Source organism: Streptomyces sp. IBSBF 2435, from assembly GCF_036815005.1.
Taxonomy (GTDB): Bacteria; Actinomycetota; Actinomycetes; order Streptomycetales; family Streptomycetaceae; genus Actinacidiphila.
Genome location: NZ_JAJSYW010000011.1, coordinates 1 through 57671, shown reverse-complemented (window position 1 = coordinate 57671; position 57671 = coordinate 1). Strand labels below are relative to the sequence as shown.

The 57671-nt window shown below is 73.4% G+C and carries 43 protein-coding genes and 2 pseudogenes; 29 read left to right on the top strand and 16 right to left on the bottom strand.

Translation table 11 applies throughout. The features are described from left to right. The first annotated feature begins 64 nt into the window (after window positions 1–64). The 6 genes from V7E46_RS04110 (at window position 65) to V7E46_RS04085 (ending at window position 5525) form a co-directional block, all read left to right on the top strand. Complete coding sequence (locus V7E46_RS04110) at window positions 65–361, top strand: phosphopantetheine-binding protein (protein WP_329172134.1); 297 nt, start codon at window positions 65–67, stop codon at window positions 359–361. 2 nt (window positions 362–363) lie between these two features. Then, complete coding sequence (locus V7E46_RS04105) at window positions 364–1284, top strand: hypothetical protein (RefSeq protein WP_333767116.1); 921 nt, start codon at window positions 364–366, stop codon at window positions 1282–1284. Continuing rightward, complete coding sequence (locus V7E46_RS04100) at window positions 1281–2393, top strand: alpha-hydroxy acid oxidase (RefSeq protein WP_333767115.1); 1113 nt, start codon at window positions 1281–1283, stop codon at window positions 2391–2393. Before V7E46_RS04105 ends, V7E46_RS04100 begins: the two co-directional genes overlap by 4 nt. Further along, window positions 2390–3715: an aminotransferase-like domain-containing protein gene (locus tag V7E46_RS04095; protein WP_333767114.1), complete on the top strand. Its 1326-nt coding sequence runs from the start codon at window positions 2390–2392 to the stop codon at window positions 3713–3715. The genes V7E46_RS04100 and V7E46_RS04095 overlap by 4 nt, the downstream gene beginning before the upstream one ends. Then, window positions 3712–4452, top strand: a complete 741-nt coding sequence (locus tag V7E46_RS04090; RefSeq protein ID WP_333767113.1) for a 4'-phosphopantetheinyl transferase family protein — start codon at window positions 3712–3714, stop codon at window positions 4450–4452. The genes V7E46_RS04095 and V7E46_RS04090 overlap by 4 nt, the downstream gene beginning before the upstream one ends. A 134-nt stretch (window positions 4453–4586) precedes the next feature. After that, window positions 4587–5525: an alpha/beta hydrolase gene (locus V7E46_RS04085; RefSeq protein WP_333767112.1), complete on the top strand. Its 939-nt coding sequence runs from the start codon at window positions 4587–4589 to the stop codon at window positions 5523–5525. A 19-nt stretch (window positions 5526–5544) separates the two neighbouring features. Here the strand turns inward: V7E46_RS04085 and V7E46_RS04080 are convergent. The 3 genes and pseudogenes from V7E46_RS04080 to V7E46_RS04070 form a co-directional block, all read right to left on the bottom strand. Further along, window positions 5545–6103, bottom strand: a pseudogene (locus V7E46_RS04080) (CGNR zinc finger domain-containing protein). Between the two features lie 85 nt (window positions 6104–6188). Beyond that, window positions 6189–7823, bottom strand: a complete 1635-nt coding sequence (locus V7E46_RS04075; protein WP_333767111.1) for an ABC-F family ATP-binding cassette domain-containing protein — start codon at window positions 7821–7823, stop codon at window positions 6189–6191. A 243-nt stretch (window positions 7824–8066) separates the two neighbouring features. Beyond that, a complete protein-coding gene (locus V7E46_RS04070) occupies window positions 8067–8513 on the bottom strand; it encodes a type II toxin-antitoxin system PemK/MazF family toxin (protein WP_333767110.1) in 447 nt (148 codons plus the stop codon). Window positions 8514–8685: 172 nt separating this feature from the next. Between V7E46_RS04070 and V7E46_RS04065 the strand changes: the two genes are divergently transcribed. Both V7E46_RS04065 and V7E46_RS04060 read left to right on the top strand, forming a co-directional pair. Further along, complete coding sequence (locus V7E46_RS04065) at window positions 8686–10191, top strand: metallophosphoesterase (RefSeq protein ID WP_333767109.1); 1506 nt, start codon at window positions 8686–8688, stop codon at window positions 10189–10191. 62 nt (window positions 10192–10253) lie between these two features. Then, window positions 10254–10691, top strand: coding sequence for an ATP-binding protein (locus V7E46_RS04060; RefSeq protein ID WP_333767108.1), 438 nt, complete (start codon window positions 10254–10256; stop codon window positions 10689–10691). Here the strand turns inward: V7E46_RS04060 and V7E46_RS04055 are convergent. Continuing rightward, entirely contained in the window at window positions 10688–11524 is an 837-nt protein-coding gene (locus tag V7E46_RS04055; RefSeq protein WP_333767107.1) for an MOSC domain-containing protein, read from the bottom strand. The two genes, V7E46_RS04060 and V7E46_RS04055, sit on opposite strands and share 4 nt — an antisense overlap. Window positions 11525–11881: 357 nt before the next feature. On the opposite strand from V7E46_RS04055, the gene V7E46_RS04050 reads away from it, so the two are divergent. Then, window positions 11882–12793, top strand: a complete 912-nt coding sequence (locus V7E46_RS04050) for a hypothetical protein (RefSeq protein WP_333767106.1) — start codon at window positions 11882–11884, stop codon at window positions 12791–12793. Continuing rightward, window positions 12790–13551 carry a hypothetical protein gene (locus tag V7E46_RS04045; protein WP_333767105.1) on the top strand — a complete coding sequence of 254 codons (762 nt, stop codon included), beginning with the start codon at window positions 12790–12792 and terminating at the stop codon, window positions 13549–13551. The genes V7E46_RS04050 and V7E46_RS04045 overlap by 4 nt, the downstream gene beginning before the upstream one ends. 78 nt (window positions 13552–13629) lie before the next feature. Here V7E46_RS04045 and V7E46_RS04040 read toward each other — a convergent pair whose 3' ends face one another. Then, window positions 13630–14019, bottom strand: a complete 390-nt coding sequence (locus tag V7E46_RS04040) for a glycosyl hydrolase family 95 catalytic domain-containing protein (protein WP_443053980.1) — start codon at window positions 14017–14019, stop codon at window positions 13630–13632. Between V7E46_RS04040 and V7E46_RS04035 the strand changes: the two genes are divergently transcribed. Both V7E46_RS04035 and V7E46_RS04030 read left to right on the top strand, forming a co-directional pair. Further along, on the top strand, window positions 13949–14233 hold the full coding sequence (locus V7E46_RS04035) for a hypothetical protein (RefSeq protein WP_333767103.1): 285 nt from the start codon (window positions 13949–13951) through the stop codon (window positions 14231–14233). The two genes, V7E46_RS04040 and V7E46_RS04035, sit on opposite strands and share 71 nt — an antisense overlap. Before the next feature lie 357 nt (window positions 14234–14590). Continuing rightward, window positions 14591–18679: a beta-galactosidase gene (locus V7E46_RS04030; RefSeq protein ID WP_443053979.1), complete on the top strand. Its 4089-nt coding sequence runs from the start codon at window positions 14591–14593 to the stop codon at window positions 18677–18679. Between the two features lie 147 nt (window positions 18680–18826). On the opposite strand, the gene V7E46_RS04025 is transcribed toward V7E46_RS04030, so the two are convergent. After that, window positions 18827–20848 (bottom strand): ATP-binding protein, encoded by a 2022-nt coding sequence (locus tag V7E46_RS04025; protein WP_333767101.1) that lies wholly within the window; start codon window positions 20846–20848, stop codon window positions 18827–18829. 266 nt (window positions 20849–21114) lie between these two features. Further along, window positions 21115–22245 carry a peptidoglycan recognition protein family protein gene (locus V7E46_RS04020; RefSeq protein WP_333767100.1) on the bottom strand — a complete coding sequence of 377 codons (1131 nt, stop codon included), beginning with the start codon at window positions 22243–22245 and terminating at the stop codon, window positions 21115–21117. A 289-nt stretch (window positions 22246–22534) separates the two neighbouring features. On the opposite strand from V7E46_RS04020, the gene V7E46_RS04015 reads away from it, so the two are divergent. The 5 genes and pseudogenes from V7E46_RS04015 to V7E46_RS03995 all read left to right on the top strand — a co-directional run bounded on the left by V7E46_RS04015 (window position 22535) and on the right by V7E46_RS03995 (window position 32078). Beyond that, window positions 22535–22780, top strand: a complete 246-nt coding sequence (locus V7E46_RS04015) for a DUF6480 family protein (protein ID WP_333767099.1) — start codon at window positions 22535–22537, stop codon at window positions 22778–22780. A 174-nt stretch (window positions 22781–22954) separates the two neighbouring features. Beyond that, on the top strand, window positions 22955–23389 hold the full coding sequence (locus V7E46_RS04010; protein ID WP_333767098.1) for a universal stress protein: 435 nt from the start codon (window positions 22955–22957) through the stop codon (window positions 23387–23389). Between the two features lie 90 nt (window positions 23390–23479). Further along, window positions 23480–23995 (top strand): O-acetyl-ADP-ribose deacetylase, encoded by a 516-nt coding sequence (locus tag V7E46_RS04005; RefSeq protein WP_333767097.1) that lies wholly within the window; start codon window positions 23480–23482, stop codon window positions 23993–23995. Between the two features lie 815 nt (window positions 23996–24810). Further along, a pseudogene (locus V7E46_RS04000) lies at window positions 24811–27153 on the top strand (GH92 family glycosyl hydrolase); the annotation flags it as partial. Between the two features lie 977 nt (window positions 27154–28130). Further along, window positions 28131–32078, top strand: coding sequence for a GH92 family glycosyl hydrolase (locus V7E46_RS03995; RefSeq protein ID WP_333767096.1), 3948 nt, complete (start codon window positions 28131–28133; stop codon window positions 32076–32078). 57 nt (window positions 32079–32135) lie between these two features. Here V7E46_RS03995 and V7E46_RS03990 read toward each other — a convergent pair whose 3' ends face one another. Further along, entirely contained in the window at window positions 32136–32741 is a 606-nt protein-coding gene (locus tag V7E46_RS03990; RefSeq protein WP_333767095.1) for a GPP34 family phosphoprotein, read from the bottom strand. 165 nt (window positions 32742–32906) lie between these two features. Continuing rightward, on the bottom strand, window positions 32907–33626 hold the full coding sequence (locus V7E46_RS03985; RefSeq protein WP_333767094.1) for a sensor histidine kinase: 720 nt from the start codon (window positions 33624–33626) through the stop codon (window positions 32907–32909). Between the two features lie 281 nt (window positions 33627–33907). Here V7E46_RS03985 and V7E46_RS03980 point away from each other — a divergent pair, with 281 nt between their 5' ends. Together V7E46_RS03980 and V7E46_RS03975 are read left to right on the top strand one after the other, a co-directional pair. Further along, on the top strand, window positions 33908–34300 hold the full coding sequence (locus V7E46_RS03980) for a VOC family protein (protein ID WP_329172089.1): 393 nt from the start codon (window positions 33908–33910) through the stop codon (window positions 34298–34300). A gap of 48 nt (window positions 34301–34348) precedes the next feature. Next, a complete protein-coding gene (locus V7E46_RS03975; RefSeq protein WP_333767093.1) occupies window positions 34349–35557 on the top strand; it encodes a PP2C family protein-serine/threonine phosphatase in 1209 nt (402 codons plus the stop codon). A gap of 101 nt (window positions 35558–35658) precedes the next feature. Here the strand turns inward: V7E46_RS03975 and V7E46_RS03970 are convergent, their stop codons facing one another. Beyond that, the gene (locus tag V7E46_RS03970; RefSeq protein WP_333767092.1) at window positions 35659–36036 is read right to left on the bottom strand and encodes a DUF488 domain-containing protein; all 378 of its coding nucleotides are present in this window, start codon (window positions 36034–36036) and stop codon (window positions 35659–35661) included. Between the two features lie 154 nt (window positions 36037–36190). Between V7E46_RS03970 and V7E46_RS03965 the strand changes: the two genes are divergently transcribed. The 4 genes from V7E46_RS03965 (at window position 36191) to V7E46_RS03950 (ending at window position 39310) form a co-directional block, all read left to right on the top strand. Continuing rightward, the gene (locus V7E46_RS03965) at window positions 36191–36967 is read left to right on the top strand and encodes a uracil-DNA glycosylase (RefSeq protein WP_333767091.1); all 777 of its coding nucleotides are present in this window, start codon (window positions 36191–36193) and stop codon (window positions 36965–36967) included. A gap of 161 nt (window positions 36968–37128) precedes the next feature. Then, window positions 37129–37518 carry a group I truncated hemoglobin gene (locus V7E46_RS03960; RefSeq protein WP_333767090.1) on the top strand — a complete coding sequence of 130 codons (390 nt, stop codon included), beginning with the start codon at window positions 37129–37131 and terminating at the stop codon, window positions 37516–37518. 22 nt (window positions 37519–37540) lie between these two features. Next, window positions 37541–38251: a hypothetical protein gene (locus V7E46_RS03955; RefSeq protein ID WP_333767089.1), complete on the top strand. Its 711-nt coding sequence runs from the start codon at window positions 37541–37543 to the stop codon at window positions 38249–38251. Window positions 38252–38308: 57 nt separating this feature from the next. Continuing rightward, window positions 38309–39310: a thaumatin family protein gene (locus V7E46_RS03950; protein WP_333767088.1), complete on the top strand. Its 1002-nt coding sequence runs from the start codon at window positions 38309–38311 to the stop codon at window positions 39308–39310. 82 nt (window positions 39311–39392) lie between these two features. Here V7E46_RS03950 and V7E46_RS03945 read toward each other — a convergent pair whose 3' ends face one another. Then, window positions 39393–40247 (bottom strand): PhzF family phenazine biosynthesis protein, encoded by an 855-nt coding sequence (locus V7E46_RS03945; protein ID WP_333767087.1) that lies wholly within the window; start codon window positions 40245–40247, stop codon window positions 39393–39395. Window positions 40248–40866: 619 nt separating this feature from the next. On the opposite strand from V7E46_RS03945, the gene V7E46_RS03940 reads away from it, so the two are divergent. From V7E46_RS03940 to V7E46_RS03930, 3 genes are all read left to right on the top strand, one after another. Next, entirely contained in the window at window positions 40867–41331 is a 465-nt protein-coding gene (locus V7E46_RS03940; RefSeq protein ID WP_333767086.1) for a low molecular weight protein-tyrosine-phosphatase, read from the top strand. Then, complete coding sequence (locus tag V7E46_RS03935; RefSeq protein ID WP_333767085.1) at window positions 41328–42191, top strand: fructosamine kinase family protein; 864 nt, start codon at window positions 41328–41330, stop codon at window positions 42189–42191. Before V7E46_RS03940 ends, V7E46_RS03935 begins: the two co-directional genes overlap by 4 nt. A 71-nt stretch (window positions 42192–42262) precedes the next feature. Next, window positions 42263–43234, top strand: coding sequence for an aldo/keto reductase (locus V7E46_RS03930; protein WP_333767084.1), 972 nt, complete (start codon window positions 42263–42265; stop codon window positions 43232–43234). A gap of 66 nt (window positions 43235–43300) precedes the next feature. Here the strand turns inward: V7E46_RS03930 and V7E46_RS03925 are convergent, their stop codons facing one another. From V7E46_RS03925 to V7E46_RS03915, 3 genes are all read right to left on the bottom strand, one after another. After that, window positions 43301–47329: a hypothetical protein gene (locus tag V7E46_RS03925; RefSeq protein ID WP_333767083.1), complete on the bottom strand. Its 4029-nt coding sequence runs from the start codon at window positions 47327–47329 to the stop codon at window positions 43301–43303. Between the two features lie 209 nt (window positions 47330–47538). Further along, window positions 47539–49248, bottom strand: a complete 1710-nt coding sequence (locus V7E46_RS03920; protein WP_333767082.1) for a purine-cytosine permease family protein — start codon at window positions 49246–49248, stop codon at window positions 47539–47541. 409 nt (window positions 49249–49657) lie between these two features. Beyond that, window positions 49658–50767 carry a substrate-binding domain-containing protein gene (locus V7E46_RS03915; protein ID WP_333767081.1) on the bottom strand — a complete coding sequence of 370 codons (1110 nt, stop codon included), beginning with the start codon at window positions 50765–50767 and terminating at the stop codon, window positions 49658–49660. A 113-nt stretch (window positions 50768–50880) separates the two neighbouring features. Here V7E46_RS03915 and V7E46_RS03910 point away from each other — a divergent pair, with 113 nt between their 5' ends. Next, on the top strand, window positions 50881–51360 hold the full coding sequence (locus V7E46_RS03910; RefSeq protein WP_329172063.1) for a MarR family winged helix-turn-helix transcriptional regulator: 480 nt from the start codon (window positions 50881–50883) through the stop codon (window positions 51358–51360). Between the two features lie 81 nt (window positions 51361–51441). Here V7E46_RS03910 and V7E46_RS03905 read toward each other — a convergent pair whose 3' ends face one another. Further along, window positions 51442–53829, bottom strand: coding sequence for a phosphoketolase family protein (locus V7E46_RS03905; protein ID WP_333767080.1), 2388 nt, complete (start codon window positions 53827–53829; stop codon window positions 51442–51444). A 184-nt stretch (window positions 53830–54013) separates the two neighbouring features. On the opposite strand from V7E46_RS03905, the gene V7E46_RS03900 reads away from it, so the two are divergent. Beyond that, window positions 54014–54532, top strand: coding sequence for a signal peptidase II (locus V7E46_RS03900; protein WP_333767079.1), 519 nt, complete (start codon window positions 54014–54016; stop codon window positions 54530–54532). A gap of 35 nt (window positions 54533–54567) precedes the next feature. Here V7E46_RS03900 and V7E46_RS03895 read toward each other — a convergent pair whose 3' ends face one another. Further along, window positions 54568–55248 carry a GOLPH3/VPS74 family protein gene (locus V7E46_RS03895; protein ID WP_333767078.1) on the bottom strand — a complete coding sequence of 227 codons (681 nt, stop codon included), beginning with the start codon at window positions 55246–55248 and terminating at the stop codon, window positions 54568–54570. Between the two features lie 1061 nt (window positions 55249–56309). On the opposite strand from V7E46_RS03895, the gene V7E46_RS03890 reads away from it, so the two are divergent. Continuing rightward, a complete protein-coding gene (locus tag V7E46_RS03890; RefSeq protein WP_333767077.1) occupies window positions 56310–57569 on the top strand; it encodes a cation:proton antiporter domain-containing protein in 1260 nt (419 codons plus the stop codon). The last annotated feature ends 102 nt before the right edge of the window (window positions 57570–57671 follow it).

Genomic DNA, 57671 nt, shown 5'->3' with positions numbered 1-57671 from the left:
CGGCCGTAAGGACCGGCTCCGGCGCGCCCCGCACCCCCGCACCCCCGCACCGAAAGGACCACCGATGACGGAGCAGGACACCGCCCCGACCGCGATCGACCCGGCGCTGCGCGATCAGCTGGTCGACAGCATCTGCGACCTCCTGCCGCGGGTCCTCAAGCGCGAGGTGACCGGCACCACCGCCGACACCGCGCTGATGGACGCCCTCGGGCTGAGTTCGACGACCGGCCTCGAACTCGTCCTGGAGCTGGAGGAGCGCCTCGACCTGGAGATCAGCGTCGAGGAACTCGGCCGCGACGACTTCGGCACGGTCGGCTCGCTCGCCGACTACGTCGCGGGAAACCTGCTCACGGAAGAGTGACGATGCGCACCTTCGTGCCACACCGCCCCGGCGACCGGGTCCCCGCCGACTGGGGAGTCCGCCGCGCCGTGCGCCTGGCGTTCCCCGATTCCGCGGCCCTCGCCGGCGACCCCCGGCACACCGGGCGGCTGCGGATCTACCTCACCGACCTGCTGCGCCCCTACGGCCTCGGCCTGGAGGCGGGCGCGCTGGAGCGCGGCGGCCAGTCGTACGGCGAGATGGCCGAGGCGCTGATCCGGCTGGCCGTCCCCGAGGGCGAGTCCGTCGACCTGCTCGTCCTGGCCTACTGCGTCCCCGACATCACCCCGGGACGCGCCACGACGACCATGCTGAGCCATGTCTGCCCCGGCGGCCCGATGGCGTTCGCGGTCAGCGACCAGGGCGGCGCCGGCGCCTTCACCGCGCTGCGCCTGATCCGCGCGTACGCCGGCAGCGCCGGACTTCCGCGCGCGCTGCTGCTGGTGGTCGAACAGCCCGCGCTGCCCTACGACCCGCGTGTCCCGGTCGCGCTGCCGGCCGCGGCAAGCGGTGTGGCGCTGCTGTTCGGCGAGCAGCGGCCGGGGGAGCGTTCGGTCGGCCTCGGCCCCGTGGTCACCCGCGCCCGGTCCTCCGCCGCGTCGCTCGCCGCCGAATGCGCCGCGCTCGGCGGCGGACCCGGCCCTGTGACCGCCGTCCTCGGGGCGGCACTGGCGGCCGGCACCCCGGCGCCCGCCGGGGTGCGGCACGTGCGGGCCGCCGACCCGGGCCGCCCGGGCACCGGGGTGTGGTGGGAGCTGGCCGGCGAACTGGCGGAGCCGCCCGCGGAGCCGTGCCGCCTGGTCCTGGCCGACCACGACACCGGGGCGCTGTCGCTCGCGGTCTTCGACGTCGGTGCCGAGGTGCGTCCCGACGCCCTCGCGGCGGCCCGCGGGCGGCTGCGATGACCGCCCCCGGGCCGCAGGCGCCGCCCGCGAGCGTCGAGGACTACCGGCACGCGGCGCGGCTGCGGCTCGGCGACGACCGGGTCTGGGACTTCATCGAGGGCGGCGCCGAGACCGAGCGGACGGTCGACGCCAACCGGCGCGCCTTCGGCCGGGTGACGCTGCGCCCCCGGGTGCTGGTCGACGTCTCGCACTGCCGCACCGGCACCGAAGTCCTCGGCTCCCGGCTCGGCACACCGCTGGGCGTCGCGCCCACCGCCTACCACCGGCTGGCGCACCCCGAAGGCGAGGTCGCCACCGCCCGCGGCGCCGGCGCGGCAGGCGCGCTGTACGTGGTCAGCATCTACGCCAGCCGCACCCTGGAGGACATCGCCGCCGCGGCCACCGGGCCGCTGTGGATCCAGGTCTACTGGCTGCGCCGCCGCGAGGTGCTGGCCGGCCTGGTCGCACGCGCCGCCGCCGCGGGCTGCCGGGCGGTCGTCCTGACCGTGGACGCGCCCCGGCTGGGCCGCCGCCACCGCGACGCGCGCAACGGCTTCGCGCTCGGCCCCGGCATCCGCGCCGCCAACCTCGACCCGGCCGAGACGGCGTCCGCCCACCGCGCCGGCGCCGGGCGCTCGGCCCTGGCCGCCCATGCCGCGGAGGCCGTCGACCCGTCGGTGACCTGGTCCGACCTGGCCTGGCTCCGGGCGCGCAGCGACCTGCCGCTGGTGCTCAAGGGCATCCTCACCGCCGAGGACGCCGCCCTCGCCGTACGGCACGGCGCCGACGCGGTCATCGTCTCCAACCACGGGGGCCGGCAGCTCGACGGCGCCGCGGCGAGCCTGGACGCGCTGGCCGAGGTGGCGGACGCGGTCGGGGACGCCTGCCCGGTGCTCTTCGACGGCGGGGTGCGCGGCGGCACCGACGCCTTCGCCGCTCTCGCGCTGGGCGCCCGCGCGGTCCTGCTGGGCCGCCCCGTCCTGTGGGGCCTGGCCGCGGACGGCGCCGCGGGAGTGGCCGCGGTGCTCGACCTGGCGACCGAGGAGCTGGCCCACACCATGGCGCTCACCGGACGCCCCGACCTCGCCTCGATCGACCGGTCGGCGGCGGTACTGAGGACGGAGGGATGACGATGGACAGCGCAGCGGTGGAGCTGGCCCGCGAGGAACTGCACGAGTCGGTGTCCGACCCGGAGTCGGCGTCGATGAACTTCCTCAACGAGGTCGCCGCCCGCTTCCCCGACGCCGTCCCGCTGGCCGCGGGACGCCCCTACGACGGCTTCCACAGCACGGACGACCTGGACAGATACCTGCGCAGCTACCTGGCCCACCTGGAAGGACTCGGCCTCGGCCCCGAGCAGCGGCAGCGCCAGCTGCTCCAGTACGGCAGGACCAACGGCCACCTCGGCGCGCTGATCGCCCGGATGCTCCTGGTGGACGAGGGCATCGAGGTGCCCGAGCAGGCGGTCATGGTCACCACCGGCTGCCAGGAGGCCATGGTCATCGCCCTGCGCGGGCTGTGCGCGGGACCCGGCGACGTGGTGCTGGCCGTCGAACCCGGCTACGTCGGCCTCACCGGTGCGGCCCGGCTGCTCGGCATCGAGGTCGTGCCGGTCCCCGAGTCCGCCGACGGACTCGACCCGGAGACGGTGCGGGCCGTGGCGGACGCCGTCAGGGCCACCGGGCGGCGCCCGCGCGCGCTCTACCTGGTGCCGAGCTTCGCCAACCCCTCGGGCGCCTCGATGCCGGTGCCCGCCAGGCGCCGGCTGCTGGAGGTGGCGGCGCAGGCCGACCTGCTGATCCTGGAGGACGACCCGTACGGGCTGTTCGGCCTCGACGACGAGCCCCGGCCGACGCTCAAGGCGCTCGACACCGGGCAGCGGGTCGTCTACCTCGGCTCGTTCGCCAAGTCCTGCTTCCCCGGCGCCCGGGTGGGCTTCCTGGTCGCCGACCAGACGGTGGTCGCCGCGGACGGCCGGCGCACCCTGCTCGCGGAGGAGCTGTCCACGGTCAAGAGCCTGCTCACGGTGAACACCTCGCCGGTCGCGCAGGCGGTCATCGGCGGCTTCCTGGTGGAGGCCGGCTGCAGCCTGCGGGCCGCGGGCAAGGCGAAGACCGCCTTCTACCGCGGCAATCTGCGCACCCTGCTGGCCGCGCTGGAGCGGTCCTTCGGCGGCGACCCGAGGGTCCGCTGGAACACGCCCGCCGGCGGCTTCTTCGCCGTGCTCGACGTCCCGCTGACCGCGGACGGGCACCTGCTGGAGATCTCCGGGCGCGACTACGGGGTGCTGTGGACCCCGATGAGCTTCTTCTACGCCAGCCGGTCCGGCGGCGGGGGCCGCCGGGCGATCCGGCTGTCGTGCAGCGCCCTGCCGCCGGAGCGGATCGAGGAGGGCGTACGCCGGCTGGCCGAGCTGGTCAGGGACCGGGCGGACCCGGAGGTGCCGCGATGAGCGGCCCACCGCCACCGCCACCGGGCGGGGCCGGGTCCGGGGACGTGGTCCAGGTGTGGCTGGTGCCCGACCAGCGGTCGGAACGCGTGCTCGCGGCCCTGCTCGCCGTCCTCGACGCCGGTGAGCGGCTGCGGGCCGAGAGCTACCGCTCGGACGAGGACCGGCGCCGCTTCATCGTCGCGCACGGCGCCGTCCGCCACATCGTCGCCGGGCAGCTCGGAGCGCCGCCCCGGCAGATCCGCTGGACGTCCGGTCCGCACGGCAAACCCGAGCTGGCCGGCCGGTGGCGCGGCGCGCAGGTCAACCTCTCGCACTCCGGCGGCATCGCCATGGTCGCGGTCACCCGGTCGCGCCGGGTGGGCGTGGACGTCCAGCAGGTACGGCCGCAGGTGGACGCCGCGGCGATGGCGCACCGCTACTTCCTGCCGGCGGAGGCCCGGCTCGTCGGCGCGGCCCCGGACGCCGAGGACCGGGCCGAACGGTTCGCCCGGCTCTGGGCCCGCAAGGAGGCCCTGGTCAAGGCGCACGGCGGCCGGCTGGCCCAGGGGCTGCGGATCCAGGTCACCGGCGCCGCCCCGACCGCGGCCCACCGCACCGAGGACGCCTGGTCCAAGGGCTACCGCATCACCGACGTGGCCGCGCCCCCCGGCTACCGCGCGGCCGTCGCCCTGGTGGACCGCGCGGGCTTCCGGGTGGCCTGGCACCGCTGGACCTGGCCCGGCCCCCCACCTCCCTGACCCGCAGGGACCGGCCGACGTCCGGCATATCGGCCCGCCGCCTGCGCCGAGCCGTCCAGGCGCCCGTACCGCCCGTACCGCCGCAGCCCCTACGACCGCGCCAGCGCCCCACCACCGACCCGGAGGGAAACGGCATGCCGCTCGACCCACAGATCCAGGCCCTGCGCGAGCTGCGCGTCCGCGGCGGGCAGCCGCCGTTGTACGCGCTCTCAGTGGAAGAGGCCCGCGCCGCCGACCTCGCCGCGATCCAGGCGGCGGGCGGGAGTCCGCGCCCGCTGTACGAGGTCACCGAGCGGCGCTTCCCAGGACCGGGCGGCAAGCTGACGGCCCGGGTCTACCGGCCCAGCGCCGAGCGGCCGCTGCCCGCGCTGCTCTACTACTTCGGCGGCGGCTGGACTCTCGGCAGCATCGACACCGCCGACGTGCTCTGCCGGACCCTGGCCGCGGAGGCCGGCTGCCTGGTCGTCACCGTCGGATACCGGCTCGCCCCCGAGCACCCGTTCCCCGCGGCGGTGCACGACTGCCACGCGGCCCTGCGCTGGGTCGCCGAGTGCGCGGGCGACCTCGGCGCCGACCCGGCCAGGCTGGCGGTCGGCGGCGACAGCGCCGGGGGCAATCTGGCCGCCGCGGTGACCCTGCTCGCCCGCGCCGCCGGCGACCTCCCGCTGGCCGCCCAGCTCCTGGTGTACCCCAACACCGACCAGCTCGCCGACGACGGGTCGATGCGCGACAACGCCGACCCGTGGCTGTTCAACCACCACTCGGTGGCCTGGTACGCCCGTCACTACCTGGCCCCGGGCGCGGACGCCGCCGACCCGCTGGCCTCACCGCTGCGGGCGGACGACCTGAGCGGACTGCCCCCGGCGCTGGTCATCACCGCCGAGTACGACCCGCTGCGCGACCAGGGCGAGGCGTACGCCCGGCGGCTCGCCGAGGCCGGAGTGCCCGTGCAGCTCAACCGCTACCTGGGCATGGCCCACGGCTTCTTCGCGATGGCCGGCACGGTGGACGCCGCCAGGACCGCGAACCGCCAGGCGGCGGACTACCTGCGGGGGCGCTTCGAGCCGAGCTGAGCCGGCGCGGCCCGAAGCGTCAGCCGGCCGCGACCGCCGTGCTCCTCCTGCGGGCGCGGTAGGCGGCGGCCTCGAACTTCTTGCCGCAGGACTCCATACCGCACCACTGCCGCCGCGTGCCGCGGGACCGGTCGAGGTAGACACGGGTGCACTCGGGATTGCCGCACTCCTTGAGCAGCGGCACGTCAGGCCCGCTCAGCAGTTCGACGGCGTGCCGCGCGACCGCGGACAGCGCCTCCGCGTGTCGCCGCCGTCCAGCGGCCGGACGCGGTGAGCTGCGGCACCGCGGAGGGGGCGCGTGCCGCGCTGCTGACCAGGGCCAGCGCCTCGCCGTCGCAGTCCTCGCCGAGCCGGCGCGCGGTGACCAGCCGGTAGACGGCCTCCCGTACGGCCGTCGCCCGGTCCACGTCGTCCTGCCCGGCCGGGGAGATCGCGTCGACGACCCCCGACTGCACGTACCAGGCGTCCAGCCGGTCAAGCGCCGCGAACATCTCGAACCGCGCCGAGCGGCGGGCGCGCAGCGTCGCGGCGAAGTCGAGCGCCGGGTCGCCGCACACGAAGACATGATCGAGGTTCACGTCACCACTCTGGCGGGTGATCACCGGTGCCGCAAGATCCGCCCGGCCCGCGGGGCGGCACGGGCCGGGCGGACATTCCCGCGGCTCACACCCCGGGCGGCCCCGTCTCCGTCAGCTCCCCGCCGGCCAGCCGCAGCCACCGGGCCACGCCGATCTCCTCCAGGAAGCGCTCGTCGTGGCTCACCACGACAAAGGCGCCCCGGTAGGAGTTCAGGGCGCTCTCCAGCCGGCTCGCGCTGAGCAGGTCGAGGTTGTTCGTCGGCTCGTCCAGCAGCAGCAGGTGCGGGGCGGGCTCCGCGCACAGGACGCAGGCCAGGGTGGCACGCAGCCGCTCCCCGCCGGACAGCGCCCCGACCGGCAGACGGACCCGGGCGCCCCGGAAGAGGAAGCGGGCGAGCAGGTTCATCCGCTCCGCCTCCGGCCGGTCCGGGGCGTACGCGGCGAAGTTCTCGGCGACAGTGCGGTCCGGGTCCAGCAGGTCCAGCCGCTGCGACAGGTGGGCGATCCGCCCGCCGGCCCGCCTGACCGCGCCGCCGTCCGGGTCCGCCTCCCCGCTGACCAGGCGGAGCAGCGTGCTCTTTCCCGCACCGTTCGGGCCGGTCAGCGCGATGCGCTCCGGCCCCCGTACCGTCAGGTCGACGCCCTGCCCCGCGAACACCTCCCGCCCGCCGAGCCGGACCCGCAGCCGCTCGCCGAGGAAGAGGGTGCGGCCCGCGGGCACGGCGGTCTCCGGCAGGTCCAGCGTGATGCGCTGCTCGTCGCGCAGCTCGCGCCCCGCCTCGTCCAGCCGCGCCCTGGCCTCGCCGACCCGGTCGGCGTGCGTCCGGCCCGCGCGGCCCGCGGACTCCTGCGCGCCGCGCTTCATGTTCCCGGCGAAGATCCGCGGCAGGCCGGCGCTCTTGAGATTGCGGGCCGCGTTGCCCGCCCGGCGCTCGGCGCGCTCGCGGGCCTGCTGCAACTCCCGCGTCTCCCGCTTCACGTCCTGCTCGGCGGTGCGGACGTTCTTCTCCGCGGCCTCCTGCCCGACCCGTACGGCCTCCTCGTAGGCGGTGAAGTTGCCGCCGTAGAAGCGCAGTTCGCCGCCACTCAGTTCGGCGACGCGCTCCATGCGGTCGAGCAGCGCCCGGTCGTGGCTGACCAGCAGCAGGCAGCCGGTGAAGTCCGCCAGCACGTCGTAGAGCTTGTGCCGGGCGTCGCGGTCGAGGTTGTTCGTGGGTTCGTCGAGCAGCAGGACGTCGGGCCGCCTGAGCAGTTGGGCCGCCAGGCCGAGCGAGACGATCCGGCCGCCGCTGAGCGTGCTCAGCGTCCGGTCCAGGGCGAGGTCCGCCAGGCCGAGGCGGTCCAGCTGGGCGCGGGTGCGCTCCTCGATGTCCCAGTCGTCGCCGATGGCCGCGAAGTGCTCCTCGCTCGCATCGCCGGACTCGACGGCGTCCAGCGCCCGGATCACCCCGGCCACGCCGAGGACCTCGGCGACGGTGGGGCCGCCGGTCAGCGGGAGGCTCTGCGGGAGGTGGCCGAGGGTGCCGGCCACGGACACCGACCCGGCGCCGGGCCGCAGTTCGCCGGCGATCAGCTTGAGCAGGGTGGTCTTGCCTGCGCCGTTGGGCGCGACCAGGCCGGTGCGGCCGGCGGCGAGGGCGAAGGACAGATCGTGGAAGACGGGGGTGTCGTCGGGCCAGGCGAAGGACAGGTTCGAGCACACGACGGAAGCGTCGGACATGACGGTGACCTCATGGGAGAGGGCGCAGAGAAACACCTCTGCCCCCGGTGGCGGACATCGGATGCGCGGGAACGCCGACATGGCCACGCGGCGCTCCATGAGCGCCGGCCGGTGGCCGGTCGGGTCCGGGTGTCACCCGGAGATGTCGTCGTCCGCCAGCATGTCCGGACTCCTCCACAAACGATCAACGTCTGCGCAACTGTAGCAAGCGGGCGCCCCCGGCACCCGGTGCTGCGCCGGCCGTCAGGACAGCTTGAGGCTCTTCATGGTCGCCGCGTCGATGCTGCCCGCGCGCCTGCGGAAGGCGGAGAGGGGGACACGGCGCATCTCCGCGGTTTCCAGGTAGCTCCGCCGCCGCGCCGGGTCGTCCACCGTTCCGGGCGGGAGCGGGACGACGCCGGGGCGCCGTTCGTGGGACTGCGAGGTGATCTTGGCGACCCGCGCGTGCCGTCCCCGCACCGAGACGACCAGGCACGGGCGGTCCTTGGAGCCGGGGCCGTCCGCGAACGGCACGTCCGCCCACCAGATCTCGCCGCGCCGCGGTGCGCCGGGACCCGCCGATCCCGCGCCGCCGCCCTCCCTGCCCTGCGCCTCGCGGCCCTGCCGTGTCCTGGCCCTGCCCTCGACCAGGGCCGCGACCAGGCCCAGCAGCGCCACCGCGGCCACCGCGACCCACAGCGAATCACTCAACGGTCCACTCCCTCGTCCGCGCGCACCCGGCGGCCGGGGCGCTCCTCCTCATGTGCCCGCCCAGGGCGGATCCACCGCGGCCCGCGGCGGCGCAGGCCACCACGGCACCTGCCAACGTACGCGGCGGCGCCGTTCACCGGACACGCCCCAGCGGCGTTGCTACAGTCCCGCCATGCCCGCCTCCTCCTCCCGTGAATCCCTGACCGGCGCCGGTTGGGAAGGCCACGAGCCCGGTGCGTACCGGGAGTTGATGCCGCCGAAGGTGGCCAACCTGTCGTGGCTGCGCCCGTCCACCCTCTGGAAGGCCCGCAACGGGCCGCTGGCCGCACTGTTCGGCGACCCGACCGGCGCCGACCGGCAGCGCTGGGTGGCAGCGCAGGCCGCGGACGGCGCCGGTACCGGGGACCTGGTCATCACCAGGCAGGACCCGGCGGAATTCTCCTTCCTGCTGCTCGGCGACACCGGCGAGGGCGACGACCCGCAGTACGCGGTGGTGCCCGGCATGCTCAAGGCGGGCGCCGGCACGCGCTTCGCGGTGGTGTGCAGCGACGTCCTCTACCCGGTCGGCAGCGCCAACGAGTACGGGACGAAGTTCTTCCGCCCGTACCGCGACTACCCGGCGCCGATCTACGCGATACCCGGCAACCACGACTGGTACGACGGCCTGACCGGCTTCATGCGGGTCTTCTGCCGGGCGCCCGCGCTGCCGCCGGGCCCCCGCCCGCGCACGCTGTCCGCGGCATGGTGGCGCGGCCTGCTGTGGCGGCCCTCCGACACCCCCGACGACGCGCGGCTGGACCGTGAGCGCGAACTGCGCGCGGCACCGGACCAGCAGGCCCGGCAGCCGGGTCCGTACTGGGCGCTGGACACCGGGCCGATACGGATCATCGGCATCGACACCGGGCTGCTCGGCGACATCGACCGGGAGCAGGGCGAGTGGCTGCGCCGGGTGGCGCGCGGCCCGCGCCCGAAGATCCTGGTGACCGGCTCGCCGATATACGTCGACGGCAAATACCACCCGTGCGCGATCGGGGGCGGCGGCACGGTCGACGAGATCGTGCGCGACCCCGCGCACGGCTTCGTGGCCGCGATAGGCGGTGACATCCACAACTACCAGCACTATCCGGTGGACGTGGACGGGCGGCGGATCGAATACGTCGTCTCCGGCGGCGGCGGCGCCTTCATGCACGCCACCCACACCATCCCGCGGGTCACGGTCGGGGGCGTCGGCGAGGACGACTTCCGCTGCTACCCGATGCGCGGCGACTCGCTGGCCTTCTACAGCCGCCTCTACGGCCGCAAGCTCCACCTGCGGCGGCTGTTCGCGCTGACCCCCGACGAGGCGGCAGCGGTGATGGCCAAGCGGCTGGGCTCCACCCCGGTGCGTACGGCGGCGGGCCCGGCCCGGGTGACGCTGCGGACCCGGTTCGTCGCGTCGGTCCTCGGCGTCGCGGCGCACGCGGCCGGCGGCCGGCGCGGGATCAGGCTGCCGGTACGGCGGGTGCTGACCCAGGTGCTGTCGCCGGGCGGCGCCACCTACAGCCCGCCGTTCTTCAAGAGCTTCCTGCGCCTCGACGTCCGCGCCGACGCGATACGGGTGCGGTGCTTCGCCGCGACAGGGCTGCGGGAGCACGAGGAGGACCCGCCGGTCGAGGACGATTTCACCATCGGGCTGTGAAGCGGCGTAATGCGGGCATGCGTACCCGTGGCTGAACCGACCCACACTGCTTGGAGGGGGCCATGGCGGACGACTACTCATTGATCCGGGCGACCGGATGGGCCCGCTCGCTGCCCCTGAGCAGCGAGATCAGAACGGCGCGCGAATGGACCCGGCAGCATCTGAACACGCTGGGCTGGACCACGCGCGCGCCGGAGACCGTGGACGACATCCTGCTGACGGTGTCGGAACTGGTCACCAACGCGCACCGGCACGCGCGCAGTTCCGCGCAGCTGGTGCTGACCTGGGACGGCACCTGTCTGCACGTCAGCGTGCACGACTCGTCGCCCGAGCTGCCCAGGCCCCGGGTACCCGCGCCCGACGCGCTCGGCGGGCGCGGCATGCAGCTGATCGACGCGCTCGCCGACACCTGGCAGTCCCGCCCGTGCCCGAACGGCAAGACGGTCACGGCCTGCTTCCGGCCGCCGAAGGCTGCGACCGACAGAGCCGATTCGCACTAGGCGGGCGGCAGGACACGGACGCTGTCCCCCGGCCTGATCATGCCGGGGGACAGCACCTGTGCGTAGATCCCCGCGGACGGCGCCGGGTCGCTGCCCGCCATCGCGGGGAGGCGGTTGTGCCGGGCGAGGGTACGCAGCGCGGCGGTGTCCGGCGGCAGGCCGCCGTGCGCGAGCGTCGGCACCGCGCAGCGGGGCGTCGCGGCGATCACGCGCAGCGTGAGCCGGTCGCCGATCCGCAGGTCCCGGCCGACCCACTCGTGGTCCACGAAACCGGCGCCGGCCCGCTCGATCACGATGTTCGGGCGGAAGCGCTCCGCCTCGGCGACGCCCCGCGGGCTCAGTGCCGCCAGCCGGTCCAGCGTCGAGGTGCTGACCAGGTGGAGGGGCGCGAAGTCGAAGAAGGTGCCCGCGGGGGACGCGGAGCCGAACCTGACGACATCCGCCTCGACCTCGGCGTCCGACCCGCGCCGCAGGACCTGCCCGGGCCTGGACCGGTCGAGCGCCGCCCCGGGCGGCGGTGTGCCGGTCAGCGTGACGGCCCGGCCCAGCAGCGCCGACAAGGCCTGGTCGATACCGGGGTCGGTGCTCCACAGCTCCTTGCCGTCCGGCCCGGTGATCCTCACGGCTCCGTCCACGAGCGCCGCCGAGCAGCCGAGCAGGGACCGCCACAGCCGCGGCGCCTTGGCGCTGGCGATCCTGCCCGTCTCCCTGTCCACGACTGCGAGGCCGCGGTCTCCCGGCAGCCCGCGCACGGTCACCGCCGCGGCGGCGACCTGTCCGCCCAGCATCGATTTGACCGGATAGCGCCACAGCGCCCCGACCGTTCCCAGCACGCCGCCACCCCTCCGCAGGACCCGTCCCCGACCCGCACGGACGGAGGCATCCCACCCATGATTACGTACAGTTGGCGTACCGTCGCAAGTTCACCGCGCGGACAGGTTTCCGATCGGCGGCTGTTGCCTGTCGTGTGAGAACTGGTCGGCCTCGTGCAGCGCGCGGCTGGTCGAGCTGTGGCGCACGAAGGGCTGCGCCACCGGCACGACCTGGAATTCCGCGTCTCTTCGCGGTCCTGGCCCTGCGCGTCCCGGGGCTCGGCCTGGCCGCCGGCCGGACGCTGCGCGGGCGGCGCCGCTGACCCTCGCGGGCGGCGGCGCCCTGCGGGACCGGGCCGGCCGTGCTGTACTGGCCAGATGGAGCGCAAGCACCCACTGGCGTTCGCCGGGCGTGCCGGACGTGCCGGCGCGGCGCCCTCCGACGCCGACGCCCGCAAGGCCGATCAGGTGCGCACCCGGGTCCGGCTCGTCATCGAGATCACCGCCCGCGCGGGGGAGTACCGCCGGGGGCTGATCGCCGCGGTCGGCCGGCTCAGCCCCGAGGAGTCGGTGATCCTCGCCGACCTGGAGGAGCGCGGCCTCCAGGTGCCGCAGATGCACGACGTGCTGTGCGGCGGCCATGTGCTGGTGGACGACCCCGGCCTGTACGAGAAGTGGCGCGCGGCCAAGGGCAGCCATCCCCGGCTGTCCAGCCACCACCGCGACATCGACAAGACGCTCTACCCGGACATCGGGATGCGCGGGCACGTGGTGCGCGAGAAGCTGCACGGGCGTACCGCGCACGGCACCTGGGTGCAGCTGGAGAAGACGCCCGCCGCGTTCGGCGGGCGCAGAATGCCCAGCCTGGGCGACCTGCGGCACCTGATGGACTACGTCGTCTACCGCTTCACGGGCAGCAACGTCGGCCCCTGGGGCCTGTCGCGGATGACCGAGCGGCGCCCGATGTACCTCTCGCCGATCGTGGCCGTGCCGACGTCCCTGACACCGCCGGTCGCGCGGTCGCTGACCCGGGCGCTGCGCCGGATCGAGGAGTCCGACGACGTCACCTCCGTATCGCGGGAACTCGCGGCCCGTTTCCCGCCCCCGGAGCGGGCCGACCTGGCCGGCGAGCTGGGGCAGGCGCTGTCCGGCAGGGCCGGGCGGGGGCTGTTCGGCAATTCCGAGGTGTGGGTCACCGAGACACCCTCCCGCAGTGCCGCCGCCGTTCTCCAGCAGGGGCGCGACGAGGCGTCCGCGGCGGGCGTATGGCCGAAGGGAGGCCGGCGGTGAGCGACGAACAGCACGGCACCCCGGGACAGGCACCGCAGGACCCGGGCGCGGCCGCCGTGCCCCAGGGGCTGGTCACCGCCGTGGTGGAACTGGTGCACACAGGACCTGTGCTGCTCGGCGCGTACACCATCGCCGAGCTGACCGCGGTGGACGCGATCGTGGACTTCCTCGAAGCGCGGCCCTCGGAGGACGAACTCACCGAGGCGGTCAGGTCCCTGGCGGCACGGCAGCTGCTGCTGGCGGGCGCCACGGGCGAGCAGGTCCAGGTGCGCGGGGACCTGGGCATCGCCGTGGCCTTCCAGCAGCGGGCCCGCATCGTGCTCGACGCCCGTACCAGCGGGACGGAGGCGGGCGAGCCGTGGCGGATCCTGCTGCTCCCGCAGCCGGAGCGGATCTGCCTGATGGTGCGCATCGACGCGCTCGGTGTGCACCAGATCGGCCTGTACACGCTCGACGAGGCCCTCCGGACGCTCACCGAGTGGCTGCCGCGGGGCTCCGCGGTGGAGCACGAGCGGACGGTGGACGCCGACACCCTGCTCGCCGAGTGCCGGCGCTCCGCGCTGGTGACCGTCACCCACTACACCGCGCAGGGATCCGCGGAGATCGCCGGGCAGAGCACCGACCTGGTCCTCGCCCGCCACGACGGACGCCTGCACGTCCTCGCCCGCGACCCGGAGCACCCGGACCGGCTGGTGCCGACCCGGCTGGACGGCAAGGACGGCGTCCACGACCGGATCGCGGACCTGCTCACGGTCTGACCCGCGCCGGCGCCCCGGCCCCGGGCGCACAGCGCCGTCCGGCCCGGCCCGGCTGGGTGGCGGCGAGCGTCTCCATCATCACGGTGGGGATGGGGTTGACGACGCCGGCGGCGAAGACGTTGTGGCTGTTGTACGGGGAGGTGGCCATGCTGCTGCAGTAGGAGTCGTCCTTGGCGAACCGCAGCAGCTTCGCGCCGACCGAGTCGGCCCGGTCCAGGTCGGCGGTGAGCGGCGCCCCGTGCAGCAGCCCGTGGCCGGCGTTCTCGTAGGCGCCCGCGCCCTTCTTCTGAGGAAGACCCGGGTGGCCTTGAACCGGGCCGGGTTCTTCTCCGCGCTGATCTCGCGGCAGGGCCGGACCGGCACCGGGCCGCTGGAATGCCGGTGCCGGCAGTTGTTCTTGTTCACCAGGTCCGGCCACGCCCACTCGGCCAGCGCGCCGCTGTCGTTGTTGATGAGGTACGGCGGCAGGTCGTCGAGCTTCTCCTGCCAGACCGGGATCCTGTCGCTGTCCCGCCGCCGCCTGCGCGCGATCGACGGCACGCGCAAGCTGGCCCGCGGCCCGCGGCCCGCGACCGCATGTGCCGCCGCCCGCCGGGGGCGCCGGCCGGCACTCGCGACCCAGCTGGAGATCTGGGACTGCAACGGCGGTGCGAACCAGTGCTTGGCGCTGCCCGCCGGCTGAGGCGGGACGCGGCACGACCTGCGAGAAGCGGGGCCGGTGGCGGGAGTCCTGCGGGTGGGCGGCATACGAGGCCCCTCACCGGCCGCACCTCGGAACATAATCCGACGCAACCCAACAGTTGACCACATGGTGGTTCGCCGTCACTCGGGCCGTCAAGCTTTGTCCGCGCTATTGTGCCGCCCCGCACCCGCTCCTATTGTTCGACTCCGATTGATTCTGTTTGGAGTTGGCTCGTCGGGGAGTGTGGAGGGCGCAGTGCAAAGACATCCCAACGGTTCCGTGGCCGCGAGACCCGGCCGCCGGCGACAGTGGTGGGCGGGTCTCGCGGCGGGTGTGGCCCTCGCGCTGTCCGCGGGCATGACGGTGCCCGCCGTGGCGTCGAGCGCCGCCAAGCCGGCCGCCGCGTCCGCCCCGCGCGCCGCCGGGGCGCCCGCTGCCGCGCACAAGGCCCGTACGGTGACCTTCGACGGCTACTCGTTCCTGGTCGACGGCAAGCGCACCTACCTGTGGTCGGGAGAATTCCACTACTTCCGGCTCCCCAGCCCCGACCTGTGGCTCGACATCTTCCAGAAGATGAAGGCGGCCGGCTTCAACTCCACCTCCCTCTACTTCGACTGGGACTACCACTCACCCAGGCCGGGGGTCTACGACTTCACCGGCGTGCGCGACGTCGACAAGCTGCTCGACATGGCCGAGCAGGCCGGGCTGTACGTGATCGCCCGCCCGGCGCCGTACATCAACGCCGAGGTCGACAGCGGCGGCCTGCCCGGCTGGCTGACCACCAAGGAGGAGAAGAACCGCACCGACGACCCGCAGTTCCTGAGGTACGCCGACGAGTGGCTGACCCGGATCGACCGGATCATCGCGCGGCACCAGGTGACCAACGGCACCGGCTCGGTGATCGCCTACCAGGTGGAGAACGAGTATTACGACGGCTCGGCGGACGCCCGCGCCTACATGAAGCACCTGGAGGACAAGGCCACCGCCGACGGCATCACCGTCCCGCTCACCGGCAACAACAACGGCACCTTCAACTCCGGTGACGGCGCCCTGGACGTCGACGGCCCCGACTCCTACCCGCAGGGCTTCAACTGCTCCAACCCCACGCAGTGGAACGGCGTCCCCGACATCAGCTACGACCACCCGGCAGGAAAGCCGCTGTACACCCCTGAATTCCAGGGCGGCGCCTTCGACCCCTGGGGCGGCCCCGGCTACGACAAGTGCGCCCAGCTGATCAACGACCAGTTCGCCGACGTCTTCTACAAGCAGAACATCGCCGTCGGCGCGACCGCCCAGAGCTTCTACATGACCTACGGCGGCACCAACTGGGGCTGGCTCGGCATGCCGGAGAACTACACGTCGTACGACTACGGCGCCGCGATCCGCGAGAACCGCCAGCTGGACCCCAAGTACGACGAGGACAAGCTGATCGGCTACTTCACCCAGTCGGTCGCCCCGCTGGCCAAGACCGACGCGATCAGGGCAGCGTCCCCCGACAACAGCGCCGTGGTGGACACGGCGCGGATGAACCCCGACACCAAGACGCAGTTCCACGTCCTGCGGCACGGGAATTCCACGTCCACGGCGCTCGACACGACCCACATAGCGCTGGACTTCAACGCCCGGCCGACCACCGACACCAGCTACACCTGGGACGACACCGACGCCGCGCTGCAGTACACCGGCGCCTGGTCGCATGTGGCCGACCAGAGCTACACCGGCGGCGACTACAGGAAGACCGAGTCGTTCTCCCACGCGGCCGGCGACTCGGTCACCGTCCCCTTCGACGGCACCGCGGTCCGCTGGATCGGCCCGAAGACCGATAACCACGGCTACGCCGACGTCTATCTCGATGGCGCCAAGGTCGCCACGGTCGACGACTCCGGCAGCGAGAACCAGGCGGTGGTCTTCCAGAGGACCGGCCTGGCTCCCGGGGCGCACACGTTGAAGATCGTCGTGGCCGGCAGCCACAGCTCGGCGTCGACGGACAACTTCGTGTCGGTCGACGCCATCGATGTGCCGACCGCCGCCGCCGCGACGCCGATCTACCCGGTCGTACCGCAGCAGCCCGGCACCGCCATCACGCTCGACGGCCGCGACTCCCACATCATCGTGGCGAACTACCGGCTCGGGGACTCCCAGCTGCAGTATTCGACCTCCGAGATCATGACCACCGCGACCATCGGCAAGCAGGACGTCTCCGTCTTCTACGGCGACCAGGGCAGCGACGGCGAGACCGTCCTGCGCTACGCGAGCAGGCCGACCGTGACCAGCAGCGGCGGCCAGGTCACCACCACCTGGGACGCGGCCACCGGCGACCTGCGGCTGAACTACACGCACAACGGCCTGACCCGGATCAGCATCAGCGGCGGAGGGCCGCGCCCGCAGCTGCTGCTCGTCGGCGACAAGGCGACCGCGGCGACCTTCTGGCGCCAGGACACCGCGACGGGACCGGTGCTGGTACGCGGCACCCACCTGCTGCGGACGGCGGTCAGCCAGGACCACGGCCGTACGGTCGCGCTCACCGGTGACAACGCCGACGACCCGGACATCGAGGTGTTCACCTCCGCCGGCCGCGTCAGCTGGAACGGCCGCACGATCAGCGCCCGCGCCACCGCCACCGGCAGCCGTACCGGCCGGATCGCCGTCGCCGCCCCGGTGAAGCTGCCGGCGCTGACGGACTGGAAGCACGCCGAGGAATCCCCGGAGGCCGCCGCGGCCTTCGACGACTCCAGCTGGCAGGTGGCCGACAAGTCGGCCACCAACAGCTCCTCCGGCATCAACGCGCTGCCCGTGCTCTACGCCGACGACTACGGGTTCCACACCGGCAACACCTGGTACCGCGGGCGCTTCCGCGCGGGCGGCGGCGAGAAGGGCATCCACCTGGTCTCGGACTCCGGCGGCAGGGCGCAGGCCTTCTCCGCCTGGCTCAACGGCACCTTCCTCGGCAGCTCCACCACCGGCAGCGCCGACTTCACCTTCCCGGCCGGGGCGGTGAAGCCGGCCGGCGACAACGTGGTGTCCGTCCTCACCGTGAACATGGGCCACGAGGAGGACTACAACTCCTCCAACGGCAACAAGACCGCACGCGGCCTGACCAGCGCCTCGCTCGTCGGGGCGCCGCTCACCGCCGTGACCTGGCGGCTGCAGGGCGTGCGGGGCGGCGAGGACCTGCTCGACACGGTCCGCGGCCCGCTGTCGACCGGCGGCCTCTACGGCGAGCGGGCCGGCTGGTCGCTGCCCGGCTATCCGGACAAGACGTGGGGCAACGTGTCCCTGCCGGCCACCGACACCCGGCCGGGCGTCTCGTGGTACCGCACCGACGCCAAGCTCGACCTGCCGCACGGCCAGGACACCTCGCTCGGCCTGACCTTCACCGACGACCCGTCCCGCAAATACCGGGCCACGATCTTCGTGAACGGCTGGCAGGTCGGCAACTACGTCAACTACCTCGGTCCGCAGCACACCTTCCCGGTGCCCAACGGCATCCTCGACCCCAACGGGCACAACACCGTCGCCATCGCCGTATGGAATCTGGACGGCAGCACCGGCGGGCTCGGCAAGGTGTCGCTGACCGACTACGGCAGCTACGCCTCGTCCCTGCGGGTCGCCCAGGACAAGAGCCCCGGCTACCACCGCGCCACCTACGCGATGCCGGCCGGTCCGGGGGTTGACGTCGCCCTCGACGTGCCCGACACCGTGCAGGCGGGGCAGGCCTTCACCGCTGCGGCGACCGTACGCGTCCCGGCGGGCCGGCCCGCGGCCACCGCGCTCAAGGCCGTGCTCGCACTGCCCGAGGGCTGGACCGCGAGCGCCCCGGCGCCGGCTTCGGTGGACCGCGTCCCGCCCGGCGGCTCCGCGACCGTCCACTGGAAGGTCCAGCCGCCTGCCGGGACGCTGCCCTCCGCCTCGGCGATCACCGCGACGGCGCACTATGTGCAGCGCGGACGCAAAGCCACCGCAAGTGACGAGCGCATCGTCGGAGCGATCCCGCCGCCTCCCGCGGCGGGCGAGAACGCGGTGAGCGACCTGCCGTTCCTGTCGTCCGGCAACGGATGGGGACCGGTGGAGCGCGACAGCAGCGTCGGCGAACAGGCGTCGGGCGACGGCCGTCCGATCAGTATCGCCGGCACCGGCTACGCCAAGGGCCTGGGCACCAACGCGGTCAGCGAGGTACAGCTCTACCTCGCGGGCGCCTGCACCCGGCTGACCGCCCAGGTGGGTGTCGACGACGAGACCGGCGGCTCGGGCACGGTCACCTTCTCCGTGATCGCCGACGGCAGAACCCTGGTCACCACCCAGGCGATCCGCGGCAAGCAGGCGGCCGTACCGATCGACGTCGACGTCACCGGCGCCCAGGTGCTCGACCTCAAGGTCGGCGACGCCGGCGACGGCAACGGCAACGACCACGGCGACTGGGGGGCGCCCACCCTGACCTGCGGTTGACTCCACCGCACCTGATGACGGGCCGGCGGGGGCGCACCTTCCCCGCCGGCCCGGCGCCGGTGCGCCGCGCCCTACCCGCCAGCTCCGGCGCGACCGGTTCAGGGGCTACCGGTTCAGGGGCGAGGACCGGCCGGGACCCTCGCCGTATCAGTCGCTGGCCAGCGCGGCTATCGCCCCGGCCGACGCGGTGGCGGCGCCGCGGCGGAAGGCGCGGTCGTATCCGTCGTCCCCGAGCGCCGAGCGCATCGCGGCCTCGCACCGGTCGCGCACCGGCTTCAGCTCCGGGGTGCCGCGCTGCGGGTGGCCGAGGCCGCGCCACAGGGTGTCGCTCGTGCCGTACGCGACCGCCGCGGCCTGCGCCTGGCCGTCCGCCACGAGTGCGGCGGCGAGCACGTCGAGGCCGAGGGCCAGGCCGAAGGCGTCGCCCAGCGCGCGCTTGGCGTTGAGCATCATGCGCGCGTGGCGCACCGCGTCCCGCGCCGCCGACCGGCTCAGCGCGATCAGCGCGAGCTGGTAGTCGAGGTAGGAGCGGGTCCACACCTCGTCGATGAGCACGCAGTGCTCCCGCAGTTCGTGGGCCATGCGGTCGGCCCGCTCCAGATCACCGCGCGCGGTCAGCCCGAACACCCGGACCAGGTGGCAGCGCAGGTGCGCCCCGGAGCCGAAGGCGAAGCCCGGCGCACCGGCCAGTGCCTCGTCCACCGTGGCGATGGCCCGGTCGGGCCGGCCCGCCAGCAGGTCCAGCAGCCCCACCATGTACGCGGCGCCGAGCTGCGCGTCCTTGTCGCCGTCGGCGCGCGCTGCCGCTGCCGCTTCCGCGCCGAGCCGGGCCGCGAGCGCGTAGTCGCCCTGGAGCGAGACCGCCACGCCCAGCGCGGTGAGCGCCCTGGTGCGGGCCGGGCTGGGCTCGGGGCAGGCCGTGAGCGCCCGCTCCAGATACGAGCGGGCCTCCTTGACATGGCCCGAGCAGGCCCAGAAGAAGACCAGACGGCCCGTGGTGTCGGCGGCGCGGGCCGGGTCGGTGGCCAGCAGCCGGTCCAGGGCGGCCCGCAGGTCGGCGTGCACCTGCTCGACCGTCCGGTGGCCGGTGATCTGCCCGTTGCCCGTCCACCCGGCCTCCGCCCGGCGCGCCAGCCGTACGAAGTGGGCGGCGTGCCGCTCGGCGAGGGCGTCGCGCTCACCGAGTTCGCCGAGCCACGCGTCGCCGTATTCCCTGATGGTGTCGAGCATCCGGTACCGCTCGCCGTCTCGGCGCAGCACCGACTGGGCGACCAGGCCGTCGAGCAGCCGCGGGACGTCCTCGGGGCGCAGCGGGCCGCCCGCGGTCACGTCGGCGGCCGACTCCGCGCAGAAGGCGCCGCGGAAGACGCTCAGCCGCGCCCACAGCAGGCGCTCCAGCGGTGCGCACAGCTCATGGCTCCAGCCGACCGCCGTACGCATCGCCCGGTGCCGGTGCGGCCACACGAAGCCGGAGCGGGTCAGGGCGTCGAAGCGGGAGCCGAGGAGCGAGGCGATCTCGGCCATGCTCGCGGGACCGACCTGACCCGCGGCGAGCTCGATCGCGAGCGGGATGCCTTCGAGGCGCCGGCACACCGCCGACGCGGCCTCGGCGGCGCCGGGTTCCTCCAGGGCGCGCCGTCCGGCGCGCTCGGCCACCCGCTCGGTGAGCAGCGCGAGCGCGTCCGGCCCCTCGGCGGGCAGCGGGTCGAGGACCAGCAGGTCCTGGCCGTGCGAGGACAGAGGTCTGCGGCTTGTGGCCAGGACGCCGATACCCGGCCCCGCGGCGAGCAGCTCCCTGACGAGGCCGGCGCATTCGTCCGCCAGGTGCTCGCAGGAGTCCAGCACGAGCAGCAGCCGCTTGTCGGCGACGTAGTCGCCGAGCACCTGCAACGGCATGTGCGGGGAGTGGCCCACTATGTCGACGGCGTCGCTGACGGTCGCGACCAGCAGGTCGGGGCCGGACAGGGTGGACAGGTCGGCCCACCACACCCCGTCGGGGAAGAGCGGGGCCGCCCGCGCCGCCGCCCGCATCGCCACCCGGGTCTTCCCGACACCCCCGACGCCGGTCAGCGTCACCAGCCGGCTGGTCGCGATCATGGCGGCCAGCCACGCGAGCTCCCGCTCGCGGCCCACGAAACTCGTCGTCTCCGGCGGAATGTGCCCCTTCATGCACACAGGGTGCCAATACGGGGCCATGGCCCGCGCGTTGTCGGCGCTACTCAACCGGATCGAGACCTCGCGGCGGGCGCGGGCCCTCGTACAACGGGCCGCCGGCACAGAGCGGTCGGCGTGTCCGCCGACGGCGGCCGTACCCGCACCACGGCCGGCAGCCGCTCGGGGCACTGAGGTCCCGCGGGTCTCCCCGTCCGGCGCGGGACGGTCGACGGATCACCGACAGTCGTCCGGTCGGACGGGGAGACCCCACGGCCGCCGGCTCAGCGGCGGAAGGCCTCCCGCACCGAGCCGCCGACAACGGCGCACCAGGTGCTGAGATCGACCTTGCCGTCGGGGTGCAGGCCGTGCAGGCGCTGCATGGACTGGACGGCCTTCATTGTCGCGTGGTCGAACTCGCCGCTCGCGGTCACCTCGGGATACCCCTTGCGGGCGAGCATGAACTGGATCGCGGTGACCGGCAGGCCGGTGGCGTGCTTGTCGAGACGCGGTGCGAGCGCCTCCCACGTGGCGGTGTCGAAGGTGGCGTCCGGGGTCACCGGGATGCCGCTCCTGGTCTGGAAATCGGCGAGCGCGTCGTTCATGTCGTAGCCGAAGACGCCGTCCGGCGTGAGCGCGTAGCCGGCGTTGTCGAGCAGGTACTGCCCCACCTGGACGATCGGGCTGTCGACGAAGCGCCAGATGTCCGGCCACCGGCGCGCCGGCGCCGCCGACGGGTGGGTGCCCATCGCGCGCAGCACCCGCCTGCGGATCATCGGGAACTGCGCGTAGAAGGCGATGCCGGGACAGTCGGTGAGCCGGAAGTCCCAGTGGCCGAAGATGTCCCAGGCCTTCAGGTCGAACTGGCGGCACACCGCGACGCACAGCTCCACCAGCGAGTCGAGCAGCGCCTCGGGCGGTGTCTCGGTGATGTACGTGCCCTCGTTCTCGATGCCGATGGCGTTGCCGTTCTCGCCGGGACAGTGGGCCGACACGACCTGGTGCTCGCCGGCCACCAGGGTCTCCAGGCTCCGGTGCCTGCCCTCCATGACGTAGCCGCCCCGGCTGACGGTGAAGTGCTGCCCGGTGTCCGCCCAGCCGTTGGTGTCCATGTGCAGGTTCTGGCAGTCCTTGGCCAGCTGGACGGCGTGCTCGCGGGAGTAGTCGGTGACGTTGGGGAACGCCATGTGATGCAGGATGATCTTGTTCGTCGTGTTGCCGGTGATCTGAATCGCGCTGGACGGCGGCCGGGCGCCCCAGCTGTCGCAGTCGATGATCCAGGGGAACTCGGGCGAAGGGGCCGCCTGGGCGGCCCCGGGGAAAGCGAGTTCGGTGCCGACAACCGCGGCGACCGCGGTTCCCAGGCCGACCCTGAACAGCGTTCGGCGGTCCACCTCGTGCTCGTGCAAGGCCATGCAGACTCCGCATCGGGGAGTGGGCGGCGGCCTCCCGGCCGCCGATGACCACAGGAGAATATGAAGCCCGCTGACGCCCAGCCAGAAACTTCTCAAGATTGGGGCGCGCTTGCGGGGAAGATCCCCTTTGCGGCCCGGTCCCGCCGACCTGCGCGGTACCCGCCCGGGCGGCCCGGCCCGTACGGATCCCGGCCGCGCGGCGCCGCTCCCGCCGCCCGCGCATCGGCGCGGGAGGAATGGGTACCCGAGGTGGGCACGGACATTCCCGGGCAAGCATCGGAGGCCCGCCATGGCGGTCACCCACCCCGCACACTCAGTGAACCCGCACCTGCCCGACGAAGGGCTGGGCGTACCCGAGGACGTACAGGCGGCCGGGCGCACCTCGCCGGCCGAGTCGGGGATCTCGTCCCTCGACGGTCCCGAACGCGGCCCCCTCAGCCAGGGCTGGGGCGCCGCACCGATCATCGGGATCATGCTCGTCGTCGGCGTCTTCGCCGCCGGAGCCCTCGGAATGGCGATCGAACTCATGCTGTGACCCGCGGTGACTCCCTGTCCCGAAGTCCGCACTCCGCGCCAGCCCGCCGCGGCCGTACGCGCCGGGCGTGGCCGTTGTCACCGCGGATCGGGGAATTGATCCGGACGCCGGCCCGCTGATCACTGCGGCGGGCCCTGGACCCCTGAGGCCCCTTCGGACAAGGAAGTTGATCGCATGTACAAGAACATCCTGGCCGCCGTCGACGGCACCACGCACGGCGCAGGGGTGCTGGACACCGTCGCGTCCCTCGCGGCACTGACCGGGGGACAGGTCCACGTCATACACATCCGGGCCTCCCGGGTCATCACCGACGGCATCTCCGGCGGCCTCTACACCGCGGAGGACCCCGCTGAGGGCCGCCAGGTCCTGGACGAGGCGCTCGCGCGGCTGCGGGCGGCCGGGATCACCGCGGAGGGCGAGGTGGACGAGGGCCTGCGGGAGGACCTGGCCGCCATCCTGGTCGAGCGTGCCGATGCCCTCGGCAGCGACCTCATCGTGGTCGGCCCCGGCCACCACAGCGGCATCTCCGCCCTGCTGCACGCCAGCGTCAGCCGCGGTGTGGCGAAGGCCGCGTCCGTCTCGGTACTGCTCGTCCGCGGCGAGGCCTGACACCCTCCGGGCGGGCTGAGGACCGGCTGTCGGACCGGGGACCCGTGCGACAGCCCGTTTCTGACCGTGCTCCGGTGGAATCATCGGAGCATGGTCATGATCGAGGTCGTACAGGGCGACATCACCCGGCTGCGGGTGGACGCCATCGTGAACGCGGCGAACGAGTCGCTGATGGGCGGTGGCGGGGTGGACGGCGCCATCCACCGGGCGGCGGGCCCGCGCCTCGCGGAGGCGGGGGCCGCCGTCGCTCCGTGCGCGCCGGGCGACGCCAAGGCCACGCCCGCCTTCGACCTCCAGCCGCGGATCGGGCATGTGATCCACACCGTCGGCCCGGTCTGGAACGGCGGCGGCCACTCCGAGCCCGACGTCCTCGCCTCCTGCTACCGGCGATGCCTGGAGGTCGCGGACGAACTCGGCGTCAAAAGCGTCGCCTTCCCGGCGATCTCCACCGGCGTCTACGGTTTCCCGGCCGCGCGGGCTGCGCGTATCGCGGCGGCGACCCTCGGATCCGCGTCGACCCGCGTCGAACGGATCACCCTGGTCGCCTTCGGCGAGGAGTCGTACGACCTGCTGACCGCCGCCGTCAGCCCCGCCGAGCCCGGCTGACGCCGGCCCTGACCGGCGGCTCTTCCCGAGCGCCGACGCCGTGGTCCGGGGGCTGAGCCGGGCACCGGCCGCTCCGGGCTCGCAGGGACGGCGGTGCGGAGCCGGTGCCGCGGTGCGACAGGCGTGCACGTGCAGCAGGGGCGGCGGGGGCTCCGTCCAGGGTTGCGGTGTGCCGACCACGTGGATCGCCAGCGCGGCGGCGCGCCCCTGCCCGGGTTCGGCGCCGCCGACCAGCGGCCTGGTCCGTACGAGGTGGCCGACGCACCGGTTGGCGGCGGCCAGGACCGCCCGCTCCAGGTCCACGCGCGTCGCGGAGTCCCCCCCGGGCCCACACCCAGGACAGCGACGTCGGTGCGACGAAGGTCAGGTCGTACGCCGCACCGCCGGTGCGGACCCGTGTCCCGCTGTCCACATGCCGCCCCGCTATCGCCGCGGCCGGCTGCCCGGTCGTCACCTCGTCCACCGGTCGAGCATGCGGCGCCGAGCGGCCGGCGCAAGGGCCGCTGCCGGGCCCCACTGACGCGTACCCGTCTGAAACGGTTCACCCCCACCCGTAACCGCCGGGGTCGGCGGATGACGCCCGCTCGCGCCTCACAACACCGCCCCGACCTGCGACGATTGGCGTACCGCCACCTCCCGCCGCGAGCCGCACGGCTGACCCGCCGAGATCAATTCGTTCTGCGTCATTGACGATGCCGGGCGCGGAGTACAGGATTCCTCACGGCTCACTCGCATGTCCCGCACCCTCGGGAAACTCGCGTGACAGGTGTACTTGTCCTCCTGACAACGTTGTCAGGAGGCGGAGGGAGGAAGGTATGGCTCCAAGAACGCAGCGCCGGCGCACCGCCGCCGCAGCCGCGGCCACCGTGCTGCTCGCCGCGGGGGCGGCGATGCTGCCCGCCCAGGGCGCCCAGGCCACCGGTGCCGGTGGCGGCGGCGACCTCACCCACCTGGTCGACTCCTTCATCGGCACCCAGAACGACGGCAACACCTACCCCGGTGCCGCGGTGCCCTTCGGCATGGTGCAGCTGTCGCCCGACACCGGGCACAACACGGGGTACGACTACAACCAGGACCACATCCGCGGCTTCAGCGCCGTGCACCTGTCGGGCGTGGGCTGCGGCCTCGGCGGCGACCTGCCCGTCCTGCCGACGACCGGCCCGGTCACCGCCACCGACGACGCCCAGTACGCGGCGCCCTTCCGGCACGCGGACGAGAGCGCGTCGCCGGGGTACTACAAGGTGACGCTCGGGACCGGCATCACCGCCGAGCTGAGCGCCACCGACCGCACCGGCTGGCAGCGCTACACCTTCCCCGCCACCGGCCAGGCCAATGTGCTGCTCAACTCGGGGCAGGCCCTGCACAAGGTCACCAGCAGCACCGTGACGGTGCTCGACGACCGCACCGTGGCCACCGCGATCACCGGCAGCGGCTTCTGCCAGGACACCCGGCCCTACACGCTGTACACCGAGACGCGCTTCGACCGGCCGTTCACCTCCTACGGCACCTGGAACGGCGCCGACGTGGCCGCGGGCTCCCGCACCTCCACCTCCACCGGCCTCGGCGGCGCCTACGCCCGCTTCGACACCACGAAGGACCGCAGCGTCACCGCGGTCACCTCGCTGTCCTGGGTGGACGCCAGGGGCGCCGCGAAGAACCTCGCGGCCGAGGGGCGCGGCAGCTTCGACGCCACCGCTGCCGCCGCCAAGCGCGCCTGGCAGGACCGCCTCGGCGCGGTCAGGGTGCAGGGCGGCACCGACGAGCAGCAGCGCACCTTCTACTCCTCGCTCTACCGCTCCTTCCTCGCGCCCAACATCGGCAGCGACGTCGACGGCCGCTACACCGGCTGGGACGCCGAGCCGCACGCCGGCGACGGCTCGACGTACTACCAGAACTGGTCGCTGTGGGACACCTACCGCACCCAGCAGCAGCTGCTCTCGCTGCTGGCGCCGCGCGAGTCCCGCGACATGGCGCTGTCGCTGCTGCGGGTCGCCCAGCAGAGCGGCAGCCTGCCGCGCTGGGGCTACGCCACCGTCGAGACAAACATCATGACCGGCGACCCGGTCACCCCGTTCCTGGTCGACGCCTACCGGCAGGGCCTGCTCAAGGGCCACGAGGAGGAGGCGTACCAGGCGCTGAAGAGGCACGTGGACACCGTGCCGCCCGCGTCCTCGCCCGCGGCGGGGCGGCAGGCCGGCGCCGAATACCTGGCCGGCGGCTACGTCCCCTACGACCCGGCGCACCCGGGCAAGCCCGGTGACAACGACTTCCAGCACGGGCCGTCCGCGACGCTGGAGTACGCGCTCGCCGACGCCGCCCTCGGCGGCATGGCCCGCGATCTCGGCCACACCGCCGACGCGCGGCGCTATCTGGCCAGAGGTCAGAACTTCCGCAACATCTTCGACCCGCGCACCGGCTTCTTCCGGGCCCGCGACACCGACGGCGGCTTCGTCGGCCCCGCCGACCCGGCCGCGAGCGTCGGCTTCCACGAGGGCACCTCCTGGCAGTACATGTGGCTGGTCCCGCAGGACGTGCCGGGCCTGGTCGGCCTGATCGGCAGCACGGACCAGGCCAACGCCCGGCTCGACTCCTTCTTCGCGTACGACCAGTTGGTCGAGGACCCGGCAGGCACCGCCCGCGACGTCTGGGTCAACGGCCCGTACTCGTACTACAACCAGGACAAGTACAACCCGCAGAACGAGCCCGACCTCAACGCCCCCTACACCTATCTGTCGACCGGTCAGCCGTGGAAGACCACCGACGTGGTGCATGCCGCGCTGACGCTGTTCACCGACGCGCCCGACGGCGTCACCGGCAACGACGACCTCGGCACCATGTCGGCGTGGCAGGTGCTCTCGGCGATCGGCGTCTACCCGATGACGCCGGGCACCGACCTGTGGGGGCTGTCGACCCCGCTGTTCAGCCGGGTCGACGTCACCCTCGACAAGCGGTACTACCCGCACGGCCGGCTGACCGTCAGCGCGCCCGGCAGCTCGGACACCGACCGCTACATCCAGTCCGCGCGGCTCGGCGGCAGGAAGCTCAGCCACACGTACATCACCACCGGCGACATCAGGGCGGGCAAGGACATCGCGCTCACCGTCGGCGCCTCGCCCTCGGCATGGGGCACCGCACGCTCCGACGCCCCTCCCGCGCTCGACACCGCCGCCGGCACCCAGATCCGTACCGCCGCCTCCGTGTCGCCCTCCACGGTGGGCGTGCTCGGCGGCGGCACCTCGGCAGATATGACGGTCTCCGCGGTCCTCACCGCGCCCGGCAGGGCGGCCGGCACCGTGCGGGTCTCGGCGCCCGCACCGCTGACCGCGGACCCGGTGCGGGCCTCCTTCCAGGTCACCTCGGACACGCTGCCCGCCACCCACGAGGTGCCGGTGCACATCACCGCGCCCGCGGGCACCCCCGACGGGACGTATCCGGTCACCGTCACAGTGGCGCAGTCCGGCGGCCCGACCGTCACCAGGACCGTGCCGGTCTCGGTGACGACGGCGACCTGCGAGGGACGGTCCGGATCCTGCGTGCAGGACCTTTCGGCGCAGTACACCGTGGACGGCGTCAGCGCGGCGGGCGCCACCGGCGCCGACTTCGACGGCACGGGCGCCGCCTTCCCGGCCGAGGATCTGCCCGCGCCGGGCACCGGCGTGCTCGGCGGGCACGCCTACCGCTTCCCCGACACCACCGGCAGCGCGCCGAACTTCGCGACCGCCCACGGCCAGACCGTGCCGCTGGTGGCCCGCGGCTATTCGGCGCTCGATGTGCTGCTCACCGCCCACCACGGTGACGTGAACACCACCGCCACCGTCCACTACGCCGACGGCACCACCGCCGAGGTCCCGCTGACCGCGACCGACTGGGCGGCCGGCGCCCCGCGGCTCGGCGAGGACCCGGCGATCCACGCCGGCAGCCGCTACGACGCGAAGGGCGCGCCGGACGGCGTCGCCGTCGACATCTGGCACCTGGCCCTCCCCCTGGACAGCGCGCGGACCGCGGTCTCGCTCACGCTGCCCGACGACCCGCGCCTTGCGCTCTACGCGCTCAGCGGGCGCAACGCATGACCCGGGTCACCGCACGCGAGCGGTCGCCGTACCGGACCGCCATCGGAGAAGAAAGGCAGCACCGCATGAGAAGTGGCCGATCCCGCCGCACTCTCACCCGACCACTGCTGGCCGCGCTCGTCGCCCTGGGCCTGACCGTGCCGGCGTCCGCGTTCGCGCACGCCGAGACGGGCGGTTCCTGGCACGGGCCCGCCTTCACCACGTCCTTCGAGGCGGGCCAGCCGCAGCCGGGATGGACCAGCACCGCGGAGAACGACGCCCACGGCAGGCCGATGGTCGCCGGGGTGACCGCGGGCACCCTCCCGCTGCTGCCCGGCAGCGTCAAGGACAGGATCACCGCGGTCACCGCCAGTGCGGAGAACGCCCCCAACGAGTCCGCCGCCAAGGCCGCCGACGAGGACCCGAGCACCAAGTGGCTCACCTTCGCGGCCACCGGGTGGTTGCGCTACCAGCTGTCCGAGGACGTCACCGTCAGGAAGTACGCCCTCACCTCCGCCAACGACTTCCCCGACCGCGACCCGAAGGACTTCGCGCTCCAGGGCTCGGCCGACGGCAGCACCTGGACCACCGTGGACAGCAGGACCGGCCAGACCTTCGCCGGCCGCTTCGCGTCCAAGGTCTACGAGGTCGCCACCCCCGGCGCGTACCGCTACTACCGGCTCAACGTCACCGGCAACAACGGCAGCGACGGCACCCAGCTCGCCGACCTGGTCCTCTCGGACGGCTCGCCCGCGCCCACCCCGGTGCCCGGTATGACCACCGAGGTCGGCAGCGGCCCGTCCTCCGGTCCCAACGTTCGCGCGAACACCGGCTTCACCGGCGTCAGGGCGCTGGAGTACGCCGGCACCCACACCGCGGCGGGCGCGGTGCACGCCTGGAACAAGCTCTACGACGTGCACATCCCGGTCGCCCGCGACACGCAGCTGTCGTACGACATCTTCCCCGAGCTGACCGGCGGCGACCTGAGGTACCCCAGCACCTACGTCTCGGTCGACCTGCACTTCACCGACGGGACCTACCTCAGCCGACTGCGCCGCCCGGCGCAGGACGGCAACGGTGTCGTGCTCGCCCCGAAGGCGCAGGGCGCCTCGAAGACCCTCTACGCCGCGCAGTGGAACTCCGTCGCCTCGACCATCGGCGAGGTCGCCGCGGGCAAGACCGCCGACCGCATCCTGCTCGGCTACGACGACCCGGCCGGCGGCACACAGCCGGGCGCGACCACGCAGTTCAAGGGCTGGGTCGACGACCTCACGATCGGTGCGGCACCGCAGCGCAACCGGTCCGCGAGCTTCGCCCAGCACGTCGACACCCGGCGCGGCACCAATTCCTCCGGGTCCTTCTCGCGCGGCAACAACCTGCCGCTGGCAGCCGTCCCTAACGGCTTCAACTTCTACACGCCGGTCACCGACGCGGGCTCCGACAGCTGGGAGTACAGCTACGTCGGCCAGAACAACGCCGACAACCTGCCCGCCCTCCAGGCGCTCGGGATCAGCCACGAGCCGAGCCCGTGGATGGGCGACCGCGACATGTTCCAGGTCATGCCGTCCGCCGCGAGCGGCACACCCGACCTGGACAGGACCAAGCGGGCGCTGACCTTCGAGCACTCCGGCGAGGTGGCCCAGCCGCACTACTACGGCGTGACCTTCACCAACGGGATGAAGGCCGAGATCGCCCCCGCCGACCACTCCGCGGTCTTCCGCTTCACCTTCACCGGTGACACCGGCGACCTCCTCTTCGACAACGTCGACAACAACGGCGGCCTCACCCTCGACCCGGCCGAGGGCACCCTGGACGGCTGGTCGGAGCACCGCAGCGGCTCCTCCGCCGGCGCCACCCGGATGTACGTCCACGCCGAGTTCGACCAGGCGCCGACTGCGGCAGCCAAGGTCACCGGGCAGGGCCGCGACAATGTCACCGGCTACGCGGGCTTCGACACCTCGGCCCACAAGACGGTGACGATGCGCGTCGCCACGTCCTTCATCAGCGCCGACCAGGCCAAGAAGAACCTGGCCCTGGAGATCCCGGCCGGCACCTCCTTCGACACCGTCAAGCGCTACGCGGAGCGCCAGTGGAACGCCAAGCTCGGCAAGGTCGAGGTGCAGGGCGCCACCGACGACCAGTTGACCACGCTCTACTCCAACCTCTACCGGATGAACCTGTATCCGAACTCTGGCTACGAGAACACCGGTACCGCCGCCCGCCCCGTCTACCGGTACGCCAGCGCCTTCTCGACGGGCGCCGCGAGCACCCCGACGCAGACCGGCGCGAAGGTCGTGGACGGCAAGGTTTACGTGAACAACGGCTTCTGGGACACCTACCGCAGCGAGTGGCCCGCCTATTCCCTGCTGGAGTCGAAGACCGCGGGCGAGCTGGCGAACGGCTTCGTCCAGCAGTACAAGGACGGCGGCTGGACCGCCCGCTGGTCCTCGCCCGGCTACTCCGACTCGATGACCGGCACCAGCGCGGACGTGTCCTTCGCCGACGCCTACGCCAAGGGCGTCACCGGCTTCGACGCCAAGGCCGCCTACGACGCGGCGGTCAAGAACGCCACCGTCGTTCCGACCAGTTCAGGGGTGGGCCGCAAGGGCCTGAGCACCTCGATCTTCACCGGCTACACCAACACCGCCACCGACGGCAGCGTCTCCTGGTCGCTGGACGGCTACATCAACGACTACGGCATCGGCACCATGGCGGCCCGGCTCGCCACGGACCCGAAGACCCCGGCCGCCGAGCGCGGCCGCTACAAGGAGGAGTCGGCCTACTTCCTGGCTCGCGCCCAGAACTACACCAACCTGTTCAACAAGGGCGTCGGCTTCTTCGAGGGCCGCAAGCCCGACGGCACCTGGCGGGTCACCGACAGCGCCTTCGACCCGCAGCAGTGGGGCAACGAGTACACCGAGACCAACGCCTTCAACTACGGCTTCACCGTGCCGCAGGACCCGGCGGGCCTGGCCTCCCTCTACGGCGGCAAGCAGGGCCTGGAGAAGCAGCTCGACACCTTCTTCGCCACCCAGGAGACCGCGTCCGGTGACGCCGGCGGCTACGGCGGCACCATCCACGAGATGCTGGAGGCCCGAGACGTCCGGATGGGCGAGCTGGGCATGAGCAACCAGCCCTCCTTCGGCATCCCGTACATGTACGACTACGCCGGCGCGCCCGCCAAGACGCAGGCAGCCGTACGGGAGATCCAGCAGCGCCTCTTCACCGGCAGCTCGATCGGCCAGGGCTACCCCGGCGACGAGGACAACGGCGCCACCTCCACCTGGCAGATCTTCAGCGCCCTCGGCTTCTACCCGCTCCAGACCGGCAGCGGCAACTACGTCATCGGCTCCCCGCTGTTCACCAAGGCCACCGTCCACCTGGACAACGGCAAGGACATCACCGTCAAGGCGCCGAACAACAGCCGCAGCAACGTCTACGTCCAGTCCCTCAAGGTCAACGGGAAGAGCTGGGACAAGGTCTATCTGACGCAGGCCCAGCTGTCGGCCGGCGCCACCCTGGACTTCACCATGGGCGCCAAGCCGTCCACCTGGGGCACCGGCAAGAACGCGGTGCCGGCCTCGCTCACCCCGGCGGGCGGCACCCCCGACCCGCTCACCGACACCACGGGACCCGGCCTCGGCGCCGCGTCAGCCGCCGGCGGGACGGACGTCTCCGGCCTGTTCGACAACACCTCGGCCACCCAGGCGAATCTGCCCGGCACGACGGCGGCCGTCACGTACGCCTACGACGGCGGCGCCAAGCAGCGGGCCGCCTTCTACACGCTGACCTCGGGCAGCACCGCCGCCGCCCAGGACCCGAAGAGCTGGCAGCTCCAGGGCTCCACCGGCGGCGGGCACTGGAAGACGCTGGACACCAGGACGGGCCAGGCCTTCACCGACCGGCTGCAGACCCGGCCGTTCGAGATCGCGCACCCCGGCGCGTACACCTCCTACCGGCTGGTGGTGACCGCCAACAACGGCAGCCAGGAGACCACATCGCTGGCGGAGGTGGAGCTGCTGGCCCACCGCTGACGCCCTGACACCGCCGGACCCCGCCGCCCCGACCCGGGCGGCGGGGTCACGCGCGCCCTACTCGCCGCGCCAGATGTTGTCGAAGGCCGCCTGCTCGATGTCCCGCCGCTGCCGTACGGCGTCCAGCTCCACCACGGCGTCGCCGGCCGTCGCCAGGACGGTCAGCGCCGCCTCGTCGGCGACCCCCGGGGGTGCCCCGGGCGTCCCGGCGTGGATCCCGAGGACGGCCGCGAGAGCCGTGAGGACCGGCTCGCCCGAGGCCCAGCGCTCGGTCGCATGGCGCCGGAGCGGCGAGTCGACCAGCGCCGCGGGCCCCGGCCGGCCGGGCAGCAGCCGCCGGTGCTTGCGCGTGACGTGCCCCGCCGACTCCATGGCGGCCAGATAGGCAGCGGACAGCGCGCGGCCCCTGCGCCACAGCCAGTCCTCGACCGACTCGTACGGCGGCTGCCGCACCAGCGCCGACGCGGCCTCGGCCAGCAGCGGGTCGCGCGGCGCGGACCCGACGCCCGGCACGACACGGTCGCCGTCCAGCGACGCGAGCCGGCCGTCGAGCAGATCGAGCAGTTCGGCGGCGGCGAGCGCGAGCGAGAGGTCGCCCGACTCGACGGGATGGCTGGACTCCACGTCCATGGCGACGATCAGCAGATCCTGCGGTGTGGTCATCAGCGGCTCCACGTCGGGGGCGTCGGCCGGCGGTGGCGGTACGCGCGGCCGGGCCACCGCGCCGACGCTACCCGATCGGCCGCGGCGCGGCGTCGTACGACCCGCCGGTGCCCGCGCGTGCCGAGGGCACCGGTCCCCGCGGGAGGCGGAGCCGCGGATCCGGCGTCAGGCGATGTGCTCAACGGGACGCCCACTCAGCGGCACGCTGAAGCCGATCCGGGTGCCCTCGCCGACCAGGCTCGTGAAGGTCAGCCGCCCGCCGAGCAGTTCGGCCCGCGTCACCATCGAGATCAGGCCGAGCCCCCCGCCGACCGACGTGCTCGGGTCGAAGCCGCAGCCGTTGTCCACCACCGTGCCGCGCAGCTCGTAGGGAGTGATGTCGACGTCGATGCGCAGCAGGCGGGGCCGCGCGTGCGGAAGCGCGTTGCGGGCCGCCTCGCGCAGCACCAGGAAGCATTCGTCGAGCACCTTGGGCGACGCCCAGGTCTCGTCGCCGTTGACCTGGACCGTCACCTGGGCCCCGCCGGTCTCGGCGACCTCCAGATACGCGCGCAGCGCCGCCTCCAGGCTGCGTGGCGGCTGCTGCATGTGCGGCCGGGACGTCACCGCGCGCAGATACCGCATCGACTCCTGGAGCGACTCCCACGCCCCCTGCCAGTGGCCCTCCGCGACCGGGGGATCGCCGACCTGGTGCAGGTCGTACAGCTCCAGTTGCTTCTGGACCGTACTCAGGCAGTGGCCCATCCGGTCGTGCAGGTCCTTGGCGATCTGCCGGCGCTCCTCGACCTGGGCCCGCGGCACGCTGTTCAGCAGCAGCCCCGTGTGCTGCGCGAGCGAAGCGCGCACCCGGGTCGCGATGGTCCGCTGGAAGGCGGTCGCGCTCACTGGCGTTTGGACGCGGGGGGAGAATATCCGCGGTCCACGGGAGTCCACCCGGGCGGCGTCCGCGGCCCGCGCGGCCGGGCGGCGTCCGCGGCCCGCCCGGCCGCGACCGCCCGGCGGCGCGCTGATTTCGTAAACACGCCGTGATGCCGTGCCGAGCGCCCTCTTCTGCGGGCCTGTAGCGTGAACACAGGGATTCCCGGTGGGACGCCGGGATCGACGGCGGCGGACAAGGGGTCTGGATGGGTGCGGATACGACCGGTCGCGGGCCTCAGCTGGCCTCCGTGGTGGTTTTCGTCCGCGACCTCGACCGGGCGGTGGACTTCTACCAGGAGCTGCTGCTGATGCGGGTCGCGGTCCGTACGACCACGGCCGTGCTGCTCGTCGGCGCGGACGACACGCAGCTGTACCTGCGCGTCATGGGCTCGGGAGGCGAGCACCCGCTGGGCGCCATCGGTGTGCAGTACGTGATCTGGACCGCGAACAGCCGCGACGACCTCGAACGGTGCGAGCGGATGCTCAAGGAGCGCTCCGCCCACATCTCGTCCAAGGACACGGCGGACGGCGTCACGGTGGTCGAGGGGCGCGACCCCGACGGCCTGCCGCTGGTCATCGCCCACCCCGGGCCGCGGGGCGCGGCCGGCCAGGAGATCATGGCGCGGATCTACGCCTGGTGACGGGCGGCCGGGCCGTCCGCGGACAGGCCGCGGCGAGGAGGTGCGGGCATGACCGAGCACACCGGGCACGGCGGCCCGCCCAGGAGCGGCCCGGCCGCCCTGTCCCTGGAGGAGCAGCTGCGCAGGCTCACCGCGGGGCAGCGCAAACAGCGCCGGCTGCTGGACGCGGTCGTGACCATCAGCGCCGACATGGACTCGCGCGCCGTGCTGGGCCACATCGTGCGGGCCGGCACCGAACTGATCGACACCCGCTACGGCGCGCTCGGGGTGCTCGGCGAGAACGGCGACGTCGTCGACCTCATCTCGGTGGGGGCGGACGAGGCCCCGGCGCTCTGCCCGCCGGGGCACCCGGCCGTGCGGACCGTGCTGGGCGTCCCCCTCACCGTGCGCGGCACGGTCTACGGCAATCTCTGCCTGTCGGGAAAGAACGACGGGACGCCCTTCACCGACGACGACCAGGCCCTGCTGACCGCGCTGGCCAGCGCCGCGAGTGTCAGCATCGAGAACGCCCGGCTCTACGAGCGCCTGAAGTACACCACCGAGCAGTTCCAGCGCCGCATGCTGCCCGAGCTGCCCGACCTGCGACCGGTCGAGGTGCGGGCGCGCTACCAGCCGGCCTCCGAGCTGCCCAAGCTCGGCGGCGACTGGTACGACGTCCTGGTGCTGCCCGACGGCGTACCGTGCCTGGTCGTGGGCGACGTCACCGGGCACGACCCCGGGGTGGCCCCCGTGATGGGGCAGTTCCGCAACATGCTGCGCGCCCTGGCCCACGACCGGGTCGGGCCGCCCGGTGTGATCGTGGCGAAACTGGACGACGTCGTGGCCACGCTCGGCGACCCGCCCGCGGCCACCCTGGTCCTGGGCCGGCTGGAGCAGCGGCGCCAGGGGGAGTACACCTTCCACTGGACCAACGCCGGGCATCCGCCGCCGCTGCTGATCGCCGAGGACGGCACCGTCCGCTATCTCGCCCCGCCCCGGCACGGGATCCCGATCGGCGTCGACACCCGGCTGCCGCGGCCCGACCACCAGCACCCGCTGCCGCCGGGGAGCACCCTGCTGCTGTTCACCGACGGCCTGATCGAGCGCCGCGGCCAGGACATCGACGAGGGCCTGCGCGCGCTGGCCGAGCAGGCCTCGGCGCTGGCCACGGCACCGCTCGACGTGCTGTGCGACGAGGTCATCGCCAACCACGGCCAGGTCTTCGACGACGACGTGGCGGTCCTCGTCGTACGCCTTCCGCAGCGGCCCGGCGGCTGACACCGGCAGGCGCTCGGCCGGAGCCCGGGCGACGACGGCGAACCCGCGCACGTCCCGGCAGCTGACACCGGCAGCGGGCTCAGCGCGCCGGTCGGCCCCGCTCAGCCCGAGCCGCTTCTTTCCGCGCGGTTCAGCCATTCGGCGAGCACCGCGGCCTGGCTGCGGTCCACGTCCTTCGTGGCGGTCAGCAGCGTCAGCCGGCCGCGGCCCGCGAGGTCGCGCAGCTGCCGCAGCGCCGACTCGTGGGCCGGGTCGCGCAGCTCGGCGCGGTAGCGGCGGCGGAATTCGGCGAAGCGGGCGGGCTCGTGGCCGTACCAGCGGCGCAACTCGGTCGAGGGGGCTACGTCCCGCAGCCATGTGTCGAGGTGCGCGTCGTCCTTGCGCATGCCCCGCGGCCAGACCCGGTCGACGAGCACGCGTGCGCCGTCCTCGGGCGCGGCCTCCTCGTAGACTCGGCGGTAGGTGATCGGCTCGGCCATGGCGGTGCCTTTCCCTGGGACCGCGCGGCGGGTGCGCGGGGCGGCCACGCTCCCGCGCGGGTGACGGCCGCCGCGCTCCGGCAGCGGATCCATTTTACCGGGGGCGGCCATTCCCGGCCGGTCCTGCGGGCGGTGAGGGAGAGGCGGACGGGGCATGGACGGCAGTGCATCGGGCGGCGCCGCGGACGCGCCCGGCTTTCCCGCGGTGGCCGCCGCCCTCGCGGACTCGGTGCCCGCGCTGGACGGTGCGGTGAGCGGCTGCCGTGCCTGCCCGCGGCTGGTCGCCTGGCGCGAGGAGGTCGGCCGGGTCAAGCGGCGCGCGTACCTCGACTGGACGTACTGGGCCAGGCCGGTGCCCGGCTTCGGCCCGCAGGACGCCGCCCTGGCGATCGTCGGCCTCGCCCCCGCCGCGCACGGCGGCAACAGGACCGGGCGGATGTTCACCGGCGACCCGTCGGGCGACGTGCTCTACGCGGCCCTGCACGCGGTGGGCCTGGCCTCCGGGCCGACCGCCGTGGACCGCGCCGACGGCCTGGAGCTGCACGGCGTACGGATCACCTCCCCGGTGCACTGCGCGCCGCCCGGCAACCGGCCCAGCACGGCCGAGCGGGACACCTGCCGCCCCTGGCTCGCCCGTGAGGTGCAGCTGCTGCGCCCGACGCTGCGGGCGGTCGTCGTGCTCGGCGGATTCGGCTGGCAGGCGCTGCTGCCGGTCCTGCGGGACGCCGGATGGCAACTGCCCCGCCCGCGGCCCGCCTTCGGGCACGCCGCCCGGGTGGTGCTCCACGAGCCGGCGGGGGAGGGGGAGTTGGAGCTGATCGGCAGTTACCACCCGAGCCGCCGCAATGTCTCGACCCGCACACTGACCCCCGCGATGCTCCGCGACGTCCTGCGCGTGGGCGCCGCCGCCGCGGGTCTGCCCACCCGCTGAACTCCCCCCGGGGCGGGGGCATTCGGCGCGCGGGCCGGGAGAGGCGGGCGACGCGGATGTCTCCGAAAGCTCACCGCGTGCGCCGACCCCGTGACAGCATGACGTGACCGGTGGGCGACGCCGCTCACGGCGGCGCAAGGAGAAGGACGGACGGTAGTCGCATGCCGGACATCACCCCCGCGGAGCCCGCGCCGCAGCAGACGATCTTCGAGGCAGTCGGCGGCGCCCCCGCCGTCGAGGCCGTGGTCGACCTCTTCTACGACCGCGTGCTCGCCGACCCGGCGCTGGCCGGCTACTTCGAGGGCCGCGACATGGCGCGCCTCAAGCGCCACCAGCGGCTCTTCGTGGGCCAGGCGCTCGGGTCGAGGGAGCCCTACCCGGGACGGACGATGGAGCGCGCGCACAGCGGCCTGGCCATCACCGGCGAGGCGTTCGACCTGGTCGTCGGGCACCTGGCGGCGGCGCTGGCCGAGGCGGGCGTGGACGGGCCGACCATCGGCACCATCGCGGAGACCCTGCTGCCGCTGAAACCCGACATCGTCACCGCCTGAGCTGCCCGCACCGCCCGAGGTCGTGCCGCTGCTGCACGACACGCGGTGTTCGCTGGCCGCCGCCGATGTGCTGGCGGCGACGGGACCCGGCGCCGGGTCCGCCCAAGGCGCGCTGCGCGACCGCGCCGTACTCGACCACCCGAACCGCCACGCCACGGTGGAGTGGGCCGCCCGGCGCATCGGCGGCGACCGCACGTCCGCCCTGCGCCGCCCCGGCGAGGCGGTACTGACCGCCGGGCGGCCCTCCTTCGGCCCGGTCCACCTGTCGGCCGGCTCCGCCGCAGTCACCGTCGCCTTCACCGCCGGGTGGACCGACAGCCTGCCCGATCTGCACCTGCTGCGGCTCGTACTGGCCGACGCCGAGGGCCGGGAGCTGTCCGGCAGCACCTGCCGGCGCTACCGAACCCCCGCCGCCATGACCGCGCTCAGCACCGCGTCCCGGGTCCGCACCTCGGCCACGATCGGGCGGGTCATAGCCGACGGTCCGCGCCGCGCCCTGACCGCGACCGTACGCAACCGGGGTTCCGCCGTCGCCGCGATGGTGCGGCTGTCGCTGCTCGACCAGTGCACGGGCGAGCGGGTGCTGCCAACGCTGTACGGCGACAAGCACCTGTGGCTGCTGCCCGGCGAGTCCCGTACCGTGGCGCTGTCCTGGCCCGCGCACGCGCTGCCCTCGGGCCGGCCGGAACTGCGGGTGAAGGGCTGCAGCAGCCCGGCCGTCACGGTGAGGTGAGCCGGGTCCCGGCGGGGGTTCCTGTTATCCGCGGGACCCCGGTCCGGTCTCCTGGGCATGAGGCACGCAACGACACACAGGCGGCACCGCTCCCGGCCGGTCCGGACGCGGACGGCGGCGGTGGTCGCGGCGGTGGCCGCCGTCGCGGTGGTCTCCTGGCTGGCGTCCCCGCTGGACCTCGGGTCCGGCGGCCCCGACGCGGCCAGGGCCGCCGCGAGCGGTGCGCCCGCCGCCCCGGCGCCGACCGCGGCCACGATCACGACCACGGCGAGCCCCACCACCGCCGTGCCGACCACGCCCACGCCCACGGTGACGCCGACAGCCCGCCGGGCGACCCCCTCGGCCACCCCCGGCAAGCGCCCGGCGGCACCGCCCAGGCAGTCGGCACCCGGCGGGCAGCGCAGCATCGTCATCATCAACCGCACCCAGCAGGCCGTCTGGGCGGTGGCGACCGGCACCGCCGCCTACCCCAAGGGCCGCAGGCTCGCACCGGGCGCGAGCACATCGCTGCTGGTCGGCAACTCCTGGGGCGGGCGCGTCTGGGGCCGCACCGGCTGCACCGGCGACGCCTCGGGCCACTGCCTGTCCGGCGACTGCACCACCACCTGCGGCAGCCCGGTGACCCCCACCACGCTGGGCGAGTTCGCCTTCGACGCCTTCGACGGCATGGACTTCTACGACGTCAGCATGGTGGACGGGTCCAACCTGCCGATGTACATCAACATCTCGCACACCACCAGCACCGACCCGCTCACCGCCGCCGGCTGCTACCGCGGCGCCTGCACCCGTGCGGTCGACTGCCCCGCCGCCATGCGGACGACCGCGGACGGCCAGGTGATCGGCTGCAAGCCGCCCTGCGCGGCCTTCGGCGGCGACACCTATTGCTGCCGCGGCGCCTGGGCCGGCCGCGAGCACTGCCTCCCGGCGAAGTGGCCGGTGGACTACACGCAGGTCTTCAAGAAGGCCGAGCCGTACGCCTACTCCTACGCTTTCGACGACTCGGCCACCATGGCCTGCAAGGGCGCCTGCTACTACCGGGTGACCTTCGGGACGAGCTAGCGCAGCGCCCGGCACCCTCACCGGTTCGCGGCGCCCGGCAGCGCGCCCGGCGCCCGCCGGCCAGGCCCCGTGGCGGCGGGCGTCAGCCGATCCTGGCGCCCGTGCCGCTCACCCTGACCCTGGTGTCGCCGGAGCGCAGCTCCACGGTGAGGGTGCCGGGGCGGCCCATGTCCGCGCCCTGGTGGAGGGTCAGGACGGCGGCCGGGGGGACCAGACCGAGGTCCCGGGCGTACGCGCCGAAGGCGGCAGCCGCCGCGCCGGTCGCCGGGTCCTCGACCACCCCGCCGACCGGGAAGGGGTCGCGCACGTGGAAGGTGCGCCCGGCCTCGCGCCAGACGAGCTGGACGGTCGTCAGGCCGGTCCGGTGCATCAGCGCTTCGAGCCGCGCGAAGTCGTAGTCGAGGTCGGCCAGCCGTGCGCGGGTCGCGGCGGCCAGCACCAGGTGGCGGGCCCCGGCGTAGGCGATCCTGGGCGGCAGCGCCGAGTCCAGCTCCGCGGCGGTCCAGCCCAGCGCCGCCAGCGCTTCGGCCACATCGGCCGGCTCCGCGTCCGCGACGTACGGCTCGACACTCGTCAAGGTGGCGCGCAGTTCGCCGCCCTCGCGGACGACGCTGACCGGCACGGCGCCCGCCGCGGTGGCGAACTCCAGCTCGCCCGGGCCGTCCCGCTCGGCCAGCGCCACGGCGGTGGCCACGGTGGCGTGACCGCAGAAGGGCACCTCGGCCTTCGGGCTGAAGTAGCGGATCGTGTACGCGCCTTCGCCGGTCCGCCCGGTGAGGAAGGCCGTCTCGCTGTACCCGAGCTCCGCCGCGACGGCGAGCATGCGCCGCTCGTCGAGCGCGGACGCGTCGAGCACGACGCCTGCGGGGTTGCCGCCCGCCGGGTCGGTGGAAAAGGCGGTGTAGCGCAGGATCTCGGTCCCGGAATTCACAGTCACGGCGGCGACAACCCCGCAGGTCCGCGGGACATTCCCGCGGCGCGGAAGTGCCGCGTCAGGAGTGCCCGACGACCGGGTGCGGACGGTACGGGGCCGCCAGCCGCTCGGCGTCGCCGGGTTCCAGGCGCAGGCCGACGGCCGCCACCGTGTCGTCCACATGGTGCGGCGGGGGGGGGGGGGGGGGGGGGGGGGGGGGGGGGGGGGGGGGGGGGGGGGGNCCCCCCCCCCGCCCCCCCCCCCCCCCCCCCCCCCCCCCCCCCCCCCCCCCCCCCGGCCGGCCGAGCAGCCGGCGCAGGGCGACCGTGGCGGGCGGCACGCCCTGTCCGGCGGCGACCGCCCCGCAGGACGTCCGTCATGTCGAGGTCGGCGTCGGCGAGCGGGTCGGACGTGGCCCGCGCCGTCCGCCGTTCGCCGCCTCGGGCCCGGTTGCCGGCCGGCAGGCTGTTACGGGGATGTGCCTCCCTGCCGGGCCGTCGCGGCACAGCCGCTGCCCGGCCCGGCGCCGTTCGGGACGGCCGCGCGGCGGCGCGCCGGGAGCGGCTGGCCGGGGCCGTGGCGCGAACCCGCCGGCGGCGCCCGCACCGGGCCGCCGCGCGGGACACGGACATAGGCTGGCGCCGTGCACATCTGCTTCGTCTGTACGGGCAACATCTGCCGGTCGCCGTCCGCCGCGCTCGTCCTCGCCGAGCGGTTGCGCGAGGCGGGCCTGGACGACCGGGTGCGGGTCACCAGCGCGGGCCTCGGCGGCTGGCACGCGGGCGACGACATCGACCCGCGGGCCGCCGAGGCGCTGACCCGGCACGGCTATCCGGTCGAGCATGTCGCTGCCCAGGTCGGCCCCGGCCATCTGGACGCCGACCTGCTGGTGGCGATGGACAGGGGCCACGAGAAAGCGCTGCTCAGGCTGGCCGACGACCCCTCGCGGGTCCGCCTGCTGCGGTCCTTCGACCCGGACGCGGCGGGCGACCAGGACGTGCCCGACCCGTACTACGGCGGCGAGGAGGGCTTCGAGGAGGTGCTCGCCATGATCGAGGCCGCGATGCCCGGCCTCCTGGACCAGGTGCGCGAGCACCTAGACGCGTGACCGGCGGCCTCGGCGCCGGCGCCGCGGCGGCCCGGCTGACCGGGCGCCGGGTGACCGGCGAACGCCCGCTGTCCGGCGCGCTCGCCGAGATCGTGCTCGACGGCGTCACGCAGGTGATGGCCAAGCGCGCCGACGGCCCGGGCGCGGCGCGGGCCGAGGCGGCGGGGCTGCGCTGGCTGGCCGAAGCCGGAACGGTCCGCGTCCCCGCGGTCCACGGCCACGACGAGCGGTGGCTGGTGACCGGCCTGATCGCGACCGGCCGCCCGGACCCGGAAACGGCGGCCCGCTTCGGCCGGGACCTGGCCGCGCTGCACGCCGCGGGAGCACCGGCCTTCGGCGCCCCGCCGCCCGGCGGCCCCGAGGACGCGTACATCGGGACGGCGCCGATGCGCAACGTGCCGGGCGCCGACTGGCCGCGCTGGTACGCCGAGCACCGCGTACTGCCGTATCTGCGGCGGGCGGTGGACGGCGGCGGCCTGTCCCGCGCCGGGGCGTCCGCCGTCGAAGAGGTCTGCGAACGGCTGCCGGAACTGGCAGGACCCGCCGAGCCGCCTGCCCGGCTGCACGGCGACCTGTGGAACGGGAACGTGCTGTGGGGCGCCGACGGGCACGCCTGGCTGATCGACCCGGCCGCGCACGGCGGACACCGGGAGACCGACCTGGCCATGCTCCAACTGTTCGGCTGCCGGCACCTGGACCGGATCATCGGCGCCTACGCGGAGGCGGCGCCGCTGGCCGACGGCTTCGCCGCCCGCCTCCCGCTGCACCAGCTCTTCCCGCTGCTGGTGCACACGGTGATCTTCGGCGGCGGCTACGGGGATCAGGCGGTCGCCGCGGCCCGCGCCGCCCTCGCCGGCTGACCGCCGCACGGGGGAGTCCCCGGTCACGCGGCACCCGGGGGCCGCGGGGCGCGGACGTAGGCTGAACAGCCATGGACTACCTGAAACTCGGTACGACCGGTCTCGACGTCTCCCGCATCTGCCTCGGCTGCATGAGCTACGGCGTCTCCGACCGCGGCAACCACAGCTGGACGCTGGACGAGGAGGCGAGCCGGCCCTTCGTACGGCAGGCTGTCGAGGCCGGCATCAACTTCTTCGACACCGCGAACGTCTACTCCGACGGCACCAGCGAGGAGATCGTCGGCCGGGCGCTGGCCGACTTCGCCCGCCGCGACGAGATCGTGCTGGCCACCAAGGTGCACGGCCGGATGCGGCAGGGCGCCAACGGCGGCGGGCTGTCCCGCAAGGCGATCATGACCGAGATCGACCACAGCCTGCGCCGGCTGGGCACCGACTACGTCGACCTCTACCAGATTCACCGCTGGGACCCGACGACCCCGGTCGAGGAGACCATGGAGGCTCTGCACGACGTGGTGAAGGCCGGCAAGGCCCGCTACATCGGGGCGAGTTCGATGTACGCGTGGCAGTTCTCCAAGGCGCAGTACGTCGCCGAGCAGCACGGCTGGACCCGCTTCATCAGCATGCAGAACCACTACAACCTGCTCTACCGCGAGGAGGAGCGGGAGATGCTGCCGCTGTGCGCCGACCAGGGCGTCGGGGTCATCCCGTGGAGCCCGCTGGCCCGCGGCCGGCTCACCCGGGCCTGGGACACCACCAGTGCGCGCAGCGAGACCGACGAGTTCGGCAAGACCCTCTACCAGGACACCGACCGGCATATCGTGGACGCCGTCGCGGTGATCGCCGAGGAGCGCGGTGTCACCCGCGCCCAGGTCGCGCTGGCCTGGCTGCTGCGCCAGCCGTCCGTGAGCGCGCCGATCGTCGGCGCGACCAGGCCGCAGCACCTGGACGACGCCGTCGCGTCGGTCGGTCTGCGGTTGGGCGACGGCGAGTGCAAGCGCCTGGAGGAGCACTACACCCCGCGCGGCATCGCCGGCTTCGCGTAGGTCCCCCCGCCCAACGCACGGGAGCGGCCCGGCTGTTCGGCCGGGCCGCTCCCGTGCGCGCCGGTGTTACGCCGTGGTCACCGCCACCGTGGCCGGCAGTGCGGGGGTGCCGGTCGGGTCGTCCGCGGTGGCCTCGATCGCATGCGGCCCGGCGGCGAGCGCGCCGGACCCGGTGCAGGTCCAGCCGCCGCTGTCGGAAACGGCGGCCGTGCACAGCGGCGCGCCGTCGGACGTCACGGTCACCTTCGCGCCGGGCTCCGCGGTGCCGGAGACGGCCGGAGCAGCGCCGACGGTGTCGCCCGCCGCGGGCGAGGTGATCGCCACCGGCGGCGCGAAGCCGGTGACGTTCGGGACGCCGTCACCGCTGATCCTCACCGCGACGCTGTGCACCGTCACCTGGCCGCCGCCGTTGCGCAGCCGGAAGTCCGCCGCCGAGTGCTGCTGGCCGCCGAAGTAGGCGTCGGTGGCGCTCACGGTCGCGGTCTTCCAGGTGTTGGTGCCGGTGAGCGTGATCCCGGCGGTCGACTTGTACGGGTCGGAGCCGCCGTTGTCGTACTGCACGGAGAAGGAGCCCGTGCCCTGGTCGTAGTAGGAGACGGTGAAGGTCGCCGCGTAGGCGCCGGCGTGCGCGACCGAGTCGTCGATGTCGAAGTAGATGTTGCTCTGGGTGCTGGTACGCGCCGACAGGCCCTCGATGACCGAGGCGGTCGTCGGGCCGTCGAAGCCGCCCGAGGGCCGCTCGTCCTCGCTCATCCCGTACGCGTGGTCGGTGGCGCCGACGACCGAGCCGACCACGGCGGTGCCGGGCGGCAGGTCGGAGGCGTCGAAGGCGACCCCGGCCGAGGCGTCGCCGACCATGCCGCTCCGGTCGGCGACCGTCGCGGTGGCGGTCTGCCGCCCCGGTGTGAAGCCGCCCTCGGGGGCGCAGCTCCAGGCGCCGCTGTCGTCAGCGGTGGCGGTGCACAGCACCCCGGACGCCTCACGCACGGTCACCGTGCCGTCGGGGATCGCCGTACCGGACACGGCGGAGGCGAGCTTGACGGTGGCGCCGCCGCGCGGAGTGGTGATCACCGGGGCCGGCGGGAAGGCGTGCCGGTCAGGCACCCAGGCGCCGGTCACCGTCAGGCCCACGCTGTGCACGGTGACCGGGCCGGAGGCCGAGTGCAGCCGCAGGTCGGCGCCCGCGTTCTGCAGACCGCCGAACCAGGCGCCGCTGAGCGTCACCTCGGCGGTCTTCCAGGTCCTGCTGCCGGTCAGCGCGATGCTGCCCGCCCGGCGGTAGCGGTCCTTGGCGCCCGCGTCGTACTGCACCGACAGCGAGCCGGTGCCCTGGTCGAAGTACGACACCGCCACCTTGGCGCCGTAGGACCCGGTCGCGGCCACGTCGTCGCCGATGTCGAAGTACATGTCGCTGCCGCCCGGGGAGCTGCCCGTGGTGCGGGCGGTCAGCCCGGCCACGTCGCCGGCCGTGGTGACGGCGCCTGCGGAGCCCGCGTAGTCGGTCTGGGCGAGGCCGAAGTCCTGGTTGACGCCGCCGAGCACGGTGCCGACGGTGGCGCTGCCGGACCGCGCGGTCGCGTCGAGGCCGAGCTGTACGCCGCCCAGGTGCCGGGCGGCGGTCGGCGCGCTGCCGGTGACCCGCGCGAAGCGCAGGCCGGCGGTGGGCGCGGCGACCTGCTGCACCAGGTAGGACGAGCCGGCCCTGACGGGCACGTTCAGCAGGCCGGCGGTGCCGCCCCTGACGACGACGCGGCCGGTCCTGCCGTCCACGACCTCGGTGCGCTGACCGGGCCACGGGTTCTTCACCCGCAGCGTGCCCGAGGTGCCGGCCTCGATCGCCGCGGTGACCAGTCGGCCGCCCTGCACCTGGACGTCGACCTTGCTGCCGCCCTGGATGTACACGCTGCCCGCGCCGTCCCATTCGGCCGGCCAGGCCGGCGCGAAGCGGACGATGCCGTCGTAGTCCTGCGCGAGTGCCTCGCCGACCGCGGTCGCTGCGCCGGACTCCTGCTCGATGTAGGGCTGGTAGCCGACCGAATTGCCGAGGTCGGCGAAGCCGTTGGGGTAGACCTGGTGTCCCTCGGTCAGGGAGATCAGGTTGCTGCGGACCTCGGCGGGATCCTGCAGCCGGGCCGCGTCGATGGCGTCCATCGACCAGTCGTTGCCGCCCTTGTTGGGCCGGTGGGTGTAGCTGCGCTGCGCCAGCGAGAAGAGGCCGGCGTCCTGGTCACTGATGGTGTTCCAGGGCCACAGCGGCTCCAGCTCGATGTTCTCGCCGTTCCTGCGCTCGGCGGCCGGCTGGTAGGAGATCGCGATCATGTCCGTGCCGGTGGCGTCCGCCGCGGCGGTCTCGGCCTCGGTGTAGCCGGGGTTGAGCAGCAGGCTGCGGGTGGCCTGGTCGGTCCGCGGGTAGGGCGGGATCTTCTTCGCGGCGGCGGCGACCCGGGTCACCAGGCTCTTGTCGGCGCCGCGGTCGGTGCCGAGCAGGTGGGCGATCTGACCGATCACCGGGAAGACCGCGCGGTCCAGCGCGATGTCGGTGGTCGGGTCCTGGACCGCCCACTGGGTCTCGTGCGCGTTGGCGTTGGCGTGCAGCAGCCCGTCGGCGCCAGTGGTCTGGTAGGCGAGCTGGAATTCGGTGACCGACTTGATGAACGGCCAGTACCGCTTGAGCGCGGCCCTGTCGCCGGTGGCCTGGTACTGCTGCCACATGTAGAGGGCGACCTCCGGTCCCGAGGAGATGTCCAGGGCGTTCCAGTTGGGGCTGCCGGGCTCGCTGCACGAGCCGTTCTCACCGACGCCGGGGGAGATGCCGTTGCCGTTGAAGCGCATGGTCTCCGACACGCAGGAGCCGGGGCGCCCGCCCATCTGCTGCTTCGTCCACGCCTCGATCGCGGGCAGGTCGTCCGCGTACATGTCGAAGATCGGCGTGTTGAGCCGGTAGTTGCCCGAGCTCATGTTCGCCGCGATCTGGGTGCGCAGATTCCACAGCCAGTACGCGGACGGCGTCCACGTCTGGGTGTCCTTGTTCCAGGCGAACATGTCGGCCTCGCCGGCCTGGCTGCCCGGGTAGATGCCCTTCTTCATGGACGCCGCCTCTTCGTAGAGGTACAGCGTGCGCAGATTCTCGATGTACTCGGCGCTGCCGTCCGCCGAACTCATCGCGATCAGGCCCGAATGCGACCAGAAGCCGTCCCACCAGCGGTCCTGCGCGGACAGCAGGCTCCGCACGGGCGCCGTCGCGTCCTGGCCGATCACCTTGGCAGCGGTCCTGGCGGCGTTGCCGCCGGTCCAGCCGGGGGAGGCGACGACGACCCGGAAGGTGCCGTCGGCATGCGGGGTGAAGCCGATCTGGACCTGGGTCGGGCTCGTGACGGTGGTGCTCACCCGGCGCCCGCCCGCGGTGATGGCGGCGAGCGAGCCGAAGATCCGCCCGCTGCCGATCGGCGGGCCGCCGTCGGCCCAGGTCTCGGCGAGGGTGCCGACGGTGCCGGACACGGCGGCGGCGGGCTTGCGGGGCGACCACAGGTTGATGCTGGCGGTCTGGGGCACGCCGGGGTCGGCGCCCGAGACGTCGACGATCAGCTCGTCCTTGCCGGCCGCGACCCAGGCCTTCATCGACATGCCGCCGCCGGACTCGCGCAGCACACCGTTGGTGAGGTCGAGCTGTCCCTTGAAGTCGGCGGCGTGCGAGATGACCGACAGGCCGGGGATGTTGAGCTGGCCCGGCGACTTGCGGTCGGGCATGGTGTCGGAGCGGTTGAGCTGGGCGGTGAAGCCGCCGGCCGCCCAGGCCGACACGCCGAGCGATCCGTTGCCCAGCGGCATGGAGGCGGTGGGGTCGGTGTTGGGCGAGCCGAGCACGAGGTCGGAGCGGCTGACGACCCCTGTCGGGTCGAGCTTGAAGTCTCCGTGCTGCCAGGCGGTGGTCGGTCCCGCGGCTGCGGCGGCCGTGCCCGCGTCGGCCACGGCGGCGCCCGCGAGGGCGGTGAGCACCGCCGAGCAGAGCGCGACGGCCCGTCTGTACGGAACCCGCCGGATACGGCGGGGGAATTTCTGCACGATGCCCTCCAGGGCGATACGGCTCTCAGTCAACGGCGTTGACGCAGTAGTCCGATGAATGCGCCTGCTTCTCTGTATCGCTCCTCTGTGGCGTGCGGAAACTGGGCGCCGGACTGACGTAACATCGGATGACTGTCGTTCTAGACCATGCATGGCGACGGCGTAAAGACCCGTGACGCAACGAAAGTGCCGGCCCGCGGACTGTCCGCGGACCGGCACTTCGCCGTTGCTGTGCCGAGGCGTCATCCGGCGGCGGTCGTCGGCATCCCGAGGTCGACCGGACCGCCGGCCCCGCGCGCGGCGGGTTTGCAGGCGTCGTGGCAGTCCTTGTCCAGGCTGCAGCACAGCGAGCAGATCGCCCCGCTGTGGAAGGGGCAGCCCGCGATGTCGGGACGCTCGAAGTCCTCGGCGCAGACCACGCAGGTCAAGGTCGCCGCCGACAGCAGGCCGTCCTCCCGGAACAGCGGCTCGGGCTGGTCGTCGGTCCGCGCGATGTAGTAGCGGCCCTTGGTGGCCACCGCGAGCAGCGGCGACAGCACCATCGCCACGACCAGCGCGATGAACGGCGAGAACGCCTTGCCGTAGGCGCCGAAGGCGTGGAAGTACGCGGCGATGGACACCGCGGACGCCACCAGCATCGAACCGAAGCCCACCGGGTTGAAGTTGTACAGGTGCGCCCGCTTGAACTCGATGTAGGACGGGCTGAGCTTCAGCGGCTTGTTGATCACCAGGTCGGCGACGACCGCGCCGATCCAGGCGATGGCGACATTGGAGTAGAAGCCGAGCACGGTGTTGAGGAAGCCGAAGACGCCGCCCTCCATCAGGGCCAGCGCGATACCGACGTTGAGGAAGATGTAGACGACCCGGCCGGGGTGCCGGTGGGTCAGCCGGGAGAAGAAGTTCGACCAGGACAGCGAACCCGAGTAGGCGTTGGTCGTGTTGATCTTGATCTGCGAGAGGATCACGAAGAAGGTGGCCAGGCCGAGCGCGACCGGCGCGGCGAAGGTGTGGATACCGGAGACGTACTGCTGGATCGGCTCGTTGGCCTTGGCCAGGCCGATGTGCCCGGCGATGTAGAAGGCCAGGAAGGCGCCGCCGATCTGCTTGGCCGCGCCGAGCACCACCCAGCCGGGACCGGCCGCGAGCACCGCGCTCCACCATCTGCGGCTGTTCTCCGGGGTCTTGTCCGGCATGAAGCGCAGGTAGTCCACCTGCTCGCCGATCTGCGCGATCAGCGACAGCGCCACACCGGCGCCGGCGCCCACCCCGAGCAGGCTGACCGAGGAACCGGTCGGCGAGTTGCCCGCGAAGTGCGTGAACCGCGAGAAGGCGTGCGGGTCCTGGATCGCGATCGACACGAAGGGTGCCACCATCAGGACCAGCCAGACCGGCTGGGTCCACACCTGCATCGTCGACAGCGCGGTCATCCCGTAGAAGACCAGCGGCAGGATGATCAGCGCGCAGATCAGATAGCCCACCGCGAGCGGGATGTGCAGGCCCAGATCGAGTGCCTGGGCCATGATCGAGCCTTCGAGGGCGAAGAAGATGAAGGTGAAGCTGGCGTAGATGATGGACGTGAGGGTGGACCCGAGATAACCGAAACCGGCGCCCCTGGTCAGCAGGTCCATGTCGATGGAGTATTTCGCTGAGTAGTACGAGATCGGAATTCCGGTGAGGAAGATGGTGACCGCGGCGGCCAGAATTGCGATCAGTGCGCTGCTGAATCCATGGGAGATCGCGATGGAGCCGCCGATCGCGAAGTCGGCGAGGTAGGCGATGCCGCCGAGTGCGGTGGTGGCCACCACGTAGGGCGTCCAGCGGCGGAAGGACTTGGGCGCGTAGCGCAGCGAGTAGTCCTCCAGCGTGGTGTTCTTCGTCCAGCCGTTGTAGCGCCGGGTCGTCGTACCGGTGGCGCCGTCGGGAGGCGCGGGTGTGTCGACCGTGTCCGTCACGAGAACTCCCTCTTCCGTCCGCAGGGTGCGTTCCGCTGCCAGGGACATGTCCTGGGCGGCGTTGGAAGAGTCCCGCCGGTGTGTTTCTCGGTGATGTCGGGCGCTTTAAAAGCGCGGCGCGTCTATTCGGGTGCGGGCGACGCGCGTAGATATAAGGAAAAGCGGCCCAGGGAAAGCGCGGTAATCCGCTCGGCTGAATTCACGGCACGCCCGCGATGCGGCGCCGGAATGCCGCACGCCCGGAATGCGCGTGCCCCGGCGCCGGTGTACGGCCGGGAGGCCGGTGTGCGGGCAGGCCGCGGTGGAGGCAGATGCTTCCCCTAGAAAGTATTTCCTGGGGAAGGTACTGTCAATGCCCATGCAACGCACGGCCGTTGCCCCGCCCGGTCGGCCAACCCCGGAAGGGAGTTCACAGTTGTGCGACGACCGCGAAGTCGAAGATGTCCGCCCTGGCCAGGTACACCCGCTGGTCGAGATGGTTGCCGCGCAGCCGCAGGGCGCCGCGCGGACCCTCGTAGCCGACCGAGTCGCGCACCGCGTGCATGGCGCGTACGTCGAGCGAGCCCGCCCGCTCGGCCAGCGCGCCGAGCAGCCGCAGCCCCTCGAAGCAGGACTCGCCCAGGCTCCCCACGACCGGCGCGTCCACCCCGAAGCGGCGGGCGAAGCGCCGGCTGAAGTCCAGGCTCTCCGCGGTGGCCAGCGTCTCGAAGTAGCCGGCCGCCGCCCACAGTCCGGCGGTGCCGTCGGCGCCGCTGGCCAGCAGCATGTTCTCATCCATATGGGTGCTCAGCCGCTGGCAGCGGGCCGGCAGGCCGTATGCGGCGAAGGCCCGGTTGAAGCGCACCGCGTCCGCGCCGACCAGCAGCATCAGCACCGCGTCGGCCTCGGCCCGCTCGATCCCCCGCAGCACGGGACCGAAGTCGGCGCTGCCCAGCGGCAGCAGGGCCTCGCCCACCGTCCGCCCGCCGCATGCCCGCGCGTGCCGGCGGGCCGCGCCCGCGGTGACACGCGGCCACACGTAGTCGTTGCCGACCGTGAACCAGCGCCGTACGCCCGTCGCCTCGGCCAGCAGCCGCATGGCGGGCAGCAGATGGCGCCGGTCGGTCTCCCCGGTGAGGAAGACCCCCGGGGTGCGCTCGCCGCCCTCGTACTGCGCGGTGTATACGTACGGCACCAGGTGCGCGATACGGGGCGCGAGCGCTCTGCGCACCGCCGAGATGTGCCAGCCGACCACCGCGTCCACCGCGCCGAGCCGCACCAGCGCCTCGACCTCCGCGGCCACCCGGTGCGGCGGCCCCGCGCCGTCCACCGGGACCAGCCGCACCGGTCGGCCCGCGACCCCGCCGGCGGCGTTCAGCTCCTCCGCGGCGAGCTGCGCGGCCAGTTCGCAGGACGGGCCGAGGATGCCGCCGGGGCCGTGCAGCGGGACGACGAGCGCCACGGTGAGCGGCGCGTCCGGGCCGCCCGCGGGAGGGCGGCGGGGGTGCGGCGGTGGAAAGTCCGGCGGTTCCGGGAGCATGCGGCACCTCCGGAGGGCCGTGCGGGCACGAGGAGCGGTGACCCGGTCCCGGCGCCCTCGCAGAGACCTCTAATGTGGCCGAACAGTAGACCTGGGAAAGGACACCGGCAAACATGCCATCGGATCCGGCACGGCAGCCAGGGCAGGATCTCGCGCTTGTCCTGAGCCGCGCAGAACGCCTCATGGTGGCGCGGCTGTCGGAGCTGCTCGCGGCCGAGGACTGCTCGGTCGAGCAGTGGCGGGTGCTGAGCGCGGTGGCGGACGGCGGCGGGCTCCCCATGACGGAGATCGCCGACTACGCGTTGATGCCCGCGCCCAGCCTGACCAAGCTGGTGGACCGGATGGTCGCCGACAACCTGGTCTACCGCAGGCCCGACCCCGGTGACCGGCGGCGGGTGCTGCTGCACCTCGCCGCCCGCGGCCGGATCCTGCACCAGCGCGCGGCCCACCGGGTGGCCGAGGACCACGCCCGGGTGCTCGCCGCGCTCGGTGAGAGCGCGGGCGGGCACGGCGACCGCGGCGGGCTCGCCGCGGCTCTCGCGCTGCTCGCCGAGGTCGCCGCCGACGCCCCGCGCGCCGACCTGCCCGGCTGACCGGCGCCCGCCCCTGCGCCCCGCCGCCCGGGTACGCCTCCCGGACCGGACCGGACCGGACCCGGCCGGGCGGGGGCTCGCTCAGTCCTGCCAGGTCCAGTCGGCGACCTCGGGCAGGTCGGTGCCGTACTCACGGATCCAGGCGTGGTGCCGGAGCCGGACCTCCTCCATGCGCTGGCGCACCGCTGCCGCCATGACGGGCAGGCCGGGGACGCGGTCGATGACGTCCATGACGAGGCGGTAGCGGTCCAGGTCGTTGCGCAGAACCATGTCGAAGGGCGTGGTGGTGGTGCCGATCTCCTTGTATCCCCGCACATGCAGGTTGGCGTGGCCCGTGCGGCGGTAGGCGAGCCGGTGGATGAGCCAGGGGTAGCCGTGGTAGGCGAAGATCACCGGCTTGTCGGGGGTGAACAGCGCGTCGTATTCGGCGTCGGCCATGCCGTGCGGGTGTTCCTCCTTGGGCAGCAGGCGGGCCAGGTCGACCACGTTGACGACCCGTACGCCGAGTTGGGGCAGGTGGTGGCGCAGGAGCTGCGCCGCCGCGAGCACTTCGAGGGTGGGGACGTCGCCCGCGCAGGCCAGGACGACATCGGGGCCGCGCCGGACGTCCTCGGTGCCTGCCCACTCCCACAGCCCGGCGCCGCGGGCGCAGTGGGCGCGGGCGGCGTCCATGGACAGCCAGTCGAAGCTGGGCTGCTTGCCGGCGACGACGACGTTCACGTAGTCCTTGGACGTCAGCACGTGCTCGGCGACGGAGAGCAGGGTGTTGGTGTCCGGCGGGAGGTAGACCCGGACGACTTCGGGGGCCTTGTTGAGGACGTGGTCGATGAAGCCGGGGTCCTGGTGGGAGAAGCCGTTGTGGTCCTGGCGCCAGACGTGCGAGGTGAGCAGGTAGTTGAGCGACGCGATGGGGCGGCGCCACGGCAGGGTGCGGGTGGTGCGCAGCCATTTGATGTGCTGGTTGACCATGGAGTCGATGATGTGGACGAAGGCCTCGTAGCAGGAGAACAGGCCGTGCCTGCCGGTGAGGAGGTAGCCCTCCAGCCAGCCCTGGCAGGTGTGTTCGGAGAGGATCTCCATCACCCGGCCGTGCCGGTCCAGGTTCTCGTCGGCGTCGAACACCTCGGCCTGCCAGGCTTTGCCGGTCGCTCCGTAGACGGCCTGGAGGCGGTTGGAGGCGGTCTCGTCGGGGCCGACCAGGCGGAAGTCGCGGCGGTCCGCGGTGTCGGCCATGACCTGTTCGAGCAGGTCGCCGAGGACGCGGGTGGGCTCGTGCAGGGTGGTGCCGGGCTTGTCGACGGGGACGGCGAAGCGTTCCAGGGCCGGAACCGGCAGGTCGCGCAGCAGCAGTCCGCCGTTGGTGTGCGGGTTCGCGCCGAGCCTGCGGTTGCCCGCGGGCACGTGGGCGAGGACCTGCGGGCGGGGACGGCCTTCGGGATCGAAGAGCTCGTCGGGCCGGTAGGAGTGCAGCCACTCCTCCAGCTGCCGCAGATGGTCCGGGTTGTCGCGGACTTCGGACAGTGGCACCTGGTGGGCGCGCCAGGTGCCTTCGACGGGGAGGCCGTCGACCTCGGCGGGTCCGGTCCAGCCTTTGGGGGTGCGCAGCACGATCATGGGCCAGTGCGGTCGTCGGGTGGCGCCGTTGGTGCGGGCGGCTTTCTGGAGGGCGGTGATGCGGTCGAGGGCGGTGTCCATGGCGTGGGCCATGGCCCGGTGGACGGTGGCGGGGTCGTGGCCGGTGACGTGGATGGGGTCGTGGCCGTAGCCGTGGAGGAGTTGGTCGAGTTCGGCTTCGGGGAGGCGGGCCAGGACGGTGGGGTTGGCGATCTTGTAGCCGTTGAGGTGGAGGACGGGCAGGACGGCGCCGTCGTGGACGGGGTCGAGGAATGTGTTGGAGTGCCAGGACGTGGCGAGCGGTCCGGTCTCGGCTTCGCCGTCGCCGATGACGCAGGTGACGAGCAGGCCGGGGTTGTCGAGGGCGGCGCCGTAGGCGTGGGAGAGGGCGTAGCCCAGTTCGCCGCCCTCGTGGATCGAGCCGGGTGTCTCCGGGGCGACGTGCGAGGGGACGCCGCCGGGGAAGGAGAACTGCTTGAACAGCCGGCCCATGCCCTCGGCGTCCCGGCTGACGTCCGGATACGTCTCGGAGTAGCTGCCCTCCAGCCAGGAGTTCGCCAGGACGGCGGGGCCGCCGTGTCCGGGTCCCCAGACGCAGATCGCGTCCAGGTCGCGGGCCTTGATCACCCGGTTGAGATGGGTGTGCACGAGGTTCAGGCCCGGTGAGGTGCCCCAGTGGCCGAGCAGCCGGGGTTTGATGTGCTCGGGGCGCAGCGGCTCGGTCAGCAGCGGATTGGCCATCAGGTAGATCTGGCCCACCGCGAGATAGTTCGCGGCCCGCCAATGGGCGTCGAGCGCCCGCAGCTCGTCCTCGGACAGGGCCGCGGGCGGGCGGCTGGTGGACGCGTCGGGCATGGGGGACCTCCAGGTGGAGACGGTGTCGTCCGCACCAGCCTTCCCGCCCGCCGCCCGCGGCATCAGGGCCGTTCGGGGGGATATAGGGTAATTTGCCACGATGGGGGACGACGGTGGCCGGGCGTACGCTCGACGGGACGGCGGTTCCGCCGCCGTACGGTCATGGACACGCAGGAGGCGGCCGATGCCGGGCAGGGGAGCGGTGCAGCGCGCGCTGTGGATCACGGCGGCGGCGGGACTCGCCCTCGACCAGGTCACCAAGGCGATCGCGGCGGTCATGGTCGAGGGCCACCAGCCGAGCCACGCGCTCGGCGGCCTCGTCACCTTCACCGCTTACCGCAATTCGGGGGCCGCCGGCTCCTTCGCGCCGCGCGCGACGCTGGTCTTCACCGTGCTGGCGATCGGCGTGCTCGGCTTCATCATCCGCACGGCGCCCTCGGTGCGGTCCACCGGCTGGGCCGTCGGCCTCGGCCTGATCTTCGCGGGCGCGGGCGGCAACCTCTCCGACCGCATCTTCCGCACCCCGGGCTTCGGCCGCGGCGCCGTCCTGGACTTCATCCAGATCGGCCACTCGGGCATCTTCAACCTCAGCGACCAGTGCGTCACGGCGGGCGTCCTGACGGTGATGGTCCAGCTCCTGCGGGGCGTACCGCTCACCGCCGCCAAGGCGGAGACGACCGACCCGCAGGTCGGCTGCGGCTGACCGCACCCCCGCGCGGGCCCGGCCCGGGGTGCAGGTCAGCCGTTCGCGGCAGCGATCTGCGCCGCTTCCGCACTGTGTTCGGTCCGGGTCAGGGCGGCGGCCACGGCGAGCAGGGCGGCGGCGGTCTCCCCGCCCCGCCAGGTCCGTGCGGCGAGATCGGCGACCCGGTCCGCGCGGGACCGCTTGTCCAGCTCGGGTGGCAGGTGCTGGAGCTGGCCGCACGCGTCGGCGAGCACGGCCAGGACGGTGAGGCGTTCGCCGGGGCGCCCCTGGCGTACGGCCTCGGCCACGCGCTCCCGGACCGCGGCGCAGGGTGCCGGGTCGGACTCCGTCCAGCGCGTCACCGGGAAGACCAGCAGGAAGCGGCCACGATCGGCCCGCGCCACACCGCGCTCCGCGAGGCCGGCGCGCACCGCGGCGTACGCCTCGGCTTTGACCGCGTCCCGCATCCACCGCCGCGGTGCGCGCGGCTCGTCCTTCCCGGCGCTGATCGTCTCCCACAGCGTGTCGGTCACGGAACCGGTGGCCGCGCTCCCGAAGCCGCCACGGTCCGCCCGCACCAGCCGGCCGCCGGTCAGGACGAGCCGCCCGCCGGCCACCTGCTCCGCCAGGACTGCCCCGGCGGCACCGAAGACCGCGGCCAGGGTCGCTTCGAGGCGTTCGTGCTTCCGGTGTCTGCACACGAGGACCGCGTCCTCGGCCGGCGCCAGTTCCACCCGGGCGGCCTGCCCGCGGCACCTGACCGGCCCACGGTCGGCCGTCGTCCGCGCCGGTGTCGCCGGTCACCGCCCGCAGCAGCGCGGGCAGTCCGACGGCCAGCGCCTGCTGCTCCGCCGGGCTCAGCGCGGCGAGCCACCGCTCGTGGCGCTGCCGCGTCGCCTCGGCGATCCGGCCGGCCGCCGCCCCGACCCGGTCAGCGCCACCTTCTGGAACCGGCGGTTCCGCGGATCGCGGCCGCGCTCGACCCGTCCCTTCTCGGCCATCGCGGCCACCAGCAGGCTGACGGTGCTCTTCTCCGGGCACAGGTACGCGCCGAGCTCGTGCTGTACGCGGGCGCCGACAGGCCAGATGGCCGAGCGCCAGCGACTCCGAGGGAGAGGCGCCCCCGGTACGGCCCGGGACGGATCGAGCGCGCCGCGCCGCCTGAGCTAGCCGTCCATCGCCAACGCCAGCACATCGTGCGGTCCGGCGGGCGTTACCACCTCCGTGAGCTGCACCGAGCACCCCGATTGTTTCGCCGCCATTATGCAGTTGTCACGTACAACTAGAGGGATGTGTTCATATTATCCGACCCAAGTCGTCTCCCGGTCGCGATTCGCCGGGTCGTGAGTGCGCTGGGCCGCCGCCGTCCTGGCCAGCACGGAGAGGCACTTCCGCATGCGGGGACCGCCCGCCGGGGGAGCGGACGCCGGGCCGGCCGAGCGGACGTGAACTCTCGTGTACGGCGTATTGCGGGCCGATGAGCGGCGTGCAAATAGCGCGGTGCATTCCGGAGTTCGCGGTGGGTTCCCGTCATGTTCTGTGCTGTGGGGGCGTTTTGCGCCGACTGGTACGAGTCGGTCGCCCCGCCCGTGCGCCCGCGGCCCCCAACCCCCTGCTCGCGAACCCCTAGTCGCCTGCGTATCCGCAGGTCAGCGCCTTCCATTCGGAATATAGACGCTCTATAGCCGACTCCAGCACAATCAACCGGTGCTGAGTGGAATGACTGGCAAGGTTGTTCCGCGGTGGCGATGTGCGGTGAAGCCAGATGCTCGGCGGCAACTGAGAGGGCCACGCAATGTCCAGTCATCAGGTGCAGTTGCTGTTTGCCGACCTCGCCTTGATCATGCTTGTGGCCCGCGGGCTCGGCTGGGTCGCCGCCCGGTTCGGACAGCCGGTGGTGATCGGTGAGATCGTCGGCGGAATCCTGCTCGGTCCCACGATCCTCGGCGGCGCGGTCGACTCGCTGTTCCCGACCGGAGTGCGCCCGCTGCTGACGGGCATGGCCGATGTGGGCGTCGCGCTGTTCATGTTCACCGTCGGCCTGGAGATCGAGGCCCGCCATCTGCGCGGGCGCGGCTGGCTGACCTCCGGCACCGCGCTCGGCTCGATGCTGGTGCCGTTCTCGCTCGGCATCGGTCTGGCCTACTACCTGCTGCACGACCACGCGAACCACCGGCACGGCACCTTCATCGTCTTCATCGGTCTGTCGGTCTCGGTGACGGCCTTCCCGGTGCTGGCCAGGATCCTCGCCGACCGCGGCCTGTCCCGGACCGCTCTGGGCGGTATCGCGCTGGCCGCCGCCGCCCTGGTGGACGTGCTGGCCTGGACCGGACTCGCCGGGGTGCAGGCGGTCGCCGCGGACGGCGGCCAGCACTGGCGGCTGGTCCTGGCCTTCCCCTACCTGCTCGTCATCGTCTTCGTCATACGCCCCCTCCTGCGCTGGCTGGTCGGCAACGGCACCGTGACACGGCCGCAGAACCCCAGCGCGGTGCTGGTGGTGCTGGTCGGCATCCTGCTGTCGGCGGCGGCGACCGAGGCGATGGGCCTGCACTTCATCTTCGGCGCCTTCATCTTCGGCCTGGTCACCCCCAAGGGAGAGGCGGTGCAGGCCTTCCACGTCGAGATCACCGACCACATCACCCGGATCAGCGGACTGCTGCTGCCGGTCTACTTCGTGGTCGCGGGACTCGGCGTGGACCTGCGGCACTTCGGCGGCACCCAGGCCAGTGAGCTGGGCGTCATCCTGGCGGTCGCGATCGCCGGCAAGTTCGGCGGCACCTACCTCACCGCGCGGCTGCTGCGGCTGCCGTCCCGGCCGGCCTGCGCACTCGCCGCGCTGATGAACACCCGCGGTCTGACCGAGCTGGTGATCCTCGGCGTCGGCAAGCAACTGGGCCTGCTGGACGGCCCGCTGTACTCGCTGATGGTCGTGATGGCCGTCGTCACCACGATGATGACCGGCCCGCTGCTGAACCTGATCTACCGCGTTCCTGTCGAGGTGCCCCCGGCGCCCGGCGCCGGACGCCGGGAGGCCGCGAAAGCGGCGTCGGTCTAGGGCCTGTCGTGCGGACGAGGATCACGGACACAGCTCGCCGTGGGGGGGGGGGGGGGGGGGGGGGGGGGGGGGGGGGGGGGGGGGGGGGGGGGGGGGGGGGGG

Coding starts and splice junctions, on each gene's coding strand:
- V7E46_RS03915 (WP_333767081.1), bottom strand. CDS start 50,767: ATGCTCCCGGAACCGCCGGACTTTCCACCGCCGCACCCCCGCCGCCCT.
- V7E46_RS03995 (WP_333767096.1), top strand. CDS start 28,131: ATGAGAAGTGGCCGATCCCGCCGCACTCTCACCCGACCACTGCTGGCC.
- V7E46_RS04085 (WP_333767112.1), top strand. CDS start 4,587: ATGCCGCTCGACCCACAGATCCAGGCCCTGCGCGAGCTGCGCGTCCGC.
- V7E46_RS04100 (WP_333767115.1), top strand. CDS start 1,281: ATGACCGCCCCCGGGCCGCAGGCGCCGCCCGCGAGCGTCGAGGACTAC.
- V7E46_RS03970 (WP_333767092.1), bottom strand. CDS start 36,036: ATGGCCGAGCCGATCACCTACCGCCGAGTCTACGAGGAGGCCGCGCCC.
- V7E46_RS03990 (WP_333767095.1), bottom strand. CDS start 32,741: ATGACCACACCGCAGGATCTGCTGATCGTCGCCATGGACGTGGAGTCC.
- V7E46_RS03950 (WP_333767088.1), top strand. CDS start 38,309: ATGAGGCACGCAACGACACACAGGCGGCACCGCTCCCGGCCGGTCCGG.
- V7E46_RS04090 (WP_333767113.1), top strand. CDS start 3,712: ATGAGCGGCCCACCGCCACCGCCACCGGGCGGGGCCGGGTCCGGGGAC.
- V7E46_RS04050 (WP_333767106.1), top strand. CDS start 11,882: ATGGAGCGCAAGCACCCACTGGCGTTCGCCGGGCGTGCCGGACGTGCC.
- V7E46_RS03890 (WP_333767077.1), top strand. CDS start 56,310: ATGTCCAGTCATCAGGTGCAGTTGCTGTTTGCCGACCTCGCCTTGATC.
- V7E46_RS04030 (WP_443053979.1), top strand. CDS start 14,591: ATGACGGTGCCCGCCGTGGCGTCGAGCGCCGCCAAGCCGGCCGCCGCG.
- V7E46_RS03910 (WP_329172063.1), top strand. CDS start 50,881: ATGCCATCGGATCCGGCACGGCAGCCAGGGCAGGATCTCGCGCTTGTC.
- V7E46_RS04110 (WP_329172134.1), top strand. CDS start 65: ATGACGGAGCAGGACACCGCCCCGACCGCGATCGACCCGGCGCTGCGC.
- V7E46_RS03930 (WP_333767084.1), top strand. CDS start 42,263: ATGGACTACCTGAAACTCGGTACGACCGGTCTCGACGTCTCCCGCATC.
- V7E46_RS04025 (WP_333767101.1), bottom strand. CDS start 20,848: ATGAAGGGGCACATTCCGCCGGAGACGACGAGTTTCGTGGGCCGCGAG.
- V7E46_RS03905 (WP_333767080.1), bottom strand. CDS start 53,829: ATGCCCGACGCGTCCACCAGCCGCCCGCCCGCGGCCCTGTCCGAGGAC.
- V7E46_RS04005 (WP_333767097.1), top strand. CDS start 23,480: ATGGTCATGATCGAGGTCGTACAGGGCGACATCACCCGGCTGCGGGTG.
- V7E46_RS03975 (WP_333767093.1), top strand. CDS start 34,349: ATGACCGAGCACACCGGGCACGGCGGCCCGCCCAGGAGCGGCCCGGCC.
- V7E46_RS03900 (WP_333767079.1), top strand. CDS start 54,014: ATGCCGGGCAGGGGAGCGGTGCAGCGCGCGCTGTGGATCACGGCGGCG.
- V7E46_RS03965 (WP_333767091.1), top strand. CDS start 36,191: ATGGACGGCAGTGCATCGGGCGGCGCCGCGGACGCGCCCGGCTTTCCC.
- V7E46_RS03960 (WP_333767090.1), top strand. CDS start 37,129: ATGCCGGACATCACCCCCGCGGAGCCCGCGCCGCAGCAGACGATCTTC.
- V7E46_RS04015 (WP_333767099.1), top strand. CDS start 22,535: ATGGCGGTCACCCACCCCGCACACTCAGTGAACCCGCACCTGCCCGAC.
- V7E46_RS04095 (WP_333767114.1), top strand. CDS start 2,390: ATGACGATGGACAGCGCAGCGGTGGAGCTGGCCCGCGAGGAACTGCAC.
- V7E46_RS04105 (WP_333767116.1), top strand. CDS start 364: ATGCGCACCTTCGTGCCACACCGCCCCGGCGACCGGGTCCCCGCCGAC.
- V7E46_RS04075 (WP_333767111.1), bottom strand. CDS start 7,823: ATGTCCGACGCTTCCGTCGTGTGCTCGAACCTGTCCTTCGCCTGGCCC.
- V7E46_RS04065 (WP_333767109.1), top strand. CDS start 8,686: ATGCCCGCCTCCTCCTCCCGTGAATCCCTGACCGGCGCCGGTTGGGAA.
- V7E46_RS04010 (WP_333767098.1), top strand. CDS start 22,955: ATGTACAAGAACATCCTGGCCGCCGTCGACGGCACCACGCACGGCGCA.
- V7E46_RS04060 (WP_333767108.1), top strand. CDS start 10,254: ATGGCGGACGACTACTCATTGATCCGGGCGACCGGATGGGCCCGCTCG.
- V7E46_RS04020 (WP_333767100.1), bottom strand. CDS start 22,245: ATGGCCTTGCACGAGCACGAGGTGGACCGCCGAACGCTGTTCAGGGTC.